The 56,941-nt window shown below is 70.5% G+C and carries 55 protein-coding genes and 1 tRNA gene (1 of these 56 cut by a window edge); 35 read left to right on the forward strand and 21 right to left on the reverse strand.

Annotated features, from left to right (window positions below):
• The first annotated feature begins 254 nt into the window (after positions 1-254).
• The 7 genes from VM889_08325 to VM889_08355 all read left to right on the forward strand — a co-directional run bounded on the left by VM889_08325 (position 255) and on the right by VM889_08355 (position 7,520).
• Positions 255-1,007 carry a hypothetical protein gene (locus VM889_08325; protein ID HVL48546.1) on the forward strand — a complete coding sequence of 251 codons (753 nt, stop codon included), beginning with the start codon at positions 255-257 and terminating at the stop codon, positions 1,005-1,007.
• A 124-nt stretch (positions 1,008-1,131) separates the two neighbouring features.
• Positions 1,132-2,052, forward strand: coding sequence for a winged helix-turn-helix transcriptional regulator (locus VM889_08330; GenBank protein HVL48547.1), 921 nt, complete (start codon positions 1,132-1,134; stop codon positions 2,050-2,052).
• A gap of 103 nt (positions 2,053-2,155) precedes the next feature.
• A complete protein-coding gene (locus VM889_08335) occupies positions 2,156-2,881 on the forward strand; it encodes a 50S ribosomal protein L16 (protein HVL48548.1) in 726 nt (241 codons plus the stop codon).
• A 179-nt stretch (positions 2,882-3,060) separates the two neighbouring features.
• Positions 3,061-3,513: a helix-turn-helix transcriptional regulator gene (locus VM889_08340; GenBank protein HVL48549.1), complete on the forward strand. Its 453-nt coding sequence runs from the start codon at positions 3,061-3,063 to the stop codon at positions 3,511-3,513.
• Positions 3,510-5,822 carry a phosphoenolpyruvate synthase gene (gene ppsA, locus VM889_08345; protein HVL48550.1) on the forward strand — a complete coding sequence of 771 codons (2,313 nt, stop codon included), beginning with the start codon at positions 3,510-3,512 and terminating at the stop codon, positions 5,820-5,822. The genes VM889_08340 and ppsA overlap by 4 nt, the downstream gene beginning before the upstream one ends.
• 51 nt (positions 5,823-5,873) lie before the next feature.
• Positions 5,874-6,608, forward strand: coding sequence for a hypothetical protein (locus tag VM889_08350; GenBank protein ID HVL48551.1), 735 nt, complete (start codon positions 5,874-5,876; stop codon positions 6,606-6,608).
• Positions 6,609-6,659: 51 nt separating this feature from the next.
• Complete coding sequence (locus VM889_08355; GenBank protein HVL48552.1) at positions 6,660-7,520, forward strand: PKD domain-containing protein; 861 nt, start codon at positions 6,660-6,662, stop codon at positions 7,518-7,520.
• Here the strand turns inward: VM889_08355 and VM889_08360 are convergent, their stop codons facing one another.
• The 4 genes from VM889_08360 to VM889_08375 all read right to left on the reverse strand — a co-directional run bounded on the left by VM889_08360 (position 7,521) and on the right by VM889_08375 (position 13,026).
• Complete coding sequence (locus tag VM889_08360) at positions 7,521-8,162, reverse strand: ATP-binding cassette domain-containing protein (GenBank protein ID HVL48553.1); 642 nt, start codon at positions 8,160-8,162, stop codon at positions 7,521-7,523.
• A complete protein-coding gene (locus tag VM889_08365; protein HVL48554.1) occupies positions 8,159-9,742 on the reverse strand; it encodes an ABC transporter permease subunit in 1,584 nt (527 codons plus the stop codon). The genes VM889_08360 and VM889_08365 overlap by 4 nt, the downstream gene beginning before the upstream one ends.
• Positions 9,739-10,878, reverse strand: a complete 1,140-nt coding sequence (locus VM889_08370; GenBank protein HVL48555.1) for a thiamine ABC transporter substrate-binding protein — start codon at positions 10,876-10,878, stop codon at positions 9,739-9,741. Before VM889_08370 ends, VM889_08365 begins: the two co-directional genes overlap by 4 nt.
• Positions 10,879-10,947: 69 nt before the next feature.
• On the reverse strand, positions 10,948-13,026 hold the full coding sequence (locus tag VM889_08375; GenBank protein HVL48556.1) for a thioredoxin domain-containing protein: 2,079 nt from the start codon (positions 13,024-13,026) through the stop codon (positions 10,948-10,950).
• Positions 13,027-13,144: 118 nt separating this feature from the next.
• On the opposite strand from VM889_08375, the gene VM889_08380 reads away from it, so the two are divergent.
• Positions 13,145-13,693 (forward strand): hypothetical protein, encoded by a 549-nt coding sequence (locus VM889_08380; GenBank protein ID HVL48557.1) that lies wholly within the window; start codon positions 13,145-13,147, stop codon positions 13,691-13,693.
• Here the strand turns inward: VM889_08380 and VM889_08385 are convergent.
• Positions 13,690-14,094 (reverse strand): DUF3088 domain-containing protein, encoded by a 405-nt coding sequence (locus VM889_08385; GenBank protein HVL48558.1) that lies wholly within the window; start codon positions 14,092-14,094, stop codon positions 13,690-13,692. The genes VM889_08380 and VM889_08385 overlap by 4 nt on opposite strands.
• Before the next feature lie 30 nt (positions 14,095-14,124).
• Between VM889_08385 and VM889_08390 the strand changes: the two genes are divergently transcribed.
• The 3 genes from VM889_08390 (at position 14,125) to VM889_08400 (ending at position 17,828) form a co-directional block, all read left to right on the forward strand.
• Entirely contained in the window at positions 14,125-14,874 is a 750-nt protein-coding gene (locus VM889_08390; protein HVL48559.1) for an enoyl-CoA hydratase/isomerase family protein, read from the forward strand.
• Positions 14,875-14,960: 86 nt separating this feature from the next.
• Positions 14,961-16,409, forward strand: coding sequence for an aldehyde dehydrogenase family protein (locus VM889_08395; protein HVL48560.1), 1,449 nt, complete (start codon positions 14,961-14,963; stop codon positions 16,407-16,409).
• A 93-nt stretch (positions 16,410-16,502) separates the two neighbouring features.
• Positions 16,503-17,828, forward strand: coding sequence for a hypothetical protein (locus tag VM889_08400; GenBank protein ID HVL48561.1), 1,326 nt, complete (start codon positions 16,503-16,505; stop codon positions 17,826-17,828).
• A gap of 2 nt (positions 17,829-17,830) precedes the next feature.
• On the opposite strand, the gene VM889_08405 is transcribed toward VM889_08400, so the two are convergent.
• Positions 17,831-18,088: a hypothetical protein gene (locus tag VM889_08405; protein HVL48562.1), complete on the reverse strand. Its 258-nt coding sequence runs from the start codon at positions 18,086-18,088 to the stop codon at positions 17,831-17,833.
• Between the two features lie 85 nt (positions 18,089-18,173).
• Here VM889_08405 and VM889_08410 point away from each other — a divergent pair, with 85 nt between their 5' ends.
• Both VM889_08410 and VM889_08415 read left to right on the forward strand, forming a co-directional pair.
• The gene (locus tag VM889_08410; GenBank protein HVL48563.1) at positions 18,174-18,629 is read left to right on the forward strand and encodes a VOC family protein; all 456 of its coding nucleotides are present in this window, start codon (positions 18,174-18,176) and stop codon (positions 18,627-18,629) included.
• 110 nt (positions 18,630-18,739) lie between these two features.
• The gene (locus VM889_08415; GenBank protein ID HVL48564.1) at positions 18,740-19,033 is read left to right on the forward strand and encodes a hypothetical protein; all 294 of its coding nucleotides are present in this window, start codon (positions 18,740-18,742) and stop codon (positions 19,031-19,033) included.
• Between the two features lie 6 nt (positions 19,034-19,039).
• Here VM889_08415 and nth read toward each other — a convergent pair whose 3' ends face one another.
• Positions 19,040-19,705, reverse strand: a complete 666-nt coding sequence (nth, locus tag VM889_08420) for an endonuclease III (protein HVL48565.1) — start codon at positions 19,703-19,705, stop codon at positions 19,040-19,042.
• Between the two features lie 75 nt (positions 19,706-19,780).
• Here nth and VM889_08425 point away from each other — a divergent pair, with 75 nt between their 5' ends.
• Entirely contained in the window at positions 19,781-20,488 is a 708-nt protein-coding gene (locus tag VM889_08425; GenBank protein HVL48566.1) for an HAD family hydrolase, read from the forward strand.
• On the opposite strand, the gene VM889_08430 is transcribed toward VM889_08425, so the two are convergent.
• Together VM889_08430 and VM889_08435 are read right to left on the reverse strand one after the other, a co-directional pair.
• Positions 20,485-21,321, reverse strand: coding sequence for an amidohydrolase family protein (locus VM889_08430; protein ID HVL48567.1), 837 nt, complete (start codon positions 21,319-21,321; stop codon positions 20,485-20,487). The genes VM889_08425 and VM889_08430 overlap by 4 nt on opposite strands.
• Before the next feature lie 7 nt (positions 21,322-21,328).
• Positions 21,329-22,060: an MIP family channel protein gene (locus VM889_08435; GenBank protein ID HVL48568.1), complete on the reverse strand. Its 732-nt coding sequence runs from the start codon at positions 22,058-22,060 to the stop codon at positions 21,329-21,331.
• A 1,585-nt stretch (positions 22,061-23,645) separates the two neighbouring features.
• Here VM889_08435 and VM889_08440 point away from each other — a divergent pair.
• Positions 23,646-24,944 carry a hypothetical protein gene (locus VM889_08440; GenBank protein ID HVL48569.1) on the forward strand — a complete coding sequence of 433 codons (1,299 nt, stop codon included), beginning with the start codon at positions 23,646-23,648 and terminating at the stop codon, positions 24,942-24,944.
• Positions 24,945-24,946: 2 nt separating this feature from the next.
• Here VM889_08440 and VM889_08445 read toward each other — a convergent pair whose 3' ends face one another.
• Positions 24,947-25,720, reverse strand: a complete 774-nt coding sequence (locus VM889_08445; protein HVL48570.1) for an enoyl-CoA hydratase-related protein — start codon at positions 25,718-25,720, stop codon at positions 24,947-24,949.
• 4 nt (positions 25,721-25,724) lie between these two features.
• Positions 25,725-26,573, reverse strand: coding sequence for a 3-hydroxyacyl-CoA dehydrogenase family protein (locus tag VM889_08450; protein ID HVL48571.1), 849 nt, complete (start codon positions 26,571-26,573; stop codon positions 25,725-25,727).
• 337 nt (positions 26,574-26,910) lie between these two features.
• Between VM889_08450 and VM889_08455 the strand changes: the two genes are divergently transcribed.
• Positions 26,911-27,939 carry an AI-2E family transporter gene (locus tag VM889_08455; GenBank protein ID HVL48572.1) on the forward strand — a complete coding sequence of 343 codons (1,029 nt, stop codon included), beginning with the start codon at positions 26,911-26,913 and terminating at the stop codon, positions 27,937-27,939.
• Here VM889_08455 and VM889_08460 read toward each other — a convergent pair.
• The 6 genes from VM889_08460 to VM889_08485 form a co-directional block, all read right to left on the reverse strand.
• Entirely contained in the window at positions 27,912-28,697 is a 786-nt protein-coding gene (locus tag VM889_08460) for a VIT1/CCC1 transporter family protein (GenBank protein ID HVL48573.1), read from the reverse strand. The genes VM889_08455 and VM889_08460 overlap by 28 nt on opposite strands.
• Positions 28,698-28,734: 37 nt before the next feature.
• Positions 28,735-29,115 carry a zinc ribbon domain-containing protein gene (locus tag VM889_08465; GenBank protein ID HVL48574.1) on the reverse strand — a complete coding sequence of 127 codons (381 nt, stop codon included), beginning with the start codon at positions 29,113-29,115 and terminating at the stop codon, positions 28,735-28,737.
• A 26-nt stretch (positions 29,116-29,141) separates the two neighbouring features.
• On the reverse strand, positions 29,142-29,921 hold the full coding sequence (locus tag VM889_08470; GenBank protein ID HVL48575.1) for an enoyl-CoA hydratase-related protein: 780 nt from the start codon (positions 29,919-29,921) through the stop codon (positions 29,142-29,144).
• Positions 29,918-30,826 carry a PhzF family phenazine biosynthesis protein gene (locus VM889_08475; GenBank protein HVL48576.1) on the reverse strand — a complete coding sequence of 303 codons (909 nt, stop codon included), beginning with the start codon at positions 30,824-30,826 and terminating at the stop codon, positions 29,918-29,920. Before VM889_08475 ends, VM889_08470 begins: the two co-directional genes overlap by 4 nt.
• A gap of 111 nt (positions 30,827-30,937) precedes the next feature.
• Positions 30,938-31,492, reverse strand: a complete 555-nt coding sequence (locus VM889_08480) for a hypothetical protein (protein HVL48577.1) — start codon at positions 31,490-31,492, stop codon at positions 30,938-30,940.
• Positions 31,493-31,496: 4 nt separating this feature from the next.
• Positions 31,497-32,609, reverse strand: coding sequence for a Phenylacetic acid catabolic protein (locus VM889_08485; protein HVL48578.1), 1,113 nt, complete (start codon positions 32,607-32,609; stop codon positions 31,497-31,499).
• 145 nt (positions 32,610-32,754) lie between these two features.
• On the opposite strand from VM889_08485, the gene VM889_08490 reads away from it, so the two are divergent.
• From VM889_08490 to VM889_08500, 3 genes are all read left to right on the forward strand, one after another.
• Positions 32,755-33,315, forward strand: a complete 561-nt coding sequence (locus VM889_08490) for a hypothetical protein (GenBank protein HVL48579.1) — start codon at positions 32,755-32,757, stop codon at positions 33,313-33,315.
• A gap of 176 nt (positions 33,316-33,491) precedes the next feature.
• On the forward strand, positions 33,492-34,067 hold the full coding sequence (locus VM889_08495; GenBank protein HVL48580.1) for a hypothetical protein: 576 nt from the start codon (positions 33,492-33,494) through the stop codon (positions 34,065-34,067).
• 48 nt (positions 34,068-34,115) lie between these two features.
• On the forward strand, positions 34,116-34,604 hold the full coding sequence (locus VM889_08500; protein HVL48581.1) for a VOC family protein: 489 nt from the start codon (positions 34,116-34,118) through the stop codon (positions 34,602-34,604).
• Between the two features lie 42 nt (positions 34,605-34,646).
• Here the strand turns inward: VM889_08500 and VM889_08505 are convergent, their stop codons facing one another.
• Positions 34,647-34,994, reverse strand: coding sequence for an SCP2 sterol-binding domain-containing protein (locus VM889_08505; protein ID HVL48582.1), 348 nt, complete (start codon positions 34,992-34,994; stop codon positions 34,647-34,649).
• On the reverse strand, positions 34,991-35,689 hold the full coding sequence (gene rnhB / locus VM889_08510; protein ID HVL48583.1) for a ribonuclease HII: 699 nt from the start codon (positions 35,687-35,689) through the stop codon (positions 34,991-34,993). Before rnhB ends, VM889_08505 begins: the two co-directional genes overlap by 4 nt.
• A 112-nt stretch (positions 35,690-35,801) precedes the next feature.
• Here rnhB and VM889_08515 point away from each other — a divergent pair, with 112 nt between their 5' ends.
• From VM889_08515 to VM889_08585, 15 genes are all read left to right on the forward strand, one after another.
• On the forward strand, positions 35,802-36,263 hold the full coding sequence (locus VM889_08515; GenBank protein HVL48584.1) for an NfeD family protein: 462 nt from the start codon (positions 35,802-35,804) through the stop codon (positions 36,261-36,263).
• Positions 36,264-36,332: 69 nt separating this feature from the next.
• Positions 36,333-38,063 (forward strand): hypothetical protein, encoded by a 1,731-nt coding sequence (locus VM889_08520; GenBank protein HVL48585.1) that lies wholly within the window; start codon positions 36,333-36,335, stop codon positions 38,061-38,063.
• 83 nt (positions 38,064-38,146) lie between these two features.
• On the forward strand, positions 38,147-39,973 hold the full coding sequence (locus tag VM889_08525) for a hypothetical protein (protein ID HVL48586.1): 1,827 nt from the start codon (positions 38,147-38,149) through the stop codon (positions 39,971-39,973).
• Positions 39,974-40,035: 62 nt separating this feature from the next.
• Positions 40,036-41,850: a hypothetical protein gene (locus VM889_08530; protein HVL48587.1), complete on the forward strand. Its 1,815-nt coding sequence runs from the start codon at positions 40,036-40,038 to the stop codon at positions 41,848-41,850.
• A gap of 107 nt (positions 41,851-41,957) precedes the next feature.
• Complete coding sequence (locus VM889_08535; protein ID HVL48588.1) at positions 41,958-43,775, forward strand: hypothetical protein; 1,818 nt, start codon at positions 41,958-41,960, stop codon at positions 43,773-43,775.
• A gap of 64 nt (positions 43,776-43,839) precedes the next feature.
• A complete protein-coding gene (locus VM889_08540; protein ID HVL48589.1) occupies positions 43,840-45,549 on the forward strand; it encodes a hypothetical protein in 1,710 nt (569 codons plus the stop codon).
• Between the two features lie 34 nt (positions 45,550-45,583).
• Entirely contained in the window at positions 45,584-47,302 is a 1,719-nt protein-coding gene (locus tag VM889_08545) for a hypothetical protein (protein HVL48590.1), read from the forward strand.
• 190 nt (positions 47,303-47,492) lie between these two features.
• Positions 47,493-49,265 (forward strand): hypothetical protein, encoded by a 1,773-nt coding sequence (locus tag VM889_08550; GenBank protein HVL48591.1) that lies wholly within the window; start codon positions 47,493-47,495, stop codon positions 49,263-49,265.
• 56 nt (positions 49,266-49,321) lie between these two features.
• Positions 49,322-50,422 (forward strand): SPFH domain-containing protein, encoded by a 1,101-nt coding sequence (locus VM889_08555; GenBank protein HVL48592.1) that lies wholly within the window; start codon positions 49,322-49,324, stop codon positions 50,420-50,422.
• Between the two features lie 92 nt (positions 50,423-50,514).
• Entirely contained in the window at positions 50,515-51,531 is a 1,017-nt protein-coding gene (gene artA, locus VM889_08560; GenBank protein ID HVL48593.1) for an archaeosortase A, read from the forward strand.
• A gap of 1 nt (position 51,532) precedes the next feature.
• The gene (locus VM889_08565; protein HVL48594.1) at positions 51,533-52,162 is read left to right on the forward strand and encodes a phosphatidylserine decarboxylase; all 630 of its coding nucleotides are present in this window, start codon (positions 51,533-51,535) and stop codon (positions 52,160-52,162) included.
• Complete coding sequence (locus VM889_08570) at positions 52,159-53,052, forward strand: CDP-alcohol phosphatidyltransferase family protein (GenBank protein ID HVL48595.1); 894 nt, start codon at positions 52,159-52,161, stop codon at positions 53,050-53,052. The genes VM889_08565 and VM889_08570 overlap by 4 nt, the downstream gene beginning before the upstream one ends.
• A gap of 74 nt (positions 53,053-53,126) precedes the next feature.
• Positions 53,127-53,675 (forward strand): NTPase, encoded by a 549-nt coding sequence (locus tag VM889_08575; protein ID HVL48596.1) that lies wholly within the window; start codon positions 53,127-53,129, stop codon positions 53,673-53,675.
• Positions 53,676-53,720: 45 nt separating this feature from the next.
• A complete protein-coding gene (locus VM889_08580) occupies positions 53,721-54,005 on the forward strand; it encodes a hypothetical protein (GenBank protein HVL48597.1) in 285 nt (94 codons plus the stop codon).
• 274 nt (positions 54,006-54,279) lie between these two features.
• Positions 54,280-56,040: a hypothetical protein gene (locus VM889_08585; GenBank protein ID HVL48598.1), complete on the forward strand. Its 1,761-nt coding sequence runs from the start codon at positions 54,280-54,282 to the stop codon at positions 56,038-56,040.
• A 106-nt stretch (positions 56,041-56,146) separates the two neighbouring features.
• Here VM889_08585 and VM889_08590 read toward each other — a convergent pair.
• Positions 56,147-56,219: transfer RNA gene (locus VM889_08590), tRNA-Met, on the reverse strand.
• A gap of 54 nt (positions 56,220-56,273) precedes the next feature.
• Positions 56,274-56,780 (reverse strand): hypothetical protein, encoded by a 507-nt coding sequence (locus VM889_08595; GenBank protein HVL48599.1) that lies wholly within the window; start codon positions 56,778-56,780, stop codon positions 56,274-56,276.
• Between the two features lie 117 nt (positions 56,781-56,897).
• Here VM889_08595 and VM889_08600 point away from each other — a divergent pair, with 117 nt between their 5' ends.
• A protein-coding gene (locus VM889_08600) for an oligosaccharyl transferase, archaeosortase A system-associated (protein ID HVL48600.1) crosses the window boundary here: on the forward strand, positions 56,898-56,941 show its beginning. Its footprint extends 2,665 nt past the window's final position; the window shows 44 of its 2,709 coding nt (coding positions 1-44); the start codon lies at positions 56,898-56,900; its stop codon lies off the right edge, out of view.

Here is a 56,941-nt window from a genome sequence, read left to right on the forward strand (position 1 = left end):
ATGCTGGACTGGGCGCTCGCGGCGCCCGCGAGGGCGAGCATGCCGACGAGCAGCACCGCGAGCGCGGTGAAAGGCCGGAGGAACCGGCGGGCGTTCGACTTCAGGCCGTGGATCGTGTTGTTCGCAACCATGTGCGTCACCGGACCAACCTCGGCGGCGGGGGTGATAACCAGCTTGGATGCCGGTGTGAAAGGCGCGATCGTTCGAGCCGTGGACGATGACGCTTATCCGTCCGCGCGCATCGCGCGCCCGCGATGAAGGTCCACGCGTGGCTCCTTGCGGGGCTCGTCGTCGCGGCGGCCCTCGCGGCAGGGTGCATCGCCTCCATCGGCGGCGGCCCGGCCCTTCCCGACGCGCGCCCGGACGATTGGTTTGCGGGCGCCCGTTTCGAGATCGCGAACTTCAGCGCCGCGCCCGAAGGCGGGGGATACGAGGACGAGCGCGTGCACGTGCAGTTCGTGGTGGAGAACCGCGGCGACACGATGGCGACGCGGTTCGCGACCCTCCGCTTCGCGGGCGAAATCGTCGACGTCGTGAACGTCACGCTCGCCCCGGGCGCGCACACGCGCGCGTACCGCTACGCGTTCGTCCCCGGCGCGCCCGGTCCCCACGCCTTCGAGCTCACGGTGGGCGAGCGCCGCGCGACCCTCGAGGTCGCGCTCCAGGCGCGACCCCGGCCCGGCGCCGCGATCGACCTCGGTCCCTCGGGCCTCGTGGCGACGCTGAACGCGCTTCAGCCCGAGGGGAATCTGTGGCGCCTGAACCTCACGATCGAGGCCCGCTCGGAGGGGGCCGAGCGGCTCGTGGCGCGGGCCCTTTGCGGATCCGGCCCGGATGGGTACCGGGAGGGTCCCGGCCTCCCCCTGTCCTGGCCGGGGGCGGGCGAGAGCCTCGTCCACGACGTCCATCTCCAGGGATGCGCCGGCGGCGTGGTCGGGTTCCACCTGCACCACGAGAGCGCCGGCGGCGACGGGTTCGCGCGCTGGCTCCTCGCGCCGACCGCCTAGCGGGTCCCCGGGGGCCGCGGCCCCAGGGGCCGGGGGGCCCTCCGCGAGGGGATTTCACACCGGCATCCACAAACGGGATGCGCCGGACCCGCGAGAACCGCGGGCCACGGAGCGTCGAGCCCCCATGCGAACCGTCCCCGTCCTCATTCTCGCCTTCTCGGCCCTCGCCGTCCTGCCCGCCGCCACGGCCGCGTCCCTCGACCTCGAGACGCGCGTGGCGCTCGGCGACCTCGTGGTGCCCGTCGCCCTCGCGGGCGAGCCCGTGCCGGACGCGACGCGTCTCGTTCCGACGTCGCTTGCGACGGCCGGTTTCGGCCCGATGCATCGCGGCGAGGCGATGGCTCCGCGCGCGTCTTCGTCCGAGGATCGCGGCGAAGCGCTCACCGAAGCGGTGATGCCCGCCCTCGAGGCCGCGGCCCCCGCCTCCGCGGGCGCCGCGCTCCTCGGGCTGCTCGCGTGGAACGGGGGCTTCGCGCGTTTCGCGTTCGTCGGCCTCTATTCGCGCATCGCGCCTTCGGCGCTCCTCGACAACGCGGTGCGCGAGCGCGTCCTCGCGGCGATCAAGGCGAAGCCCGGCATCACGATCAAGGAGATCACGACGACGTGCGGCATCGGATGGGGCACGGCCGTCTACCACCTCGACCGTCTCGAAGGCGGCAAGTTCGTGACGAGCGAGAAGCACCTCACCTTCCGCCGCTTCTTTGCGGTGGGCGACGTGGCCGCGGGCGACCGGCTCGCGGTCTCCGTCCTCCGCACGGCGACCGCGGGCCGCCTCGCGCGCTACGTCCTCGAGCGCCCCGGATCCGCCCAGAAGGAGGTGTGCGAGGGCCTCGGGATGGGTCCGAGCCTCGCGCACAAGCACCTCGCGCGACTCGAGGAGGCGGGCCTCGTCCGCAAGGCCCGCGAGGGCGCAAGCGTCCGCTACTTCCCCCAGCCCGCCCTCGAGGGCCTCGTCGGGGCCCGCGGCCTCGGCGTCGAGGCCCCGGCGGCCCCGCCGGCGGGCCTCCCGGAGACGCCGGCGGGCGGGCCGGCGGGCTTCGCCTGAATTCCGCGGAAAACCGCGCGACCGGGCGGCGAAGCGTTATTAACCGGAAGCGCCCTGCAGCGTCAGCCCCGACCGCGGGGTATCCCCCTCCAGGGTGGTTTCCATGGCAAAGACCAGGCCCGGACGCCTTTACAAGCGCATCAAGAGCCAATCCTACACGCGCCGCAAGTACATGGGCGGCGTCCCGGGCTCGCGCATCTCCCAGTTTGACCTGGGCGACAAGACGACGAACTTCCCCATCGTGGCGTCCCTCGTCGTGGACGAGCGCGTCGCGATCACCCACAACGCGCTCGAGAGCGCCCGTGTCGCCGCGAACCGGGTCCTCATGAAGTATTGCGGCGCGACGGGCTACCACCTCAAGCTCCGCGTCTACCCGCACGAGGTCCTCCGCGAGAACAAGCAGGCCTCGGGCGCCGGCGCCGACCGTGTGTCGCAGGGCATGCGCCGCTCGTTCGGCAAGGCCGTCGGCGTCGCGGCGCGCCTCCAGCGCGGCCAGGAGCTCATGACGGCGCGCGTGCGCCCCGAGCACTGGCCCGCCGTGAAGGAAGCCTTCCGCAAGGCCAACATGAAGCTCCCCACGCCGACCCACCTCCAGCTCGAGAAGGGCGAGGACCAGGTCCGCCTGTTCCTCGAGGGCAAGATCAAGGCCGCGAAGGCCATCGCCCCGCCCCCGAAGGAGAAGAAGGAGGAGGCCCCCGCCGCCGAGGGCGCGGCCCCCGCCGAGGGCGCGAAGCCCGACGCGAAGGGCGCCAAGCCCGACGCCAAGGCGGGCGCGAAGCCCGAGGCGAAGCCCGCCGCGGGCGGCGACAAGAAGCCGGCCAAGAAGTAGGCCCCTCGCGGCCGCTTAGGCCGCATCCTTTCTCGGCCCGGGCTCCGGCCCGGGCCTCCGTTGTTTCGACCTGCAGCCGTAGGCCTCTCCCCATGACGGTTCCGTGTGACGTGGTGGATCACAAAGGGTTCGGGCCCTTGCCGGTAAGCTTTTACCAGCGTGTGACTTCGAACGTCACGTTGCTGCCGACGCGTCTCGCCGAGTTCCAGACCGACCTCGCCGGCCGGCTTGTCCTGGCCGACCAGCCCGGCCTCGAGGTCCGGAACCTGCGCGACCGGTACGGCTTCAAGCAGGAGTGGCTCGCCGAGCGCCTCGGGCTGAGGCGCGAGAGCCTGTCGCGCATCGAGAGCGGGCATGTCGCGCCCTCGGTCGGGTTCATCCAGCGCTTCACGCGCGTGATGACGCTCGCCCGCGGCGTGCGCGAGCATCTCGCCTCGCTCGAGATGCGCAACGCTCCGCGGGCGGCCCCCGGCGCCGCGGAAGCGGAGATGGACGCGCTCGGCCTCGCGCTGAGGCTCGACCCCGAGACGGCGGGCGAGATCATCGCGCGGGCGACCGAGTCCTACGAAGAGAAGCGCAAGGCGGCGGTGGAGTCCCTCAGGGCCCCGGCCGGCGCGCGCAAGGAGCGATGACGATGACGAAGCAGAACGTGGTGTGGGCGACGACGATCGGACGAGACGACCTCGAGCTCGTGGGCGGCAAGGGCGCGAACCTGGGCGAGATGATCCAGATCGGCCTGCCGGTGCCGCCCGCCTTCGTGGTGACCGCGCCGGCCTTCCGGCGCTTCCTCGAGGAGACGGGGCTCGGTCAGAAAATCTTCCCCATCCTCGCCGCGCTCAACGTGGACGACAACAAGTCGTTGCAGGCCGCCTCGGACCAGGTCCGCAAGCTCGTCCTCGAGACGAAGATGCCCGAGAAGCTCGCGCGGGAGATCGCGGACGCGTACCGCTCGCTCGCCAAGGCCGAGAAGGAGGAGCGTCCCCTCGTCGCCGTCCGCTCCTCGGCGACCGCGGAGGACCTTCCCGAAGCCTCGTTCGCCGGCCAGCAGGACACCTACCTCAACATCCGCGGCGAGGAGAGCCTTGTCGAGCACGTCCGCCGCTGCTGGGCCTCGCTCTACACGCCGCGCGCCACGTTCTACCGCACGAAGCACGACTTCGTCCACGAGAAGGTCGCGATCGCGGTCGTCGTGCAGAAGATGGCCGACGCCGCGAAGGCCGGCGTCATGTTCACGCGCCACCCGACCACCGGCGAGCACCAGATCATCGTCGAGGCCGCGTGGGGCCTCGGCGAAGGCGTCGTGTCGGGCTCCGTGAGCCCCGACCACTACGTCCTCGCGCCCGACGGCAAGGCCTCGACGGTGCACGTCGCGGTCAAGGAGTCGCAGCACGTCCGCGGCAAGGACGACCGCACGGTCGTCGAGGCGGTCCCGAAGGACAAGCGCGAGGCGCGCGTGCTTTCCGACGCCGAGCTCAAGCAGCTCGCGGGCCTCGCGCGCACCGTCGAGCAGCACTACGGCTCGCCGCAGGACGTCGAGTGGGCCTTCGGCAAGGACGGCAACCTCTACGTGCTCCAGGCGAGGCCGATCACGACGATCAAGGGCAAGGACGCGAAGGGCGCGAAGCCCGCGGCGGGCGGCGACGCGAAAAGCGCGACCGCGGTCCTTCTTGCGGGCCTCGGCGCCTCGCCCGGCATCGCCTCCGGCAAGGTGGCGCGCGTCGATTCCACCGACGATCTCGATCAGTGCGGCCAGGGGGACATCCTCGTGACGGCCATGACGACGCCCGACATGGTGCCCGCGATGCGTCGCGCCGCGGCCATCGTCACGGACGAGGGCGGCATGACATGCCACGCGGCCATCGTCTCCCGCGAGCTCGGCGTCCCCGCCGTCGTCGGCACCAAGACGGCGACGAAGACGCTCAAGGCCGGCCACGTGATCACCGTCGACGGCGACAAGGGCCAGGTGTTCGAGGGCGCGACGAAGGCCGCCGCGAAGGCCGCCTCGCAGCCCGCCGCGGGTCCCGCCGTCGCGGCCGCCGCGAAGCCCCTCACGGCGACCCAGGTGAAGGTCAACATCAGCATGCCCGAGGCCATCGAGCGCGCGATGAAGACGGATCCCGACGGCGTGGGTCTCCTGAGGGTCGAGCACATCGTGCTCGGTCTCGGCAAGCACCCGCTCTCGCTCATCCGCGGCGGACGCGAGGACGAGTACGTCAAGTACCTCGTCGAGAGCATCAAGGTGGTCGCGGAGCCGATGTTCCCGCGCACCGTCTGGGTCCGCACGCTCGACGCGCCGACGGACGAGTTCCGCGCGATGGAGGGCGGCGGCGACGAGCCGCACGAGCACAACCCCATGCTCGGCTGGCGCGGCATCCGGCGCTCGATCGACCAGCCCGACCTCGTGAAGGCCGAATTCAAGGCGATCAAGAAGCTCATCGACGAGGGGTTCACGAACATCGGCGTCATGCTCCCGCTCGTGGGCCGTCCCGAGGAGATCCGGGACGCAAAGAGGCTCATGCGCGAGGTGGGCCTCGAGCCGCACCGCGACTGCGAATTCGGGATCATGATCGAGATCCCGGCCGCGGCCCTCATCATCGACGATCTCCTCGACGAAGGTCTCGACTTCGTGAGCTTCGGCACGAACGACCTCACCCAGTACACGCTCGCCGTGGACCGCAACAACGAGAACGTCGCGAAGCTCTACAGCGAGTTCCATCCCGCGATCGGCAAGCTCATCCAGATGACCATCGAGGCGGCCCGGAAGCGCGGCGTGCAGACCTCGATCTGCGGGCAGGCGGGATCGAACCCGAAATTCGTCGAGAAGCTCATCGGGTGGGGCATCACGTCCGTTTCCGCGAACATCGACGCTCTCCCGCGGGTGCGGGAGATGATCGCCCGGACGGAGCGCAAGATCCTCCTCGACCGCTCCCGATCGGGGTGAGGCGCGACCGATCCCGGAAAGGATCAAAACAGACGGGGTCGCTCGGGGTCCATGCACCGGGCCCTCGTCCTCGCGCTCGTCCTCGCCCTGCCGACCGTCCTCGCAGCCGGCTACAAGCCGGTGGACGAGGTGATGGATCCCGCGCGCGACATCGGGATCTACCGCAACGTCATCCTCACGCCGGTCGACTCGATCGACATCGTCCATGCGCGGCTCGAACGGTCGGAGCAGGGCATCACGGGGGCGACGGTGCGCGTGGTCGACCTCGACCGGCGAGGCGTCGAGGACGTCCTCTTCGTCCACCGAACGCACGCCGCGCGTCCGACCGGGATTCTCGCGCTCCTCGAGGAGGACGGTCGCCCCGTCCTCCTCGTCATGCTCGCCGCCTCCGTCGAGCCCGCCCTCGACGGATTCTCGCGCGGTTACCTCGCGGTCCGGATCGAGGACTCGGGCCGGTTCACGTTCCTCAACGCGACAGGCTTCCACGATGGCGTGACGGATGCGGTCGGGATCCGCCTCAAGGAGGCCGTCCGGGGCGAGATCGTCTTCTTCGGCGTCCTCTCCGCCCTTCTGGGTTGCGACAGCGTGGACGCCTGCGAGTCCCCGACCGCGGTCGTGAGCCTGGACATCGCCCCCGACGGCGGCGAAAACTGGATCGCCACGGTGATCCCGTCGAAGTCCTTCGCGGACATCTTCCCGGAAGACGACGGCTCGATGATGGGGACCTTCCGGGCTGTCTATGCGGCTTTGCAGGACGCGCAGGACGTCGCTCGCGAGGGGCCTTAGCGCGACGTCGCCCCCGCAAAGGCCTTGACCCGCCCTTGCCATGGCCGCCCGATGCGTCGGGTCCCCCTCGCGCTCGCCCTCGCGCTCGCGCTCCTCGCGCCCGCGACGGCGGGCTGCATCGCGCGCCTCGCGGAGGTCGCCGACACGAAGCCTCTCGCCGAGATCCCCGACGAGGAGCGCAGCCGCTACCCGCCTCCCGGGACGACCCCCACCGGGTCCCCGGGGAACCGGCCGCCCGTCGCCGCGATCGCGGTCGAGGGGCCCGCGGGCCCGCGCGGGCTCCCGCGCGACCTGTTCGCGCTCGATGCCACGGGGTCGGGCGACCGCGACGGGACGATCGCCCGGTACGACTGGCGGGTCCTCGAGGGGGACACGGTGGTCCTGAGCTCGGATCGCCCGCGCGTCGAGGGCGTCACGTTCCCCCAGCCCGGCGTTCGGGTGGTGCGTCTCACGGTCACGGACGACGACGGCGCGACCGCGACGGCGCAATCGACGCTCCACGTCGACGCGCGGCACGACTACAAGGGCGAACCCGTGTGGCAACTCGTCACCGGCCCCTCCGCGAAATGGGCGAACCACACCGTGCCCTCGGGCCCCGACGGCCGCGCGCTCGCGCTCCGGCTCGCGCTCGGCGAGCGGCTCTCGGCCGCGGTCGAGGTGCTCGGCCCCGACGGCGCCGTCCTCGCGTCGGGCGAGACGGCCTCGGGCGCGAACGAGCTCGTGCTCCTCGTCGCCGCGCTCGCGGGGGGCGACCCCGTCGTCCGGTTGAAGATCACGCACGCGCCGGAGACGGTCGCGGGCACGCCGGTCCCCGTGCCGGCGGCGGAGCACCGCGGACGCTACGACCTCGCGGTGCGCGTCTACCAGGGCGCCTCGCCCGCGATCGAGGACCTCCGGCCGCCCGCGAAGTGATCACGCGAGGCGTCCCGCCTCGAGCCGCCACGTCGCGTCCGCGAGGCGCTTCGCCTCGTCGGCGTCGTGCGTGACCCAGATCGCGGCGACGCCTTCGCGCGCGAGAAGCTTCTTCACGCGCTCGCCGAGCGAGACGCGCAGGTCGCGGTCGAGCGCGCTCAGCGGCTCGTCGAGCAGCACCGCGCGCGGCGCGGCCGCGAGGGCGCGGGCGAGGGCGACGCGCTGGCGCTCGCCGCCCGAGAGCGCGTCGACGCCGCGGCGACCCTTGTCCTCGAGCCCGACGAGCGCAAGGAGGCGCCGCGCCTCCTCCGGCTCGTCCCGGCGCGCAAGGCCGCGGTAGCGCATGCCGAAGCGGACGTTGCGTTCCACGTCGAGGTGCGGGAAGAGCGCGGGCTCCTGGAACAGGAAGCCGATCCGGCGCGCGTGCGCCGGAACGGCGTCGAGCGGCGCGCCGTCCCACAGGACGCTGCCTGTATATCCGGTCTCGAGACCCGCGATGCAGCGCAGGAGGGTCGTCTTGCCCGCGCCGCTCGCCCCGAGCACGAAAGCGCTGCGTCCGCGCGGCACCTCGAACGCGACGCCGTCGAGGAGCCGAGGGGCGCCCGGGTGCGCGAACGCGAGGTCGCGGACCGCGAGCGTCACGCGTCGCCCTCCGCGCGGAAGCGTTCGGCGACGAGGAACGCGGCGATCGTGAGGAGCATCAGGACCGCGGTGAGCGCCATCGATTGCGCGCGCAAAATCGGATCGAAGCTTCCGAGGCCGCCGTGGCGCGCGATCCACACGCTGAGCGACATGGTGTCCGGCCTCATGAGGATGAGGCTCGCGCCGAAATCGCCGAGCGAGAACGCCGCGGCGAGACCGCCCGCGACGGCGAGCGGCGCCCTGAGGAGCGGCAGGTGGATGCGGCGCGCGACCTCCGAGGGCTTCGCGCCGAGGACGGCCGCCGCGTCGTCGAGCCGGCGGTCGTGCGCGTCGAGGGCAGGGACGAGCGCGCGCGCCGCGAACGGGAACGCGACGAGCGTGTGCGCGAGGAGCACGACAGCGTACGTGCCGCGGAGATCGGGCGTCCCGCCGACGCCGAAGGCGAGCGCGTAGCCGAGGCCGAGGAGCACGCTCGAGGTTCCGAGGGGCAGCGTCGCCGCGGCCTCGACGAGGGCGCGTGTCGCGCCGCGCGAGCGCGCCAGGCCGTAGGCGAGGAGCGCCGCGAGGGCGAGGGCCAGGAAGGCCGTCGCGAGCGCGTAGCCGATGGAGAGCCCCAGCGCGAGGCCGAGGTCGAAGCCGCCGAGGTGGGACGGGTGGGCGCGGTCCGCGAGCGCGCGCCAGGCCTCGAGGGTCCACGCGCCGCGGACGCGGAAGGCGCCGACGAGCACGGCCGCGGGGGGCGCAAGCGCCACCCCGAGCGCCGCAATCGAGAGGGTCATCGCGGCGAATCCCGCGCGGGGCGCCGGCCGCGGCGCCTCGCGGGGCGTGCGCGCGGCGCGGCGCGCAAGCGCGACGTAGACGAGCAGGAGAACGAGGTTGAGGCCGAGCTGGAGCGCGCCGAGCGCCGCCGCGCGGCCGGTGGTCGGGAACGAGCCCGCGAGGTTTTCGTAGATGAGCGTGTCGAGGGTCGAGACGCGACCGTCCCCGAGGAAGAGGACGACGCCGAAGCTCGTGAACGAGAAGAGAAAGACGAGGAGGGCCACGGCGCCCGCCGCGGGCGCAAGGAGCGGGAGCGTCGTGCGGAGGCCGGCCGCGAGGGGAGGCGCGCCGAGGACGCGCGCGGCGTCCTCGAGGCGGCGCGGGCGGCGCTCGAGCGCGGCGTGGAGGAGGCGCGCGGCGAATCCATAGTTGTAGTACGCGTGCGCGAGCACCACCGCCCCGAGCGGTCCGAACACGCGCAGGTGGTCGCCGAGGAGCGCCTGGAGCCCGAAGACGACGACGAACACGGGAAGAACGAAGGGGGCGGCATGGACCGCGAGCTGAAGGCGCGAGAACGGGACGCGGCGCGCGTGGTGGAGCCACGCGAGCGGGACCGCGACGGCGAGCGTCAGCGCGACGGATGCGAGGGCTTGCCCGAAGGCGAGGGCGAGCCGGCTCGAGACGAACGGGGAGGTCGCGATCCACGCCCACGCGGACGCATCGCCCGCCGCCCGCGCGAGGACGGCGGCGAGCGGAAGCGCGAAGAACGCTGCGAGGACCGCGAGCGGGGCCGCAAGGAGCGGCCACGCGCGGCGTCTCATGCCGACGCCCTGTGGCGCTCGTAGAGGTCCGTCCACGCGCGGACCCAGCCTTCCACCTTCGCGTCGAGCGTCGCGACGTCGAAGGGCGCGGGCTGGAACGTGCCCGGCGCGGGGTCACGGCCCGCGAAGACGCTCTCCACGGAAACGCTGCGCGCGACCGGGTAGATGGCCTCCTGCTCCGCGAGCGTCGCCTGGAACGCGTCGGTGAGGGTGAATTCGATCCACGCCTCGGCCGCGGCGAGGTTCTTCGTGCCGTTCGCGACGCCCATGGTCTGGATCTGGTGGAAGGTGGCGTTCGGCGCGAGGACGTTCGCGTTCAGCGTATCGTAGCCGTAGTACATCTCGTAGGCCGGGCTCGTCGTGTAGCTCGTCACGATCGGGCGGTCGACGCGCGCGCCCGTCTCCCACTGTCCGTAGCCTCCCGTGAAGTGGTTCACGTACGCGTCGGTCCAGCTCGAGGTCACGAGGACGCCCCCGTCGAAGAGATCTTTCCAATAGTCGAGGTAATCGTCGTCGTCGTCCTCGCCGTAGACGCCGACGGTCGCGATGAGAAAGCCGAGGCCCGGCGTCGAGGTGCGCGGGTCCTCGGTCACGAACCGGTCGGCGTGCGCGCGCACGTCGTCGAGCGTCTCGATCGTGAGGTTCGCGCGCGGGTCCACGTTCACCGCGATGTAGCCGTGCGAAACGGGGGTCGCGGGCCACTTCGGGCCGAGCGCGAAGGCGGGGTCGATGCGCGAGGCGAGCGTGGGCTCGTAGGCGCGGAAGACGCCGTCCCGCGTCGCGCGGCCGAGGAGGACGTTGTCGATGCCGTAGATGACGTCGAAGCTCGGCGCGCCGCGCTCGAGCGTCGCGCGCTGGAGCACGCGGCCCGTGTCCTCCTCCGTGATGAGGACGGCCGTGCCGTTCGTGAGGTTCGTGAACTGGGCGGCGAGCTTGTTGAAGCTCGACCGGAAGGCGTCGTAGGAGAGGATCGTGACCCTCGCGCCCTCGAGGTCGGGCCAGTGCGTGCCGTTGAAGCCCATCGCGCGGTAGGCGCCCGCGGGCGTCTCGTCGCGGGGGCCGGCGGGTTCAGGCAGGACGCAGCCCGCAAGGGCGCTTGCGGTCAGGAGGGCGATGACGAAGAGCGGGTTTCGCATGGAGATCACCGGCTATCTGGTCAACCTGGTCTTAGAACCGGGTTGAACGCGGATGGCGCGAACCCCATTTCAAGTTTTCCCGGCTTCGGCGAGGCGGGTCTCGAGCGCCGCGGGCGAATCCGCGGGCGCGAGGCAGCGCTCGCCGAGGCACACGAGGGCCGTGGGGCCCGCCGCGCGCGCCGCGAGCGCGCGCGCCTCCTCCGGGACGCCGGGTTCGGCCGCATCCCCGATGACGCGGACGACCCGTCCGGGCGCGTAGGCGCGCAGGGCGGCCGCGCGCATCGCGTCCGCCGCCTCGCCGCGCGCGACGACGAGCACCTGCGGGGGCGGGGAGAGAAGCGCGTCGGCCGCGAGGAACCACGCGGCGGCGAAGAGGCCGTAGCGCGGCGCCTCGGCCGCGAAGGCCTCGAGGATGCGTCGCGCGTGGTCGCGATGCCGCGCGTCGCCCGTCGCGGCCGCGAGTCGGACGAGGGCGCGGGCGGCCGTCGCGTTCGCGCTCGGCGTCGGGTTGTCCTGGATGGGCCGCTCCACCTGCGTCTCGAGAACGCGCGAGCCCGGGCCCGCGAGGTCGGGCGCGTGGTCGCGCAACCCGCCGCCCGGGGCGGCGAAGGCGCGCTCGAGAAGGTCCGCGACGGCAACGGCGGCGTCGAGGTAGCGGCGGTTCCCGGTGTGGTCGTGCGCGTCGAGGAGGGCGGGAAGCATCTGGGCCTGGTCGTCGAGGAGGCCGCCCGAAAGCGGGGTTCCGTCGTCCGCGAGGCCGTGGGCGAATCCGCGCTCGCGCGACCAGGCCTCGTCGAGGAACCGGTCGAGCGTGAGGCGCGCGAAGTCGCGGTAGCGCGCTTCGCCCGTCGCCCCCGCGAGCGCGAGGAACGCGGAGACGGCCATGCCGTTCCAATTCGTGTAGAGCGTCCGGTCGACGTACGGCGCGGGCCGTTCGAGTCGGGCCGCAAGCATCTTGCGGCGGACCTCGGCGAGGACCCGCTCCACCTCGGCGACGGGTCGGCCAAGCGCGTGGGCGAGGTCGGATGCCTTCGCGGCGACGTGGAGGACGTTGCGCCGCGGGTCGTGGTGCATCGGGCCGCGCTCGGCGAGCCCGAAGTGGAGGGCCGCGAGCCTCATCTCCTCGGGATCGAGGACGGCCGCGGCTTCGTCGAGCGTCCAGGTGAAGAAGTCGCCGTCGTCCTCGTGGCCGACGTCCGCGTCCTGCGAGCCGTAGAACCCGCCATGATCGCGATCGGAGAGGACGGTTTCCATGAAACGCGCCACGTCGCGCGCCTTCGCGTCGTAGCCGCGGCCCGGCCACACCTGCGCCGCGTGCGCGAGGTTCGCGAGGAGCCCGGCGTTGTCGTGCAGCATCTTCTCGAAATGCGGGACGTGCCAGCGCGCGTCCACCGAATACCGGTGGAAGCCCCCCGCCAGGTGGTCGTAGACGCCGCCGTCGAGCATCCGGTCGAGCGTCGTGCGAGCGACGTCCTCGAGCGCGGCCGATCCCGTGCGGCGGTATCGGGCGATCGCGAGGTCGATCGCGCTCGTGTGCGGAAACTTCGGCGCGTGGCCCCAGCCTCCGTTCACGGCGTCGAACTCGCTTTCGACGTGGCGAACGGCGTCGTCGATGAGGCCTGGCGCGATCTCGCCCGGCGCGCCCGCCCCGCCGCGCCGCGCGAGGGCCGCGAGGATTCGGTCGGCTTGCGCGGCGGCCTCGTCACGGTTCTCCGCGTAGAAGCGCGCGACGGATTCGAGGACGCGCGGGAAGCCGGGTCGGCCGTGCATGTCGACGGGCGGGAAGTAGGTGCCCCCGTAGAACGGCTTGCCGTCCGCCGTGAGGAAGACGGTGAGCGGCCAACCCCCCTGGCCCGTGAGGGCCGCGACCGCCTTCTGGTACCGCGCGTCGACGTCCGGGCGCTCGTCGCGGTCGACCTTCACGGGGACGAAACGCTCGTTGATGAGGCGCGCCGTCGCCGCGTTCTCGTAGCTTTCGCGGTCGATGACGTGGCACCAGTGGCACCAGACGGCCCCGATGTCGAGGAGCACGGGTTTGCCCGTGCGCTGCGCCTCCGCGAACGCCTCGTCGCCCCACGGCCACCAGTGGACGGGCTGGTTCGCGGCGGTGCGCAGGTACGGCGCCTTCTCGGAGGCGAGGCGGTTCATCGGTCGGGCATCGCGCGCTTCACGCTTGAAGCGACCGCCTCACCCCCGGGGCAGCGGCGTTGGGGACCTGCCCGACGAGAACGGCGCCTTCTTCCCGTGCCGACCGGATCCCGGAGGGATGAAGTCCGCGCTCGCCCCGGTCCTCGCCGCGGCGTTCCTGCTCCCCGGCTGCCTCGTCCAGCTCGGCGGCGAATATCCCCTCGACGAGGGTCCCTGCGTTCCGCTCCGCATCGCGCCGACGAGCGTCCGCCTTCCGGTCGAGGGGTTCGTCGAGATCGAGCTCACGTACCGCAACTGCCGCGCCGAGCCCGTGCAGCTCGGCGCCGGCGCGGCGTGCGACGAGGCGGGCGGCCTCGCCCCGACGCTCGAGCGCGGCTGGAGGTCCGGGAAGTTCTGGCTCGGCTACTTCGGCCGCGCCGACGCCGTCGCGCCGGAGCTCGTCGCCTGCCCCGCGGACTTCGTGTACCGGGATCCGCTCCCTCCGAACGCGACGCACGTCGGGACCGTCCGGTGGAACGGAACCCTCACGGAGAACGCGTGCAAGGGAGGCCGGTGCCCCCGCTCGTTCGACGCGCCGGCCGGCCTCTACGGAATCGAGGTGACCGTGCACGACACGCGCGGCCGCGGCGCGTACTCGGAAAGCGTGGCCTTCGAGGTCCGCCGTTAGTGGGGACGGTCCGCGCCGTACCGCGCGGCGAGATACTCGCAGATCTGGAACGGGTGCTGGATAAACGTCCGGCCGTCGGCCTCGCCCCACTCGATCGACGGGGGCGCGCCCTTCATGCGCTCGCGGTCGCCGAGGACGAGGAGCGGGACGCCCTGGTTCTCCTCGCCGACGAGCGCGATCACGTCGGAGCGCGGACGCGCGTACCCGACGTAGCGGACGTCGAGCTTCTCGCGAAGCGGCGGATAGAACGAGAGCATGCCCTCGACCATCGCACATTCGCCGCAGAAGAACCGGCTCGACCCGTCGAGGAAGCCGGGCTTGAGGAGAAAGAGGGTGTCCTTCACGGCGGTCTCCATGCCCTCGGGGGTCAAGGGGCTGCCGGTCGCGCCGCGTCGGAACATCTTCAACGCGACGACGCGCTCCGGATCCCGATGAGCGGTCTCAGGGTCTCGACGCAGGACGGCGTCCGCGTGCTCGTGATCGATCGTCCCGCGCGCCGGAACGCCTTCGACCGCGCGACGATCCGCGCACTGGGCGAGTCGCTCGAAGCCTTCGCCTCCGGCCGGGACGACGCGCCCGCGCTCGTCCTCACGGGCGCGGGCGAAGCCTTCTGCGGGGGCGGCGACGTGAAAGAGATGGCCGAAGCGGCGGACCTCCGCGCGCACTTCCTCGCGCTCACCGCGGACCACCACGCGGCGGTGCTCGCGATGCGGCGGGCGCCGAAGCCGGTCGTGACCGCCGCGCCCGGCGTCGTCGCGGGCGGCGGCCTCGGCCTCGCGCTTGCGGGCGACCTCCGTCTCGCCGCGCCCGAGGCGCGCTGGGTCGCCGCGTACGGGGCCCTCGGCGTCGCCCCCGACGGCGGATCGACGTGGCTCCTCCCGCGTCTTGCGGGCGGCGCCGTCGCGGAGCGACTGCTCCTCCACGGCGAGACGCTCGATGCGGAAAAGGCGCTCGCGGCGGGCCTCGCGCACCGGATCGTGCCCCGCGCGGCGCTCCTTGCCGAGGCGATCGGGGAGGCGAAGCGTCTCGCATCGGCGCCGGGGGGCGGCTTCGCCGCCTCGAAGCGGCTGCTCGGCGACGTGGACGCGCTCGCGGCCCATCTCGACCGCGAGCGCGCCGAGAACGCGGCGACCGGGGCGTCGGAAGCGACGCGGGCGGCCGTGGCGAAGCTGAAACGTTGACGGCGTCCGCGGGGGGCATCGCGGACCCGCGTCCATGCCGCGAACGAGACCAAGCCTTTTAGGTCGGGAAGCGGGATGGCCCGCCCATGCCCGACGAGAAGCCGATGCACATCGACGGGGCCTGGGTCCCCGCGAGCGGCAACCGCACCTACGAGGTCGTCTCGCCCGTCGACGGGAGCGTCCTCGCCGCCGTCGCGAAGGCGACGCGCGACGACGCCGCGAACGCGGTCGCCGCCGCCGAGCGCGCGTTCCGCGACCCGGCCTGGCGCCGCATGGATCCCTCGGAGCGCGGCCGCCTCCTCCAGCGCGCGGCCCTCATCGCGCGCGAGCGCGCGGACGAGATCGCCCGCCTCGAGTCGACGAACCAGGGCAAGCCTCTGCGCGAGGCGAAGGCCGACGTGCTGTTCGCGATCGCGACGCTCGAATACTACGCGGGCCTCGCGGACAAGATCGAGGGCGGCGTGATCCCCGTGTCGGGTCCGCGCTTCGCCTACACGCTGCGCGAGCCGCTCGGCCCCACGGTCCACATCATCCCGTGGAACTACCCCTTCCAGCTCGGCGTGCGCTCGGTCGCGCCCGCGCTCGCCGCCGGGAACACCGTCGTCGCGAAGCCCGCGTCGCAGACGCCCCTCACGTTCCTCGTCCTCGCGGAGATCTTCGAGAAGGCCGGCTTCCCGAAGGGCGTGTTCAACGTCGTGACGGGCTCCGGCTCCGAAGCGGGCGCCGCGCTCGCGGCGGACGGCCGCGTCCGCGGCGTCGTGCTCACGGGGTCCGTCGAGACGGGCCAGAAGCTCCTCGCTGAGACCGCCCGCAACCTCGTGCCGACGACGCTCGAGCTCGGCGGCAAGTCGCCGAACATCGTCTTCCCCGACGCGGACCTCGACAAGGCCGTCAAGGGCGCCGCGTTCGGCATCTTCCTGAACGCCGGCCAGATGTGCTGGGCGGGATCCCGGCTGCTCCTCCACGAGAGCATCCACGACGCGTTCGTCGAGAAGCTCGCCGCGTTCGCGAAGACGTGGAAGCTCGGCAACCCGCTCGAGAAGGACACGCGCATGGGCCCGCTCGTCTCGAAGGAGCACCGCGAGCGCGTCGAAAGCTACGTCGCGGTCGCCGAGAAGGAGGGCGCGAAGCTCGTCCTCGGCGGGAAGCGGCCCGAGGACCCCGCGCTCGCCGCGGGCGCGTTCTACGGTCCCACCATCTTCACGGACGTGGCCCCGGCCTCGACGCTTGCGCGCGAGGAGGTCTTCGGTCCCGTCCTCGCCGTCATGAAGTTCAAGGACGAAACCGATGCGCTGCGCCTTGCAAACGGCGTCGACTTCGGCCTCTACGCGGGCGTCTGGACGAAGGACCTCGCGCGCGCCCACCGCGTCGCGGCGGACCTCGAGAGCGGCCAGGTGGCCGTGAACGAGTACCCCGTCACGTTCCCGCAGGTGCCGTTCGGCGGCCTGAAGCGGAGCGGCCTCGGCAGCGAGCAGGGGCTCTCCGCGCTCGAGTTCTACACGCGCCGCAAGAGCGTGATGATGAACCTGGGCTGAGCCGGACCCCGACGTGTGGGGGCCCCGCCGCGTTCACCAACCGACGTGACAGACCCGGATTGATGACCGCACGGCCACCGTCCATACCTGGTGGTGGCTACGGCATCGCGCGGGCGTGTCCTCGGAGCGGTCCTCGTGATGGGCGTCGTGGTGCTGCCCGGCGTCGTCGTCGCGGGGCAGATCTCGGGCTCGAAGACCGAGCAGATCGTCGAGGGCCACAACGTGTTCGCGGTCGTCCAATCGATGACGAACAAGAACATCACGGGCGTCACCGTCCTCGTCCGCGAGAAAGTCGTCTCGGGCGGAAAGCTCTGGTTCAACGACCAGTATCTCGTCAGTCCCCAGCAGGCGATGGCGTCGCAGAACGGGAACTTCACGGACTGCGCGTTCGAGCCCGACGGCTCCTACGCCTGCAACCGCTATCCGTGCGGCGGCGTGGTCGTGGTCGTGCCCGCCGGTCGTCCCAAGCCCTATGCGACGGACGGCGAGCGGGGCATCCTCGACCCGGCGATCGACGCGCTCGGTCGTCCCGGCGGCTTCTCGAATCCTGAGATCGCGGCCTCGGCCTGGGTCGAGCAGTACTTCGTCACGGACCCGAACGACCACACCTTCGTTGTCGACCTCTACCGCGTCCTCACGAACCAGAATGCGGACACGACGGTCTACAACTACGACGTTTACGACAAGATCTCCGACTTTCCGGGCGGTCCCACGGCGCCCGCCCAGACCGCGTACACCGTCCCGGGTCCGATCTGGATGGTCAATCTGCTCGGGAGCCCCGACTTCATCGCGGACGACGGGGTGAGCAACTGCGGCGCGTACGTCGACAATCCCCCCGCGGGAGCCTTCGAACCGACGTTCGTCGACGGCCAATACGTGTGCTACGATGGAAACGTCGAGGGTCCCGACGGCTGCCTCTACGACGGACACGCTCGCAACACCACGTATCCCACGCCCGCCGTGGCCGATGGCCGCGTGTACCACAATCACCGCCGGTACAACGCGGAGATCGTCATGTTCATCGATCACGTCCTGGGGATGCGGCACATGCCCGCAATCCACAAGGACCGCGCCGTGCACAATCGCACGTCCACGAATGCGACCAACGGGTGCGACAGCAACACGATCCAGCGCAACGCGGACGGCTCGTCGGCGGGCGTGGAGAGCGAGTGGCGATGCCCCGGCGGCAACGACGACGCCGAGGGCTACAGCCACCCGTTCAACCCGTACGGGCCCCAGGCTCCGGGCGACCCGGGTTGGGACGACGAGCACAGGCACGACACGGCGCTCGTCGACATCTACTACTACCCGACATACCGCCCCCACAATCCGACGCCCGCGGAGCGCGCGGCGAAGGGATGGGCCATCTATGACACGGAGGGCTCCGCCGCGCCCTTCGACACGCGCGATTCGCCGTGACGCTACCCGGCGTCGCGCCGCTCGCGCTTCTCCACCGCGTTCTTGACGCGGCTTTCGACGCCGGGCCGGGAGCCGCCCACCTGCTCCTCCGCCGGGAACGACGTCGGCGCCCCGCGTCGGGCCATGATCTCGCGCCGGTCGTCGGCGAGGTCCTTCTTCGCGGGAAGGTCGAGGTCGTCGGCGCTCATCTTGTTCATGCGCCGGTGCTCTTCGTCGAAGCGGGCCTTGCCCGCGGGCCTGTGGGGCGGCTTGCCGACCATGTCTCTCGAAGGGCGGACCGGCGGGATAGGGCGTGTGGCCGGTTCGTCGCTCACCTTCATGCGACCTCGCGGCCTTCGGGGCGCGATGGCCTCCTCGGCGAGCGTCTTCCTCAACGTCACGGACATCGACCGCTCCCTCGCGTTCTACAAGAAGCTCGGCTTCAAGGTCGAGAAGGCTTGGAAGGACCGCGAGACGAAGTCCACATGGTACGCCGACCTCGTGATGGACGGCATCGACCTCGGGCTTGGGAACATCGCGGCGAACGACGACCCGGCGTTCCGGGCGTGGGCCTCGCCCCCGTTCGGCAACGGCATCGTCGTCTATTTCACCGTCCCGGACGTCGACCGCGCGTACAAGGCGGCGAAGCGCGCCGGCGCCGTCATCGAGAGCGACCTCGAGGACCGCAGCTACGGGCGCGTGTTCACGCTCAACGACCCCGACGGCTACACGGTGACGTTCCTTGAGGAGCCGCGACGGGGCAAGGCCCCGGCAAAGCGCGGAAAGACCGCGCGGAAGGGCGCGAAGCGCCGCGCGCGATAGCGCGGCCCGAACCCGCGGGGTCCCGCGTTGGCCGTGGTCACAATCCTTAATATCGACACCCCGTGTGAACCCGTGTCGCGCTCCCCCGGGCGCGGCATTGGAGGCAGTCCATGGTCGAACAGCAGGGTCGAACAGCCCGGGCTCCGTCGTGGCCCGGCCGGTGGACGCCGGGCGTCCCCGCCGCCCACTACGAGGAAGCGCCGGAGGATCCCACGCCGAGACGACGACGCCGAGCGAAACGCATCCCGGACCTCCCTCCCGCCTCGGAGACGCTCGAGATGGTGATGGCGACATGCGGCGGATGCGGCGCGACGCTTCCCACGTTCGCGCGGCCGGGCCAGTCGCCGAGCTTCTACTGCGGGGGATGCGGCCGCCTTGCGGATGGGGGCCTCCCGCCGCCGTGAGCGGCTTCACGGCTTCGCCGCGCGCGACCTCGCGACGCCGCGCTTCGGGCACACGTCCGTAAGGACGCACGCGCCGCAGCGCGGCGACCGCGCCGGGCACACCGCGCGGCCGTGCTGGATGAGCAGGTACGTGAGGTCCGGCCAGTCCTCGCGCGCGAAGCGTCTCATCAGATCCTGCTCCACCTTGACGGGATCCTCCCCGCGCGCAAGGCCGAGCCGTCGCGCGAGGCGTCCGACGTGCGTGTCCACGCACACGCCCTCGGCCTTGTCGAACGCGTTCGTGAGGATGACGTTCGCGGTCTTCCGCCCGACGCCGGGGAGCGCGACGAGGGCCTCCATGGAGTCCGGGACCTCGCCCCCGTGGCGCTCGACGAGGGCTTTCGCCATGCCGAGGAGATTCCGCGCCTTGCTGCGGAAGAATCCGGTCCGGTGGATGACCTCCTCGAGCGCGCGCGGGTCGGCCTCCGCGAGCGCCTCCGCCGTGGGCCACCGCGCGAAGAGCGCGGGCGTCACGCGGTTCACCATCGCGTCCGTGCACTGCGCGCTCAGGATCACGGCGGCGAGCAGCTGGAATGGGGTCTCCGCCTCGAGGAACGAATAGCGCGGGGGGTAGCTCGCGCGCAGGCGGGCGAGCACGAGGTCGGGGGGCGCGGACGGCGCGCGGCGGGGCACGCCCGTCGATGGCGCGTCCCCGGCTTGACCCTTGCCCGGCGCAAGGCCTTTGTGCGCCCCCGCCCTCGCCCGTGCATGCCCCTCGAGGCGCTCCTCATCGACGCGTTCGGTACCATCCTCCACGCGGACCCCCCGTGGGAGGGCGAGCGCGAGCGGTGCCTCGCGGCCTGCCTCGCGGCCGCGGGCGACGTCGCGCCGCTTCCCCGCTTCGTCGAGGCCTACGAGGCGGCCCGCGCGCGTCAGCACGCGGCCGTCTCGGAGTCTCACCGCGAGTTCGACTTCGAGGCGCGCTTCGAGGACGCGTTCTTTGCGCTCGGCGTCGCGGACGCGCGCATCCTCGGCCGCAAGGCAGCCCTCGCGTACATGGACTTCCAGGCGAACCTCGTGCGCGCCTTCGACGGCGCCCCCGCGGTGCTCGACGAGCTCTCGAAGGAGTTCCGCCTCGCGCTCGTGAGCAACTACCCCGACGGACCCGCGCTGCGCGGCGCGATGGAGCGCGAGAAGCTCCTCGCGCCGTTCGAGGTCGTGATCGTGAGCGGCGAGCACGGGTGGATGAAGCCGCACGAGACCATCTTCACGGAGGCGCTCGCGAAGCTGGGGCTCCCGGCGAGCCGCGCGTGCATGATCGGCAACGACGTCGAGTGCGACATCCTGCCCGCGCGCAAGCTCGGCCTGCGCACCGTGTGGACGCCGTACCCGCGGGACGCGGACGGCACGGCGCCCGCGGACGCGACGGCGCGCTCGTGGCGCGAGGTCGCGCGCGTCGTGCGGGCGTGGCGCTAACCGAACACCTTCGCGGCGTTCTGCCAAAGGATGCCCTCGATCGCCTGCGCCGGAAGCGCGAGGCGCTCGAACGCCTGCCAGTGCGCGCGAAGCGACTTCACGCCCGGGCTCGGCCAGTCGCTTCCGTAGAGGCACTTGTCCGCGACCTCGCCGAGACGCGGGAGCACCTCGAGCAGCTTCGCGGGCGGGATGCCGCTCAGGTCGAGGCGCACGTTCGCGTGCCGGCGCGCGAGAAAGAAGGCGGTGTCGTACCAGAGGGGACGCCCCGCGTGCGCGAGGATGAGCGTGAGGCGCGGATGGTCCACCGCGACGTCGTCCGCGTGGATGGGGTCCGCGAATCGGTTCTTCGCGCCCGGGAACACGCTCGTGCCCGTGTGGATCGTGACGGGCATCCCGAGCCGCTCCGCCTCCGCGTAGACCGGCGCGAGGCGCTCGTCGTGCGGATAGAGGAGCTGGTGCGCGGGGTGGACCTTGAGCGCGCGGATGCCGAGCGCGTGGAGGCGGCGCACCTCCGCGGCCGCGTCCTCGACGGTGCCCGGGAGGACGGAGCCCATCGCGACGAGGCGCGGCTCGCCGCGCGCGTAGGCGGCGATCCAGTCGTTGACCTCGGGCGGGAAGCCCATGACGCGCGGGCTCACGTAGTTCACGAGCACCGCGCGCGCGATGCCTTCGCGGTCGAGGTGCGCGAGGAAGGCCGCGCGGTCGCGCTGGAACGCCTGGATGGCGTCCGCGTCGTCGCGACCGCGGACCATCGCGTCGCGCACCTCCGGCCTCAGGTGCTCCCAGGGCTGGAGGTGCACGTGCGCGTCGAAGACGCGACGACCCGCCGCCATGCCGGACCTACGCCTTGCCGGTCGCGCGCGCCTTCTCGACGGCGTCGGGCTCGTTGGGGTCGAAGTAGTACCCGTAGAGCACGCCCGCGAGGAGGCCGCCCACGAGCGGGCCGATCCAGTACACGAACCAGTTCGCGTAGTGCGAGGAGGCGACCGCGGTGCCGAACCAGCGCGCGGGGTTCATCGCGGCGCCCGTGAGCGGGCCGCCCATGAGGATGTCGAGCGTCACCGTGAGGCCGATCGCGAGACCGCCGATGCGGGCGCTGTTGCGCTTGTCGATCGTGCCGAAGACGACGAAGACGAGGAAGAAGGTGAGGATCGCCTCGATGATGATGCCCGTCGTCGACGACACGGCCTGGAGCGTCTCCGACCCCGCGTTGAGGTCGGGCGTCGCCGAGGCGACCTGGGCCTTCGTGAAGATCGTCACGAGGATGATGCCGGCGAGCGCCGCGCCGATGAGCTGCGACAGGCCGTACACGAGGGCGGTCTTCGGGTCGATGCGCCGCCCGACGAGGAGGCCGAAGGTGACGGCCGGGTTGAACTGGCCGCCCGAGACGTGCCCGAGCGCGGTGACGAGCGCCGCGATCGTAAGACCATGCGCGAGCGCGATCGCGACGATGTCCGTCGGACCTGGTCCGAAGTAGCCCGCCGTCCACGCGGCGATGGCGCCGCCGCCCACGAAGACCAGCGCGAAGGTTCCGATCGCCTCGGCGACCGCGCCTCGACCGATGTCTGCCATGTCGGGTTCTCCCGGCGCGGCGAACGTCCGCGGTGGATAAGGGGATTCCGCTCCGCGTTCGCTCGCTTCCTCTGCTTCCGCTGGATCGTGTTCCAAAAATCTTTATGGGTTGTATCGCATTGATGGGTCGATGATTTCGCGCTCAATCATATTTTGGACATCACTACTTTGCTGTTAGCAATCCTCCCCCCCTTTCGGCCCCGAGGGTGGCGGCTCAAGACGTTGAATATTGGATATGCAGTCCTGAGGGTGATCCGCAGTCTTCCTTAAATTGCGGGGACTGCGTGGGATATGAACTCGACCCTTTCCAGGTCTGGGCGATGGGTCGGCACCAGGGGATTGATATGTGGGCCTGCGGCTACGCGTCGGTCGGGGGTTTTTCGCTTGGGGTGCCTGAGGAAACCAAAACAAAGTGCGTACCCTCTGACTTAACCCCCATCGTTTGCGCCACCGCTACCGCGATCGCCAACACGACTTGCGCAGGGGGTGTCGTGCCGAGGTGCACAGGCGTCGGTTTCTCCATGTCTCGAGGGCAAACTGTTACCCGTGTGCCTGGGTGGGTCGAGATGAGATCAACCGGCTGCTCAGGCCCTGTGGCATGCTTGCCACAGGACAGTTGGCAAGAGTGGGGTAGCTGCACTTGGGACCCGGCAACGTCCCTCTCGTGCGGTGTGCATTATACGTCGTCGGCCTACACGTACACCGCCTTCGGAGGAGCCAAGGCTAGCGTTTATCAAGAAGTGCAAACCGTGACCGTCGCCTGTGTCGATTTAGATACGGTCCCCGAGCTGCTGGTGATTGTCTGTGCCACGGAGACTGCGAGCGGTCACAAGAAAGAGGTGTCGGAATAGGTCGCGCCTCTACGGCTCTTTGGTCTAAAATCATAAGGAGTAATAGAAATGCTCAAATTCGCGTTCTACACGGCAGTCGTCCTCGTCGCTTTTGGCCTCACCCCCGCGCCATTCGCGGCTGCTGAGGATCCCGAAATCTGGTACTGCGCCCCTGGGGCTTCTTTCCCCAACAGCGCTGACTGCGGAGACTGCGTCGGCTACGACTTGCAGGACGGAACTCGATTTTGGCTTTTGGGCAATCATGAGGGTGTCGACCCTCAAGCCTGTGCGTCCGCCTCCATCGGGGGAGTCGGGGCCTCCACAGGGGATGTTACCGTCTGCCTTCCATACAATCTTGGCCCTGTGCTATGCGCAACCGCGATTGCGGTTGCCATCGTGACCTGCGGCAAGGATGCTGGGACGTCGCACTGTTCGGCGACGGGGACTGCCATTGCTCGTGGATTTTCCGCGGTCATTCCCTCGGGCACGACTCGAGTTGTCGGGACCGGGTGTACTGGGATAGGCTCTTGCCAGGATGCATGGGCCGAGCAAGACCAGTGCGTTTGGGTGGAGGGTAGCTGCCAGGTTCAAGTCGGGGGGCCTCTCAAGACCTACTCATCAATATTTTCAAGCGTAACCGGCTATTCAGAGGTTTCATCCATGGCGATTAGCTGTCCGCTCGGGACACCCGTTTCTGTGACTGATGCTTGCATTGTCGCGAAGGCTCGGGACACCAAGATTAGGGGATCCCCTCCGTGATACGGCTCCTCACCGTTCTCCTCTTTTTCTCCCTTTTCGTCGGTTGCCTCTCAGGATCCTGCTTCGAGAGTGGCGATTCCACGTTGCTGTCCTATCAGATCTACAAGGACGGAGTTCATCTCGGCTCCATCGCCTGGACGTTCAATTCAACCGTGTTCCCCAGTTTGGATGGGTGGGGTGCCACGCGAAAGGCTCATCGCATTGAGATGCATGCGGTCGAGTCGGGAAACGTCACCCACTTTACCATCATTTCCTCGGTCGCCTCCGGTGAAGACCTATCTGCATTTACGCCTTGTGCTCCCGAGCAATGTACTCAAGAAACCTGGGCGGAGTTTTCAGAACCTGGTACGTTTGCGACCGCGTTCGGGCTGAAGTGGCCAGGTTTCAATCGTATCGAGCGCGGCGGGATACTCCCCGCGACTTTCGAACACGAGGGCCGCGAATATCGGGTCGAGCTCCTTGAGGGGGAAAAGGTCCGCCTCGCGCCTCTCCGCAAAGCCGATCGCCTCGTCTACATCTGCAACGCGGCGGATGACGAAGTCATTTACGACCTGCATCTACGAGTTATTGCGGAATGCCGACATGAAAATGGCTACCGCTTCATTCTGGATACGAAGGCTCGGAGTTCTGTGGTCATGCCAAAGGCTGAACGTGATGAGGGGGTGCCTCGGCATAGCAGTGCCCTTCGTGCAGTTTCCTTCGCCCAACATCTACCCCCCGGCAGCGAGGACCTGAATGCCAGCGGCTTTTCGCTAAAGCAAGCCTACCAATTTGCTATCGAAAACAGCGAGGTTCTCCGATCATTTTTGACGAAACACCCCGATTCCATCTTGTCGCATGCCCACGAGGCTGGGGGAGGCGAAGGGACGGCTCCCGGCTACCGCGACGTCAGCCTTCGGTGGCGGCTCGAATTCAAGAGTCCCTCCGGGCAGAGGTTCGAGGTGGTGGTGGCTCAATCGAAGATGGCGCTCCTCGGGGTGAATGCTGTCGAACGTTATCACCTTGTGAAAGAAGCGGAAATGGAAGCAGGGCGCACGTTCCGTTCACCAGAGCGCATGGCGGCCGTTCGAGTTGGGGCTGCTTGGGATCACCTGCAGCGTGCCTTCTCCATGTCCCTTGAACACGAGTTCGCCATGTACGTGCATATCGCGCCCAGCGGATCGCTCAGCCCAATGTACGTGTTCTTTAAGGAAGGCTCTTGTGAAGGCACGTGCGCGCGGCAGGGAATCATCTACGATGCAGGCGCCGGGCGCCTCGTTGCAGGCCCGGTGCCAACGAGAATATTTGGGCATTGATTTCAACGCCCTTTCCACGCGGGCGTCCGCTTCGCGCGGAAGGCCTCGATCCCTTCGCGCGCGTCCTCGCTCGCGAAGGCGAGCGTGAACAGGTCGATCTCGCGCGCGAGGCCCGCCTCGAGGGGCAGCTCCTCCGCCGCGCGCACGGCCTCCTTCGCGAGGCGCAGCGCGACGGGGCTCTTCGCGGCCATCCCGTTCGCGAGCTCCATCGCGCGCGCGAGGAGCGCCTCCGGCTCGACGACCTCGTCCGCGAGGCCCCACCGCTCGGCCGTCGCGGCATCGATCGCGTCGCCCGTGAGGACGAGGCGCGCCGCGCGGCCGCGGCCGACCAGGCGCGCGAGGCGCTGCGTGCCGCCCGCGCCCGGGATGATGCCGAGGTTGATCTCCGGCTGCCCGAACTTCGCGGCCGATGAAGCGACGCGCACGTCGCATGCCATCGCGAGCTCGCACCCCGCGCCGAGCGCGAGGCCGTTCACGGCGGCGATCACGGGCTTCGGGTGGCGCGCGACGGCCTCGTACACGTGCGGCGGCGAGATGAAGGCGCGCTGCTCGGCGACGCTGCGCACGGCCAGCTCGTCGAGGTCCGCGCCCGCCGCGAACGCCTTGCCCGCGCCCGTCACGACGACGACCCGCGTCTCGGCGTCGAGGCGGTCCTTCGCGAGCGCGTCGATGATCGCCTGCCGGAGCGCGGCGCTGAGCGCGTTACGCTTGTCCGGGCGGTTCAGGGTGAGGAGGAGGACGGGCCCCTGGCGCTCGGCGAGGACAAGGTATTCCATGGCGTCACTTCCACGCGTAGAACCCGCGGCCCGATTTCTGGCCCAGATGGCCGTCCTCGACCATGCGGCGCAGGAGCGCGGGCGGCTCGAAACGCGGGCCCAGCTCCTTCGCGAGGTACTCCGCGATCCCGAGGCGCACGTCGAGGCCCACGAGGTCCGTGAGGCGGAGCGGCCCCATCGGGTGGTTGTAGCCGAGCACCATCGCGCGGTCGATGTCCTCCGCGCTTGCGACGTCCTCCTCGAGCATGCGGATCGCCTCGAGGCCGATCGCGACGCCGAGGCGCGACGTCGCGAAGCCCGGCGCGTCGCGCACGACGATCGGCTCCTTTCCCATCGAGCGCGCGAGGTCGAGGGCCGTCTCGACCGAGTCGTCGGACGACTCGGGACCCCGCACGACCTCAACGAGCTTCATGATCGGGACCGGGTTGAAGAAGTGCATCCCCACGACGCGGCCGCGGTCCTTTTCCGGAAGAGCCTCCGCGATCGCGGCGATCGAGAGCGACGATGTGTTCGTCGCGAGGGTCGATCCCTCGGGCGCGAGGTCCACCACCTCCGCGAAGACGCGCCGCTTGAGGTCGAGCTTCTCCGGCACCGCCTCGATCACGAGGTCCGCTTCCCGCAGGGCCGAGGCGAGGTCCGTCGTCCCGCGGATGCGCGCGAGCGCCGCGTCGCGGTCGGTCGCCATGATCTTCCCCTTCTCGACGCCCTTCTCGAGGAAGCGCCGGATGCCGGAGAGACCGCGCTCCACCGCCGCGGGCTCCACGTCCCGCAGCGCCACCTCGGCCCCCGCCTGCGCCGCCGCCTGCGCGATCCCGTGACCCATCGTTCCCGCGCCCAGGACCGCGACCCGCAGCCGTTCCATGCAACGCGGCGAACGGCGGAAGCCGAGACAAAGCTTCCGGGGGGTTGGCGCAGGTGTCGGGCTTCGGGGCCGGGACCCGGCGTCGGGTTTCGGGACCGGGACCGGGTGTCGGGTGCCGGGATTCGGGACCGGGTGTCGGGTTTCGGGACCGGACCGGGTGTCGGGTGCCGGGATTCGGGACCGGGTGTCGGGTGTCGGGACCGGGCCCGGGCGTCGGGTCCGGGACCGGGACCGGGCATCGGGTCCGGGTCCGGGTCCGGGTCCGGGTCCGGGACCGAGCGGAACCCGGCCAGAAACCTCTTGCCCCGCGCGCGCCCGGAAAACGTCAATGGATCGGCGAGCTTGGGCCTTCCTCGCCGCGACCGCGGCCGCCTTCGCGTTCCTCGGCCTCGTCGTCGTGGAGCCGTACGCCGTGTACGTGCTCCTCGGCCTCATCGTCGGCTATTTCGCGCGCGGCCCCGCTCGCGCGCTCGGCGCGCGCACGGGGTGGCCGCGCCTCTCGGCGGGCGCCGTGGCGGTGCTCATCGTCACGCTCGTCGTCCTTCCCCTCGCGGTCGTCGTCGCCGTGCTCGCGGACGACGCCGTCGCGATCGCCCGCGCCGTGCAGGACCTGGGGCTCGACGCCTACGTCGCGGGGGAGCTCGCGCGCTTCGGCCTCGACGAGGCCCGCTCGCGCGAGGCCGCGCTCGCCTTGACCTCGCGCCTCGAGGGGGCGCTCGCGGACCTCGCGCCCTCGCTGCTTTCGGTCCTCGCCTCCATCGGCATCGGGGCGTTCATCTTCGGCCTCGTGACCTATTACACGAGCCTCCAGTGGGAATCGCTGCGGGATCTCGTCTTGCGCGTCATGCCCCTCCCCGACGGCACGAAGGCCGACCTCCGCCGCGAGGTCCGCGACGTGGTCCGGGCGGTCGTGCTCGGGAACTTCGCCGTCGGGCTCACGCAGGGCGGCGCCGCGGGGCTCGCCTGGTGGCTTGCGGGGTACCCGCAGCCGCTCCTCGCGACGTTCTTCATGGTCATCGTGGGGATGATCCCCTACGTCGGACCCGTCATCTTCCTCGGGCCCGCCGCCGTGTGGTCCATCTTCACGGGCGACGTCCTGACGGGCGTCGTCGTCCTCGCCTACACGCTCTTCATCGTGGGGTTCGTGGACAACGTGACGCTGCTCTACGTCGTCGGCAAGGCCGGCAAGCGACTCCATCCGGGCCTCGTCTTCGTCGGCATCCTCGGCGGGCTCGAAGCCTTCGGGCTCGCGGGATTCATCGTGGGGCCGCTCATCCTGGGCCTCGCGGCCGTTCTCCTCGAAGCCGTCGCGCGCGAGCGCGAACGGCGTCAGAACGCGACGCCGCCCACGACGTAGCCGACCGCGAACGTGACCGCGGCGGCCGCGACGCCGATGAGCGTCATCTCGGCGCCCTGCTTCCACCACTTGAGCCCCGATACGCCGCCCTTCACGGCGCCCGCGGCGAAGAGCGCGGCGACGCTCAGGACGGACGCGAGCCCGAGCGCGTTCGCGACGCCGATCGGGAAGGCGAACGGAGCCACGGGGAAGACGGCGCCCACGACGAACGCGACCATCACGAGCCCCATCGCGATCCATGGGCTTCGGCCGGACTCCTCGCCGACGCCGAACTCCTCGCGCATCATGAAGTCCACGAACCGGTCCTCGTCCTCGACGATCGCGCGCGTGAGCGTCTCGACGACGTCCGCGGGATAGCCTTTCTTCGACAGCATCTCGCGGACCTCCTGCTCCTCGAGGTCGCGGTACTTGCGGATGTGCTCGCGTTCGCGCGCGGCCTCCGCCGCGTAGTATTCGGCCTGCGATTTCGTGGAGAGATACTCGCCGAGGCCCATCGAGAGCGCGCCCGCGACGCCGAAGGCGAGACCCGCGACGAGGACGCTTGCGGTGTCGTCGCGCGCGAGCACGGCGGCCGCGACGCCCGCGACGGCGGCATAGACGGAGACGAGGCCGTCCGAGAAGCCGAGGATGAGGTCGCGGACGTAGTTGCGGACGGCCGACTGCTCGTCGGCCTCCGCGCGGGGGATCCGCAGGCGCGAGACGGGCGGCGGCCGGTGGGTGCGCTGCAGCTCCTCGAGCGTGCGGGGCTCGCGGGTCACGTCGGGGCCGAGGGCGCCTTCGGACAAGAAACTTGCCTCACGCGGTGCCGCGGGCGGCGCGTTCCTGGGCCGCCGCGCGTTCGAGGAGCCGGACGCCCGTCACGAGGCCCCAGATCCAGGCGCCGATCGCGAATGGGATGCCGATGAGGACGAGGGAACCGATGAGGCCGATGAGGAAGAGGAAGCCCTGCGACCAACCGACCTTCTCGCCGACGACGAGCGAGCCGAGGCCAGGCCACACGAGGATGTTGAGGAGGAGCGCGACGATCGCGATCGCCTGCGAGATCGGACGCTCGCCGGTGAGCGCCGGCTTTGCGACGCCCGCGACGGGCGCGCCGCAGCGTTGGCAATGGAGGGCGTCCTGGGCGAGGAGCTGTCCGCATGCGCTGCAGTACGTCATGGGGCTCTCGTCCGCCACGGCCGCCCGGCTTCACAAACCTTGCGTCAGCGCCCTTCGAAGCGGGGCGTCCGCTTCGCGAGGAAGGCGTCCACCGCTTCCGCCTGGTCGCGTGTCGTGAACGCGAGCGCCTGGAGCGTCGCCTCGAGCGCGAGCGCCTCGTCGAGGCCGGAGCCGGCGCCCGAGAGGAGCGCGCGCTTCGCGAGGCCGTACGCGCGCGTGGGACCCTCCGCGAGTCGTCCGGCGAGCGCGGCGACGCGAGCGTCGAGGTCGGCCGCGGGAACGACGTCGCTCGCGAGGCCGAGGGCGAAGGCGCGGCGCGCGTCGATGGGTTCCGCGGAGAGGACGAGCTCGCGCGCGGCGCGCAGGCCCACGATGCGGGGGAGGGTCCACGACGCGCCCGTGTCCGGAGCGAGCGCCATCTTCGCGAACGTGGCCCCCAGGCGCGCATGATCGGCGACGACCGCGAAGTCGCACGCGAGGACGAGCCCGAGACCCGCGCCGAGGGCGTCGCCCTGGACGCGCGCGACGGTCGGCTTGGGGAAGGTCAGAAGGGCGCGGGCAAGGGCTCCGAAGCCGCGTTCCTGCCGCGTCTTCGTCGCGAGAGGGTCGCCCTTGCGCGCGGCCATGTCCTTTGCGTCGCCGCCCGCGCAGAAGACGCTGCCTTCGGCGGCGAGGACCACGACGCGAGCGGCGTCGTCGGCGGCCGCGCGCGAGAGCGCGTCGAGGAGCGCCGCGACGAGGTCGGGCGAAAGCGCGTTGCGCGCTTCGGGACGCGCAAGCGCGAGCGTGAGGACGCCGCTCGCGGCCGTCGCCTTGAGCGTCACGGGAGCACCATCCTCCCTTCGAAGCTCACGACGGCGCGACCGCCGACGCGCACCGCGCGCGGGTCGCCCGGCGCCCCGTCGACCTCGACCTCGACGCGGCCCGGGCGGCCGATCGCGTCGCCCTGCTCTCCAACGATTCGCTCGCCGGGACGCTGCACCCGGTGCTTCACGAGGTAGGCCCCGAGCGCGCCGGACGCGGTGCCCGTCACGGGGTCCTCGAGGATGCCGAGCGCGGGCGCGAAATGGCGCGCGGAGAAGGCGTTCCCGCGCTCGCGCGTCTCGCGCGTGAAGGCGTGCACGCTCGCGATGCCCTGTTCTTTCGAAAGCGCAAGAACGCTGTCGGAGACGGCGGCGGCATCGATCGCGTCAAGGTCCGCGCGCTTGCGCAGCGGGACGAGCAGCGTCCAGATTCCCGTGTACGCCCGCTCGACGGGGAGCGCCGCGTCGAGCGCGTTCGCGGGCAGGCCGAGCGCGTCGGCCGCGCGCCGAGCGGGCGGGCCCGGCTTGAACTTCGGGGGCGCCTGGCCCATCGTGACGCGCTCGGGGACGCCGCCTGAGAGGTGGATATGGACGGGGAGGACGCCGGCCTTCGTCTCCTGGTGGAGCGTGACCACGCCGCCCGACGAGCCGGCCCGGCCTTCGCGCGCGTAGAGGTGGAATCCGCCGATCGTCGCATCGCCGCAGAGGTCCACCTCGGCGCCCGTCGGCGTGAAGAAGCGCACGCGGACGTCGCCCTTGCCTTCGGGCGGGAGGAAGAACGCGGTCTCGCTGAGGTTCATCTCGCGGGCGACAGCCTTCATCTCGGCCTCGGTGAGGCCCGCGGCGTCGAGGACGACGCCGGCCGCGTTGCCCGCGAGCGCGCGGTCCGTGAAGGCGTCCACCTTGTACGCGGCGACCGTCCTCATCCTTCGGCCGAAGCCCCGGAGGTGGCTTGAAGGCGAGCCCGGCGGGGGCCGGGCCCCGCACCCGAAGCCCTTGCCGCGCCGCGCGCGGATCGGATCCCTCGTCCGGTCGCGTCAGAGCTTCAGGGCCCGCGCGACGAGCGCGCCTTCGACGACGCGCGTAAGGAAGCAATTGCTTTCGGGAACGAACGGGTAGGGGATGCGGAGCTTCAGGCGGTCGATCGCGGCGACGACCCCCTCGTACGCGCCGAGGCCTTCCTCGTCGAGCGTCGTCCGGTGCTCGACCGCGTAGCCGAGGGCCTGGAGCGACGCCACGGCTTCGACGCGGTAGAGCGGGAACGCGGGACGGAAGAAGTGGACGAGCGCGGTCGCGAGCGGAAGGTCGATCCCCAGACCCTTGAACTCGAGGAGCGCCTGCGCCGAAGGGTATTGCGACGTGGCGATCGCCTGGTTCAGGGCGCGCGCGACGGCCTCCGTCTCGCGCGGCTGGGGCGCGCCGACGAAGGCGGCGACGCGCTTCACGGCGTCGCTCGTCGCCTGCGGCTTCAGGGCGTAGATGACGGCCTCGTACCGGGTCGACTCGCGGGCCTGGTTGGCCGCGAAGAGGCGCGGGACCTCCTCGAAGAAGCGGTCCTCCTCGGTGAGGAAGAACGCGCGCTCGCGGGCCACGCGCTCACTTCCCCTTCGGGGCGATCCAGTCGTTGGACTTGAAGATCTCCGCAAGCAGCGCGTCGTCCTCCTTCGTGGGGAGGTTCGCGGCGAGGTAGTCGTTCCAGTCGGCCTCGCTGCCCGTGAACTTCTCGCCCTCGACCGTCCAGCGCTGGTCCGCGTAGGCGCCGATCGCGCGGCGGAACTTGAGGTCCGGGATGCGGATCTGCTTCTCTCCGGTGGGGAGGACCGCGTTCAGCTGCGTCGCAAGCTCGACGCACTCGCGGTGGTAGAGGTTGCGGTTGTAGTCGTTCAGGTTCTCCTTCTCGACGGGCGTGTCGGTCTCGAGCTCGTCGTAGCGGCACTTGAGGCCCCACACGTAGGCCCAGTGGGCCGTCGAGGAGCGGTCCTTGCCGAAGAGGTCGAACGCCGTCGGGACCCACTTGTTGAAGCGGCGCTGGATGAGGTCCGTCGGGATCTTGCCCGCCTGCAGGATGCGGCGGAGGCCGGTGTGGCCCGTGCCGAGGTGGAAGGCCTCCTCCTTGAGCATCGGACCCATGCTGCGCGCAAGCGGCGAGAAGGCCGAGCGCGAAAGCATCTTGAGCTGGTACTTGCCGTCGCGGTCGACGAACTCGGTGAACACGAAGAAGTCGAGCCAGTTGTCGCACGGCTCGTTGAAGCTGCCGAGGAGGCGCTCCTGGTCCCAGCTCCGGCGCTCGAGGAGCTTCTTCGCCTCGACCTTCCCCGTGTCGCCGAAGTGGTTGACGAGGAGGTACGACATCTGCCAGCCGTGCCGCTGCTCCTCGGCCATGACGCGGACGATGGACTTGAGGTCGTAGTCCGAGGGGGCCGTCGCGACGAGGTGGCGCTGCTGCTCGACGGAGGCGAACTCTGTGTCGCCCTGGTAGACGATGAGGTTCAGGAGGGCGTCGCGGACCTGCTGGTTGGGGACCTGCATCAGGGTGTTCCACTTCGCGCGGCCCTTGTAGTCGCCGAACTCGATGACGGGGCTGTCCTCCTCCGCGAACTTGGCCTCGAAGTGGAAGTCGCCGAGAAGGGTCGTGTCGAACTGGATGTCCTTCTGCCACTGGTGGAAGAACTCGATCCAGTCCTCGAAGGTCGAGATGGACTTGGCCATGGCGTCACCGACGCGGCGGGATGGGGGGGTTTGCCTTTAATCGTTTTCGCCCGGGCCTCGCGGATCGGTCGCCTTTTCCTCGTTTCTGCGACCGATCCACAACCGGCAACAATACCCATGTCATTCGGCGATCGAGGTCCCCACGATGCGAATCTCTCTCCTGCCCGCGCCTGTCCTCGCGATCGCCCTCGTGCTCGCCGGCTGCGTGAGCCCGTCTCCGGCCTCCGCCGAGGACCCTTCGTCGACGGCGGAGGGCATCGAGGCGGCATCGCGCTCGGAACCGCGCCGGGAAGCTTTCGCCCCCCTGGTGTTCAAGGGCAACATCGGCGTCCACGCCTGCGCGGCGTCCGCGGCGGGCGCCCGGTGCGCGCCGATCCTCAATGAGAACAGCGTCGTCGGCTCCGACTCCCCGGAGGACCGCGCGGGCCGGGTCACGCTCGTTTTGTCCTGGAAAGCCGCGAGTCCCTGGACCGAAGAGCTGCACATCGGCCTCTATCGGGTCGACGGTCCGTGCGCGCCGTCCTGCGGGAACGCGCCCGGCCGCGAGATCGCGACCGCCAAGGGTTCCTCCCCGCTGACGCTTGAGGGCGAGGTGGACGGGTATTACGCGGTGCGGGTGTGGAAGACGGCTTGCGTCGAGATCGGTTGCGCAAGCCCCACGGACCAGGCGTTCCGCCTCGATGGGCAACTCCATCCGATGGCGTGACCCGGTCCCGGTCCCGGCGCCCGGCGCCCGGTCCCGGACCCGGTCCCGACTTCCGACGCCCGGCGCCCGGCCCCGGCGCCCGATCCCCTTGCGCTCCGAGGTGCGCTCGGCCGCCGCAACATCCGCGCCACAAGACTTATGGCGGGCGAAGCGGCCTCGCGGTCGAGGCTCAGACCATGCGCATTCCGACGTTCGCCCTGACGGGGCTCCTTCTCTCGCTCGCCTTCGCCGGCTGCATCGGGAATCCCGAGAAGCCGGGGGCCACCGACGACGGCGGTCTCGAGCCCGCGGACGCGCTCGCGGCGGTCCCCCAGAACTTCACGTTCGACGGGAACACGGGCGCCTTCGCGTGCGGCTTCACGCCGGTGGCGGGCCGCTGCGTGCCCATCCTGCCGAGCAACAACGGCGTGACGTCGAAGGGCGAGAACGACACCGCGGGGAACGTGACGGTGACGGCCACGTGGAAGGCCGTGGCGACGTACACGGAAGAGATGTACGTCGGGATCTTCAGGCTCAAGAGCAACTGCGGCTCGAAGTGCTCGGACAAGGACCTCGACGAGGTCCAATACCTCAAGGGCAAGTCGCCGCTCACCGTGTCTGGGAAGGTCAACGGGCTCTACGGCGTCTTCGTGTGGAAGAACGAGTGCGTCCCCGTCGCGTGCGTGCGCCCCGTGGACCAGCCGTTCAAGCTCGAATACGCGGTCGAGCCCTACTGGACGGCCGCGGACATGGAGCACGGCCACAAGCACTGAGTCACCGCAAACGCCAAACCGGACGACGCCGCTCGCCACCCGATCATCATGGCGAGCGGCATCACCCCCGTCCTGAACGTGTCGAGCGTCGAGAAATCCGCCGAGTTCTACCGAGGCCTCGGTCTCAAGATCAAGCGCGAGTCCATGGGCGGCATGAGCTGGTCCACGGTCCGCTCCGGCGACGCCGCGCTCCTGCTCTTTCCCAAGGACGCGATCCCGGAGGGCGCGCCCGCGGACACGGCCGCGTGGCTCTCGGGCGAGCTCGGCAAGGGCGTGCTCATCTCGATCGGCGTCGCGAACGCGAAGCGCGCGTGGGAGAAGGCGCAGGCGATGCGCGCGAACGTGGACCAGCCGATCGAGGCGAACCCGTGGGGCGGCCAGAGCTTCATGCTCACGGACCCGGACGGCTACGCGATCCAGGTGAGCGACCGCTGGCCCGAAGGGCCCGCGACGCGCAAGGCCCCCCGCAAGGCCCCGAAGGCGCGCGGGAAGGCGCCGAAGCGCGGCGCGAAGAAGACGCGGAAGGCGCGAAAGTAGGGCGAGGCGGAGTCGCCGGCGGCGCGCGGCGTCGACCGGCGCTCAACCGAGCAGGGATTTGACGAAGAGGATGTCGGTGAAGCTCGCCTTCACCTTGACGCGCTTCTCGAGGTACGCGCGCATCGCAGGCAGCTCCTTGTTGAGGATCGCGAGGAGGTCCTTCGTCGAGACGCTCATCGACGCGTCCGGCTTCGGGTGTCGCTCGGATTCGACGCGCACGAGGTTGCCGTCCTCGACGTGGAACGTGTACGCCGCGCCGTCCGTGACGTCGAGGAGCACGATGCGGTTCTTGCCTTTGAGCTTCTGCCTGAGCTCCGGCGAAGCGTCGTAGCGCTTGCGGAACCCGTTCACGATGCGGTCGACGGCTTCCTGGACGGTCGTGACGGTCATGGGGATCCCTCCTCGAACTCGGCGAGGCTCGCGGCGCGCGGGGCGAGAAGCCGCCGCGTCGTCTCCCACCGCCGTCGCGCGCACGCGGGGACGTCGCCGTGCTCGCGGTGCCAATCGGCGAGGAAGCGCTGCGTCGTCGGATCCGAGGCGTAGCCGGACCCGACGTCGCGCCCGAGGGCGCGCCCGACCTCGGCCATGAGCCGGTCGCGCTCCACCTTCGCGACGATGCTCGCGGCCGAGACGACCGGATGCCGCGCGTCGGCCTTGTGCTCGGATGCGATGCGGCACGGCCGGGCCATGCGCGCGCCCACGGCGAGACCGAACCGCTTCGCGTCGACGTCGCACGCGTCCACGGCGGCCTCGTCCGCGCCGAGGGCGTCGAGCACTTCGGCGAAAAGCTCGGCCTCGAGCGCGTTCAGCGAGCCGCGCGCCATCGCGCGATCGAGCTCCGCGGGCTCCGCGACGCGCACCACGACGGCGGCGGCCGCGCCGCGGATCGCAAGGTCGAGCGTCTCCCGCCTCGCCGGCGCGAGCTTCTTCGAATCCTTCACGCCGAGGGCCGCGAGCGCGCGCTCGTCGTCGGCAAGCACGCCCGCGACGACGAGGGGGCCGAGCACGGGACCGCGCCCGGCCTCGTCCACGCCCGCCTTCGGCGGGGCGGTGGCGGCGGTCCTCCGGGCGGCGCGCGCGGGCACGCGGCCCCGAAATCCGTCGCCCGAGATAAATCCCGCCGGGTCTCGCCGCGCGGCGGACGCGCGGGCGGGCTTCGCGGGAAAGCTTCAAGGCGCGCGCGGCGGGTGACGGAGCGTGGTCGAGCCCGCCACCATCGCGACGGCGTTCATCATCCTCGGCATCCTGCTCCTCCTCATCGAGGCCGCGATGCCCGGCTTCTTCATCGCCGTCCCCGCGACCGTGCTCGTCCTGCTCGGCCTCATCGCGTTCGCGGTCCCCGAGTTCGACCTCTTCTCGTGGCAGGCCCCCGCGCTCGCCTTCGTGATCGGCCTCCCCGCGACCGTCCTCACGATCCTCGCGTACCGCAAGATGGCGCCCGCGACCGCGCCCCCCACGACGATGAGCGGCGACCGGCTCGTGGGCCGCGAGTGCGTCGTGACGCGCGCGATCGAGCCCACCTCGTCGAAGGGCAAGGTTCGCCTCGGGCTCGAGGAGTGGAGCGCGACCGCGGATGCGCCCATCGAGGTCGGGGCGCGCGTGCGCATCGAGCGCGTGGACGGGGTCATCCTGCGGGTCGCGGCCGTCGAACCCCTCTGATCGGGGGATCGTCGACGGATCGGCAAAGGGTTCTTGATCTCCCGGCACGCCTTGGTGTCGAGGCTCGCCATGCGCCCCCCCGCCAGGTTCCTCCTTCTCATCGTCGCTTTCACGCTCCTCGCGTCCCCGGCCCTCGCGAAGATCCACGAGGTCCGCGTCAAGTACGAGATGGAGGAACAGGGCGGCCCGGCCCCCGGACAGAAGAACTGCGTGCGGGAGGCCGCGCTCGGGGAAGGCACGGCCGATTGTCCCGAGGTCGTCGACACGCGCTACCATCCCCAGCGCGCGATCCTCATGCTCGACAGCGTCTACACCGTGGTCCCGGGCGTGGAGGGCTACCTCGCGACCCTGCGCGACCCGGCGCCAAATTCGGGCACCCCGAGCAACGGTCAGGGCACGAGTCTCCACCGGCATACGGATGGCCTCCTCCCCGAGATCATCTATCCGGGCTTCGGACAGTTCGAGGGATGGCTCGGGCGTTGGCACGACCAGAACGCCGATGCGTTCATCCAGTACCACCGGGGCGCGACGAGCTCGCCGAGCGCGCATCCTCCGGCCAACGAGTGGATGCCGGCGCTCGGGGGAACCATGCTCGGCTTCATCGAGCCCGGCAGCCACCCCAGCTACGGGGCGCGGACCCGCCCGATGCCCACGGAGCCGGACATCGTCTATGCGTCCACGATGGTGGGGACCTACGGGGCCTGGGCGCACGCCACGGGCGCCACGAGCGACGGGATCATCCTTTTCGTGGACGGATCGCTCTTCAAATCAGCGCGGGTGGACACCGTCACGAATGCGATCCTCGCGCCCGACCCGGACGGCCGCTTCCCGTTCACCCTCGGTGCCACGTCGCTTCTGGACATCGACCGCTACGCCGCGGTCGCGCCGGGGCCGATCGCGGCCCTCTACGGCGTGACGGTGGGGGATCTCGTCACGGACCTGGGCAGCCCAAGCATGGGCTGGTGTCCCAACGGGTGCCGCGTCGGGCCCGTTCCGATGGGCGCGCTGCCCGTCGCGGAGCCGCTCGGTCCGGCGCACGCAGCGCTCTACGCGCCGTACCCGCGCGAGTGGCGGGACACCGAGCGCGGCGTCGGGGCGGCGTACGGTTCCGCCTATCTCGCCGCCTACGAGCCGTGGGCCGACCTCCGGCCCTATTGGTCGCCCCTCCATGTCGTGAACGAGAACGCCTCCTCCCTGCGTCCCGGACCCTTGCCGGGCCGCGGCGAACACGGGGGCCAGGCGATGGTCCCCGGCATCCTGACCTTCGAGCTTCGGACGGGCCTCTGGCATGACGCCGACGGGGACGGGGTCGTCGGATCCGCGCTCGCGGGAGACGTCTACGAGTCGGGCTCGCGCCCGGACCCCGACGATTACGTGAACAGCCAGGGCGAGTACCTCGGGCAGTTCGTCACGAAGACCCCCTCGCCGTCCTCGCCGCTCCACCGGCTCGCCGTCACCCTGCGTCCGCACGACACGTGGGGACCGGCCGGCATCTTCGTCGGCGCTCCGCCCTCGCTCACGACCATCTACAACGAGCCCACCCTCGCGTGCGCGGGCGGCAATTGCGTGCGCGAGCCCACGAACTACTGGAAATCGGGGCGGGAGGAGGTCACCCTCTACGCGTACCGGGACAGCCAGGAGCTCGGACGGTACGTCGTCGGGGGCGTCATCTTCCCGACGGGGACCCTCGCAGGCGGGTTCGAGGCGTGCACCGATGTCGTCTACCTCCGGCACGCGTCCGGCGGCGCCGAACGCATCGACCCCGTCTGGGACTGCGACGCCATCGAGCGGCTCGCGTGATCCCTCAACCACGCAGGACCCGACATAGCAGGGAAGAATACAAGGCGCCTCTCGCATCCGTACGGTCGAGGAGAGGCCCAGCCTTGCGTGTCAGCGTGTCTTTCATCATCGTCCTCATGGTCGGCGCCGCCGGATCGGCGGCCGCCGGCGGATACTTCTCGAACGCGAAGCTCGAGCGCGACGAGATCAACGGTCTCGCGCTCGACGCCCAAGGGCAGCGGACCTGCATCCGCGAGGCGATGGCCGCGTCGCGGGACGCGCCGTGCGCGCGCGAGCCGGTCCCCAATTACTTCTACGCCCCGCCCCGCGAGCCCTACGAGGGCACGCTCATCCTCGACAGCTTCTACACGACGTACCAGGGCGTCCGACCGGCCGGCGACCACGTACGCGGCCTCGACGAGACGGTCGAGGACGTCCCGGCCGCGATCGACGGCCAGCGCGCTCCCGCCACGTCGGGCCAGACGGGCGGGAACAACCTGCACCGCGACACCGACGGGGAGCTTCCGGACGTCATCCTGCCCGGCATCGGGCAGGTGCGCGCGTGGCACGGACATTGGGACGACAAGAACGAGAACGGCATCATCGAGAGCTGGGGCGGCGCCGGAAGCCGCGCCGCGGTCGACAACGAATGGAGCTCCAAGCCGTTCGGCAAGATCGCGGCCTACGTCGACCCGGGCTCGCACCCGGACTACCGCAACCTCGACCGTCCGGGCGATTCGAGCCCTGACTTCTGGTATTCCCGATTCGTCGGGTCCGGTTACACGTACTACCAGACCGGCCTGCAGGCCACGAACTTCATCCTCTTCACCGACGGGTCGCTCCTCAAGTCGATGATGATCCGCTCCGTCACGGACCCCATCCTCGCGCCCAACGAAGACGGCACGGTCCCCTACACGACGACGGACAAGAGCCTCGTGGACATCGACGTGTACAACGCCCTCGCGCCCGGACCCATCGCAGGGCTGTACGTCAGCACCGTCGGCGGCCCCGTGAACCAGATCGGGAGCCCCTCCGTGGGATCCTGCCCCAACGGGTGCCGCCCCGGCGTGTTCTCGACGCGCGGCCTCGGCCTCGACCCGCTCGAGCCCTTCGTCGCGGCGCTCGCGAGCGACCTCTACGCGCCCTACCCGCGCGAATGGGCCGAGGGCGAAGGCTCCACGTCGTCCGGCCGGCACGCGGACCACATCGCCGCCTACACGCCGTGGATCGACCTCATCCCATCGTGGGGCTACCGCTCCACGAGCAACCTCGACGTCTACTACTTCTTCCGCGGCGGGCCGCTTCCCGGCAAGACGGCCGACGGCCGGCAGGCGATGCTGCCGGGCTTCCTTTCGTTCGAGATCCGCACCGGCATCTGGAAGGACCTCGACGGGGACGGCTTCGTCGGCTCCGGCGGATCGGATCCGTACCACGGCGGAACCCGCCCGCTCGGGGACGACTACACGGACCCGCGCGGCGAATTCTTCGGCATCTTCGCGGATTCGGGGTCGTACCAGACCGCCTCGTCGTTCCGTCTCCACCTCGTTCCGGACACCACGTGGGGGGGCGGCGTGCTCGACTACGAAAAGGTCGCGCTGACCGGCGCGGACAAGACGAAACCCAACATCGTCTGCTACGAGCAGGGCGGCCGCACGACGTGCGTCTACGAGCCCACCTCGAGCGGATACTACCTCGGCAACGAGACGCTGACGCTCAGCGCGCGGCGCGACGTCGTGGGCTACAGCGCCGGGGACGACCGCACGCCGGGGCTCTATCGATCCGGCGCCATGTTCCTCCCGTTCGGATCCGAAGGCATCGGCTTCACGGTGTGCACGGACGAGCTCACGCTGAAGTACGACACGCCGGAAGGCGAGGCCACGGCGACGCTCAAGGACTGCGACTGGATCGGACCCCTCGCGCCCCCCGGTTGACCCGACGGGACTGCGATGGATAGAAGACGACACCCCCGCACTCACCCCACGGAGAGGGTTCCATGCGTGTCAGCGTGTCCTTGATCACGGTCCTCCTTCTCGCCGCCGGCGCGGCGTCCGGCGCGGGATATTTCGTCGACACGTCCTACGAGATCGACGAGCCCGGTCGGTCGACGCGGCTCGCCGCCATGGGCCAGCGCAACTGCATCGCGGAGGCCGTCAACGCGCGCGGCGGACCCGATTGCCCGGTCCAGCCCATCGTGACCGGCTTCAAGCCGAACCCCACGTCCGGCATCCGCGTCCTCGACAGCCACTACACGACCCAGAGCGGGCTCCCGACGCCCGGCCTTCTCGTCGGAAACCTCGGGGAGACCGTCGACGACGTGGACGACGCGGTCGCCGCGGGCCGCGGCCCGACGCAGCCCGGCACGAGCCAGGGCGGCAACAATTTGCGCCGCGACTCGGGCGGTCTCCTGCCCGACGTCATCCTCCCCGGACAGGGCCAGCTTCGCGCGTGGTATGGCCACTGGAACGACCTCAACGGGAACGGCGTCATCGAGGCGTGGCGCGGGACCGGCGCGGCGGCGCAGTCGAACGACGAATGGTTCTCGAAGACGCTCGGGAAGCTCGCGGCCTACGTCGACCCCGGAAGCCACCCGCACGTGCGGAACCTCGACCGGCCCGGCGACTCGAGCCCCGATTTCTGGTACGTCCCGTACGCGGGCAGCAACTACGAATGGTACCAGACCGGCCTCAACAACGACAACTACATCCTGTTCGTCGACGGGAGCCTCATGCGAACGCTCACCGTCCGCAGCGTCACGGAGCCCATCCTGTCCCCGAACGCCGACGGGTCGGCCCCGTACACGACGTCCCCCACGAGCCTCGTGGACATCGACGAGTATCCGGCGCTCGCTCCGACCCCCGTCGCCTCGGCCTATGCCGCGACGGTCGGCAACCTCGTGTGGCCCCTCGGAAGCCCGTCGCTCGGGACGTGCCCCAACGGATGCCGACCGGGGCCGTTCTCCCTGCGCGGGACGCCGATCCAGGGGCTCGAGCCCCTCCTTGCGCCGCACGTCCGTAATCTCTACGCCCCCTACCCCCGCGAACACGCGCCCGGCGAGGGCTCCACGAGCGCGGGCCGCCACGCGGACCACCTCGCCGCGTACCGCGGCTGGATCGACCTCATCCCCACGTGGGGCTACCGCAACGTCAGCCACCAGGAGGCCTCCTACTACGCCCGCGGCGGTCCCCTCCCCGGCAAGACCGCCGACGGTCGCCAGGCGATGATGCCCGGCTTCCTCTCGTTCGAGGTCCGCACCGGCATCTGGAAGGATCTCGACGGCGACGGCTACATCGGGACGGCCGGGCCCGACCCCTACCACAGCGGATTCCGGCCTCTTCCGGACAACTACACGGACCCCCGCGGAGAATTCTTCGGCATCTTCGCCGACAAGGGCTCGTACGCGAGCCACGTCTCCTTCCGCATCGTCCTCGTTCCCGACACGACGTGGGGCCCCGGCGTCATCGTCGTCGACGACTTCACGGGATCCCCGGGCGGCAACGACGTGGTCTGCACCGGCCGCAGCGCGACGGTCCCGAACTGCGTGAAGGATCCGACGCGATACGGCGCGTACACGGGAACGCAGCCGATCGTGCTGAACGCGCGCCGCGACGTGACCGAAGCCGGCGTCGGGAGCGATTCCGTGCCCGGCCTCTACCGCTCGAACGCGGCGTTCTTCCCGCAAGGCTCCGAGGGTTTCGCGTTCACCGCGTGCACGGAGCTCCTGACCCTCAAGTACGTCGAGAACGACGGCCCGGTCGAGGAGACGCTGCGCGACTGCGACTGGATCGGGCCGCTCGCGTCGCGGACGTGAGGCGCGCCCGGCCCGGGCGCAGACCGTCCGAGCGGGGGGCGTCGGGCGACAGCGCGCCGGCGGTTTCTTGACCTGTCCGGTGCAAGCCGGCGGGAAGAGGCCCACCCATGCGTCCGACCGTCCTCGCCCTCCTGGTCGTCCTCGCTCTGGCCGGACCCGCCTTCGCGGGCGGATACTTCTCCGACGCGAGGCTCGAAGCCGACGAGGTCAACGGTCCCGCGCTCGACGCCCTCGGGCAGAAGACCTGCATCCGAGAAGCCATGGTTGGGATGGACGCGCCCGGATGCCCGCGCGAAGTCGTCCCCTACGACGAATGGGAAACCCCCGGCGAGCCCGTGATGGGCACGCTCGTGCTCGACAGCTTCTACACGACGCACGTTGGCCTGCCCCCTCCGGCCGACGCGGCGAGGAATCTCGAAACCCTCGCGTCGGACGTCCAGGCCGCGCCGACGGAGCGCCCGGCGGTCAACTGGATCCCGATCCACGGCAACAACGCGCACCGCGATTCGGGCGGAACCGCGCCGGACGTCATCCTGCCCGGGCCGGGGCAGATTCGCGCGTGGCACGGGTGGTGGGACGACAAGGACGAGGACGGCGTCATCGCGTCGTGGGGGGAAAGCGGCGCCCACGCGCGCGTCAACGACGAATGGCATTCCGGCGGCTCCGCGCGGATCGCGGCGTACGTGAGCCCCGGGTCGCATCCGGACTGGCGCAGCCTCGAACGGCCGGGCGATTCGAGCCCGGACTTCTGGTTTTCGCGCTACGTCCTCTCGGGTTACACGTACTACCAGTCGGGTCTCCAGGCCACGAGCTTCGTGGTCTTCACCGACGGATCGCTCGTCCAGCGCATGACCGTGCGGAGCGTGACGGACCCGATCCTCGCGCCGAGCGCCGACGGGACCGCGCCCTACACGACCACCGCGCGCAGCCTCGTCGACATCGACGTCTACGCGGCCGCGGCCCCCGGGCCCGTCGAAACGCTCTACGGCTCGACCGCAGCGACCTTCGTGAACACGCTCGGGAGCCCGAGCCTCGGCACGTGCCCGAACGGGTGCCGGCCGGGCGTTTTCTCGCCCCGCGAGATCGGCCTCGAAGCGAGCGAGCCCTTCGTCGCGGGGCTCGCAAGCGAGGTCTACGCGCGCTATCCGCGCGAGTGGGCCGATGGCGAAGGCTCCTCGTCCTCGGGACGCCACGCCGAACACGTCGAACGCTACGCGCCGTGGATCGACCTCATTCCCACGTGGGGCTACCGCTCGACGAACTTCCTCGATCCGTTCTACTTCCTGCGCGGCGGTCCCCTGCCCGGCAAGACCGACGAAGGGCGCCAGGCCATGCTCCCCGGCTTCCTCTCCTTCGAGGTGCGCACGGGCCTGTGGAAGGACCTTGACGGCGACGGCTTCGTGGGCTCGGGCGGGGCGGACCCGTACTACGGCGGAACGCGTCCGCTGCCGGACGATTACGTCGATCCGCGCGGAGAATACTTCGGCCTCTTCGCGGACGCGCTCGACGGGGTCGAAAGCGAGGTCTTCAGGATCGTCCTCACTCCCGACACCGCGTGGAGCCCGGGCGTCCTCGCCCACGAGCGTGTCGCGGTCACGGGGACCGATCCGGAGACGGCGGTCGCGTGCGTCGATCGCGACGCGGGGAAGCTCTGCGTCAACGAGCCGACCTCGAGCGGATACTTCGTGGGGCGCGAGACCTTGTCCGTATGGGCCCGTCGGGACGTGACCGGCTTCAGCGCGGGGGACGACCGGACGCCCGGCCTCTACCGGTCGGGCAGCCTCTTCTTCCCGTTCGGAACCGACGGCTTCGGCTTCACGGCCTGCACGGAGGCGCTGACGCTCGCCTACGCGGGGCCCGAAGGGGCGACGACCGCGACGCTGCGCGACTGCGACTGGATCGGGCCGCTCGCGTCGCGGACGTGAGGCGCGACACCCGGCCGTCACCTTGATGCCCCCTCTCGCACCCTCGACGCAGGGAGGCCTGCCGTTGCGCGCCATCGCGACCATCGTCCTCGTGGTCCTGATCCTCGCGAGCGTCCCCGCGACCGCGCTCGACCGCGTCCTCGACGTCGCGTACGAAATCGGGGAACCCGACGCCCTCGTCCACGAAGGGAGGGGTCAACATACATGCCTCGCGGCGGCGAGCTCCCTCGCGCTCAACGATGCGCGTTGCCCCCTCGTCCCGACGGGCGGGACGGCGCCGGCGAATGGAGTCGTCGTCCTCGACAGCGTTTACCGATCGAGTGCCGGGCTCTCGAACCAGCGGGAGACAATCTCGGATCCCGAGGGACGTCTGCGGGAGCAACAGGACGAAGGCACCACCTCGGTGAGGGCGGACCCGCTCCCGATCGAGGTGCGGGTGCCGACGGGCCTCGCCGTCGGCGGCGACACGAACACGCGACGGGACTCGGGCGGCGATCTGCCCGATCTCATCCTTCCCGGCCTCGGCAAGTTCGAAGCCTGGTACGGATGGTGGAACGATCTCGACGGTGACGGCCTCCTCGAGTATCGCGACGAGCGGCAGGGCCAAGCCGTGGTCGCGCGCCCCGACAACGAATGGTCGATCAAGAAAGGCGCGACGATCCTCGCCTGGGTCGAGCCCGGCGCGCACCCCGGCTACGCCGCCCACGACCGCCCCGGAAGCGCGAGCCCGGACTTCTACTACAGCGTGAGCGGCATCACGTACAACTCGGTCGGCAACGGCCAGCACATCTTCCTCGGCGGATCCCTCCTCGGCGCGCTCACGGTCCTCACGGTGAACGACGCGACGCTCGCGCCGAGCGAGTTCGGCCCCTACACGCCGGGGCCCGAATCGCGCGTCGACCTCGACCGCTACGTGGCCGTCCTCCCCGGGCCCCTGGATGCGCTCTACCGAGGGACGGTGGGCCCCGACGTGGACGCCATGGGAAGCCCTTCCTCGGGAAGCCTCGTGGCGAACGGCGGTCGCGTTACGAACCCGCCCGACGCAACGGGCACCGCGCTCGACGGTCCGCTCGCATTTGCCGCCGGGGCCGCGTACGGTCGATACGAGCACGAAACGGATTCCGACGCGGGTTCGACCGCAAGCGGGCGGCACGCGGACTTCGTCGCCGGCTACCGCGGCTGGATCGACCTCTTGCCGCGCTACGGTTACGCGTCCACGGGCGCTGCCGCCAACACGCATGTGTTCCCCGGCGAGATGCCCGGGCGCGACGCCGACGGTCGGCTCGCGGCGCCGCCGGGTTTCGTCTCGTTCGAGGTTCGCACGGGCCTCTGGCGAGACCTCGACGCGGACGGTTGGATCGGCACGGCCTCCGCCGATCCCTACGAGGGCGGCCTGCGGCCTAACCCGGACGATTACGTGGAGACCCGGGGCGAGTTCTTCCCGCTCTTCGTGACGTCCCACCCGCCGAGATCGCAGCCGGTCTTCGCCATCACGCTCACGCCCGACGGGCCATGGGATGCCGTGATCGCGAACGGGGTCCGCATCGGCGGGTCCGAAACCATCACGCTGCTTGCGCGCGGCGTCGATCGGAATCCCGGCGTGTACCGGTCCGATTCCATCTTCATGCCGAGGGGAACGATGAACGTCGCCTTCACGGCCTGCACCGAGACGCTCGGGCTCCGTTACGAGGATCCCGCGACGGGCCCCTCGGAGGCCGTGTTGCGGGATTGCGACCTCGTGGGGAATCTCGCCGTGTCGACGATTCCCGGATAGCTATTTGGCCCATCGGACACCCTCCGCCCCAACCATGCGCGCCGTCTTCGTCCTCGCGCTCCTGCTTCTTGCGCCCGTTGCCGCCGAGTCCACCACGTTCGACGCCCGCCTCGAGATCGAGGAGCCGGGCGCGAACGCCCACGCGGCGCGCGGCCAGCGCACATGCCTCGCCGCCCCCGACGACCCCGCCTGCCCCGCCGTCCTCACGGGCCTCGCGCACCCGGCCCTCGGAGTGCTCGTCCTCGACGCCTTCGCCTGGACCTACGCGGGCGCGACGACTTTGCGGGACTACGCCGCCGAGCCGGGGCGCCCCGGCCAGGGGGGCCTCACGACGGCGGAGACGCGACGCCTGGGCATGAACCCGGCGCGCGAATCGCTCGGGATCCTGCCCGACGCGATCCTTCCCGGCGCCGGATCGTGGCGCGCGCTCCACGGGCACTGGAGCGACGACGACGGCGACCAGCTGATCGAGGCGCGCTTCAACGGCTTCGCGCCCGTCGTGGGCAACGAATGGGCGCCCATCGGCGGCGCGGCCCGCGTGCACGTCTGGATCGAGCCGGGCAGCCACCCCACGGTGACGACGCTCGACCGGCCCGACGCGACGAGCCCCGACCTCGTGCTCGACTGCGATCGCTGGACGCTCCTGTGCGATCCGCGCGGGGAGGACGATTTCATCGTGGCGACGGACGGCTCGCTCCTCGGGACCGTCGAATCGGCGGCGGTCACGCGCGCCCTCCTCGCGCCGAGCGAGGGCCGTCCCTACACGACCCGCGCGGATTCCCTCGTGGACCTCGACACCTACGCCGCGATCGCGCCCGGCCCCGTCGAGAGCCTGTACGCCGGCGTGGCGCGGCCCCTGCTGCTCTTCGTCGGGAGCCCGAGCTACGGCTCCGCGCTCTCGGACGGCGGACGCATCGGGCCGGTCCCCTTCGGCGGGACGGCGCTTGCCGGCCCCGCCGAGCCCGTCTACGAGGGCCTGTACGCGCCCTATCCGCGGGAATGGGCGCCGGGGTCCGGATCGACCGCGGCGGGCGAGCGCGAAAGCTACACCCTCCACTACGCGCCCTGGATCGACCTCCTCCCGAGCTGGGGCTACGGCGCCGTCGGCCTCACGAGTCCCCAGGGCGGCGCGGCCGGGCCCCCCACGCCGAAGCCGGGCGCGCTCCCGGGCCGCTCCGCGACGGGCGCGCAGGCGATGCTTCCCGGCCACCTCGCCTTCGAGCTGCGCACGGGCCTCTGGAAGGACCTCGACGGCGACGGCTTCGTCGGCCGGGCCGATCCGACGGACCCGTACGAAGGCGGATCGAAGCCGCTCGCGGACGATTACGCGAACGCCGCGGGCGAGTTCGCCCCGCGCGCCGTCGACGAGCTGCTCGTCTCGACGTTCGCGCGCGTGGTGGTGACGCTTCGACCCGACCCGGACTGGGGCGCGGGCGTGCTCGTGAACTGCAACTACGCGCCGCTTATCGTGAACGTCGGCGGATGGGCCGAATGCGCCCGCGACCCGTGGCTGTGCGCGTCGCCGACGACGGTCTGCGCGGTCGATCCCGCGGCGTGGCTCGTGACGGGAACGCGGGAGATCCGCCTCGCGATGCGCCTCGACGGCGAGGCCGTCGCGCGCTCCGACGCCGTGCTGCTGCCGCGCGGCACGGACGGCTTCGCGGTCGAGGCCTGCGCGGGACCCTTCACGCTCTCGTGGGCGGACGAGCGCGCGACGGTCTCGGACTGCGACCGCATCGAACCCCTCGCCTGAGGCAACCGTTCGGGCCAAAATCCACCGGCAAGATGACCTCGCCTCGGGCGCACCGAGTTTAAGGCGCGAGGGACCGTTCGACCCGCGCGCGACAGGCCGACGATACGTTGATCGCCCTCGGGGAAATGATCGATGGGTCTTCGCGATGTCCGCGCCTTCCTCCCGTCCTTCCATCGGTGCTTTGCGCGCGGTGCCGGGCGACGGGACGCTCGATCGGAAGATCCGCCCGCGCCGGGTCCTCGCGGCGGTCCTTCTCGTCGCGCTCACGGCGCCACTCGTCGCGGGCGCCCCCGTCGGGACCGAGCCGGCGTTCGAAGCCCGGGAGAACAACCGGGTATGGATCGACGGGGAAGGCCAGTGGAACTGCGTGCCCGAAGCGCTCGAGCACGTCGCGCGGGACGGTTGCCCCGTGCAGCCGACCGGCTCGGCGAGGCCCGCGCTCGGCGTCCGCATGCTCGACGACCATTACCTCACGTCCTTCGGCGTCGGACGTCCCTTCGAGAGCGCGCAAGACCCCGCTTCAGGCCCCGACGCCGGCGCGGGGTCGAACCTGGAACGCTCGTCCCGCGGGTTCGTCCGCGATGTCGTCCTGCCGGGGGCGGGCACGTTCCGTGCCTGGTTCGGTTGGTGGCACGACGTCGACGACGACGAGGTTCTCGAGTACCGCGGAACGGGAGACGCCTTCGCGGACGGCAACGAGTGGGTTCCGATCCGTCGGCACCATCTCGTCTCCTACGTCGAGCCGGGAAGCCACCCCGGATTCGCGACCTTCGAAAGGCCGCAGGATTCCGAGCCGGATTTCGAGTACGACCCCGGTCTGACGCCTTACTACAGCGCGCGAACGCCGAGCGCCTATTTCGCGGGGGTCATCCTCTTCACGGACGGTTCCCTCGCCCGGACCCTCCAGGTCGCCACCGTGACCGATCCGATCCTCGCGCCAAGCGGCGAGAACCGGCCCTGGACGCCGACCGAAGACTCGCTCGTGGACATCGACCTCTACGCGGCCGTGGCCCCGGGCCCCGTCGCGGAGGTCTTCGGCGTCGTGCTCGGCGACCTTGTCGTCTCGACGGGTTCGCCGAGCCTCGGCACCCTCGCGGAGGACGGTGGGCTGGGTCCCCGGCCGGCCCGGGACACGCCGCTCGAGGGGACCTTCGCCGATCCGCCCTACGGCGCGGCCGTGGGCGCCTTCTGGGCGCCCTATCCCCAGGAGTGGCGGCCCGGCGCCCGCTCCTCGAACGCGGGCCGCGGCGATGCGTACGCTCAGGCCTACACCGACTGGATCGACCTCATCCCGGGCTACGGATACGGCACCACGGGCTTCCAATTCAGCGCATACACCGGCCAACCCGGCCCGCTCCCTGGGCGTTCCGCGACGGGGGGTCAAGCCATGGCGCCCGGCGCCCTCGCCTTCACGCTGCGCGTCGGGGTCTGGCGGGACCTGAACCTCGACGGTTACGTCGGCGTGGCGAAACCCGGCGATCCCCACGACGGCGGGTCGGATCCGCGCGCCGACGACTACGCGAGCCCGCGCGGAGAATATTTCGGAATCCCCGCCCGCACGCCTTCCGGCGACGTGCTCGATTACACGCGTCTCGTGCTGCGACCCTTCCCCGATTGGGGCGCCGCCGGCGCATTCCTGTACTACCGCGGCCAACCCGACGTGATCGTCGAACCGAGCCGCGCGCCCCCGAATCCCGTCTGCTACTCGGCCAACGGATGCCTGAACGATCCCGGCGCGTTCCACGTGACCGGGTCGCGACCGGTCGAGCTGAACGTGCGCCGCGACGTCTACGAGGCGGGGCTCTACCGCTCCGACCTCCTGATGCTGCCGCTCGGGACGTCCGGTTTCGAGATCGAGGCCTGCACCGACACGCTGCTCGTGACCGTTCCGTCGCATGCCGGCGAGGTTGTCGCCTCCGTTTGGGACTGCGACGTCATCGAGGCGTTCGACCCCGGGCCGTGAAGCGGGACCGCCGTCGCGCTTAAGCCTCGCGGACCCTTTCGAGGCGCGGGAATCCCGTGGCCGACATCCTCACCGTCCTGGCCGTCCTCATCCTCGCCGCGATCATGATCCTCGCCCTCTCGGGCGTCCGGATCGTGCAGCCCTACGAGCAGGGTCTGCTCATCGTCCTCGGCCAGTTCCGCCGGAAGCTCAATCCCGGTTTCAACTGGGTGTACCCGCTCATCTCGCAGGTGGTGAAGCTCGACCTCCGCACGCAGGTGCTCGACGTGCCGCGGCAGGAGGTCATCACGAAGGACAACTCCCCGACGAACGTGGATGCGATCGTGTACATCCGCGTCATCTCGCCCGACAAGGCGTTCTTCGAGGTCACGAACTACAAGCTCGCGACGATCGCGCTCGCGCAGACGACCCTCCGCAGCGTGATCGGCGACATGGAGCTGGACGAGATCCTGTACAACCGCGAGCGCATCAACTCGCGCCTGCGCGACATCCTCGACCACGCGACCGACGCGTGGGGCGTGCGCATCGAGGCGGTCGAGATCCGCGAGGTCGACCCCGTCGGGCCCGTCAAGGCCGCGATGGAGGAGCAGACCTCCGCCGAGCGGCAGCGTCGCGCGGCGATCCTGCGCGCGGACGGCGAGAAGCGCAGCGCGATTTTGACCGCGGAAGGCCAGAAGCGGGCCCGCATCCTCGCGGCCGAAGGCGTGCGGCAGGCGAAGATCCTCGAAGCCGAGGGTCAGCGACTCGCGCGCATCCTCGAGACGCAGGGCGAGGCGCAGTCGCTGCGCATCCTCGCGATGGGCGCCGCGCCCCTCGACCAGAAGTCGCTCACCGTGCTCTCCCTCGACGCGGTGAAGGCGCTCGGCAACGGGCAGGCGACGAAGATCGTGCTCCCGTTCGAGATCTCCACGCTCATGCAGGGCGTCGGCAAGTTCCTCGGAGCCGGCACGCAGGTTCCCCCGATGGAACCTTCGAAGCAGAAGGAGCTCGAGCAGCTCATCGGCCCGGCCGAGCGCGTGCTCGGCACCATTCCCGACCCCACGGAGCTCTCGAAGGAGCTCGCCGCGATCGAGAAGGAGATGGCGGACGAGGCCGCGAAGACCGAGGAGATCGCGCAACGCGCCAAGCCCACGAGCCCGCCCGCGGCCGCCGAATGACACGCTCCGGGCGCGCGTGCAGGCGCGGGTCGTTCCACGCCGCGGTCGGCTAGAGAAGGCTTATCTACGACGTGTCCTCCTAAGCCGACGACATGGCCCAGGACCTCCTCGAGAGCGGGCTCCTTCTCATGGTCTTCGTGGGCCTCGGCCTCCTCGCCGCGGGCTTCTTCGTGAAGGATCCGCGCAAGCACCTGCTGCGCATCGCCGGGTGGGCCCTCTTCGCGATCTACTGGCCCTTCCAGGCGCCGCACTTCTTCAACGACGCGGACCCCGTGAACGGGTATTTCGCGCTCGCGGCGCCGCTCTTCCTCGGCTACATCGCGTGGCACGAATGGAAGTCCTACCAATGGAAGGAGGACCCGCACGCGATGCGTTGGCTCACGGGCACGAGCGTCGTCGCCGCGGCGAGCTACTTCGTCATCTACCGCATCCCCGAGGCGACGGAGGCGCTCATCCGCTTCACGGCCGGTCAAACGTCGTGGATGCTCGCGTTCCTCTTCGGCGTCGAGTCGAGCATCCAGCCCTCCATCTTCGAGGCGGGCTCGTGGGACGTCTTCCTCACGGGCGGCGGAACCGAAGAGTACGCGGTCACGATCATCCTCGCGTGCACCGCGATCCAGAGCATCATGATCTTCGTCGGCGCGATCGCGAGCCTCGAGCGCTCGCCACGCCGCAACCGCCTCCTCGCGTACGCGATCACGGTCCCCGTGATCTACTTCCTGAACCTCTTCCGCAACTCGGGCATCGTCTTCGCCTACAAGGTGTGGGACTTCCCCGCCTGGTTCAAGGGCGGATGGGACGCGATCGGTCAACCGATCTCGTGCCTCATGGGCACGTGCTTCCCCATCGGCGAGCTCGGCACGCAGGCGCGCTTCGAGTTCATGCACTCCGTGCTCGGGAAGGGCGGAAGCCTCGTCGCGCTCATCGTCATCGCCCTCGGCGTGTTCATGCTCCTGCCGGAGCTGCACAACAACATCCTCGACCTCTTCGATCTGAGGAAGCGCAACCGCAAGGGCTTCTACGATCCGCCGCCGCCGCCGGGCCCCGCCGACCCGCCCGCAAGCGCGCCGCCGGCCCCGCCCGCCGCCGCGAAACCCGAGGAGGCCTGACGTGGCGGCCGTCCGCTTCGCGCAAGGGTCCGCGTCGTGGCTCGCCGCGACGGGCCTCGGCGTCGTCGCGCTCCTCGCCCTCGCGCTCGCGACGGGCGACGGCGTCGTCGCCGCGCTCGCGCTCGCGGCGCTCGTGTTCCTGGGCTTCCTCCTGAACTTTTTCCGCGACCCCGACCGCGCGATCGCGGACGGCGTGTGCTCGCCCGCCGACGGCGTCGTCTCGTTCGTCGAGCCCGCCGAGGGCGGCGCCACCCGCGTGGCCATCTTCATGAATCCCTTCGACGTGCACGTGAACCGCGCCCCCGTCGCGGGCCGCATCGCGGCCGTCGACCACCGCGCGGGCGGCTTCGTGCCAGCCTTCAAGAAGGAGAGCGAGAGAAACGAGCGCGTGGAGTGGGTGATCGAGACGGCCGAGGGTCCCGTGAGGCTCCATCAGATCGCGGGCACGGTCGCGCGCCGCATCGTGCCCTACCTCGCGCCGGGCGCCGAGGTCGCGAAGGGCGACCGCATCGGCATGATCCGCCTCGGGAGCCGCGTCGACGTCTGGCTCCCCGCCGCGTACGAAGTGAAGGTCAAGGGAGGTGAACGCGTCTGGGCCGGAGCTACGACGCTCGCCATCTCACGAAAGTGAGGCTCCGGCTGCGGAGCGATCACCTCCTCCGGGCCCGCGCGCGCCTCAACCGCTGGCGAAGCGTCGTCTCGCCCGCGGACGTCCTGACGCTCCTCAACGGAGCGTGCGGCTTCCTCGCGATCGCCGTGCTTGCGGGCACGGACGCGTGCACGAACCCGGGCAACCCCACGTGCACGCCTTTCGACTCGCCGTTCTTCCCCGGCCTCCAGAACGCCTTCCCCGGCCTCCCGAGCGACCGCTTCCTCATCGCGGGCGCGCTCATCGTGCTCGGCCTCGTGTTCGACGCGACCGACGGCATGGTCGCCCGCCGCTTCGGCGGGTCCCGGCTCGGCGCGGACCTCGACACGCTCTCCGACACGATCACGTTCGTCGTGACGCCCGCCCTCATGATCCTCAAGTTCTACTCCAACCCCGCCTACATCGCGGACCCGGAGCCCTACGCGGCCGCCCTTGCCGCGAGCCTCGTGCTCGTGATGGGCATGCTGCGCCTTGCGCGCTTCAACGCGAACCCGACGGAGACGGACACGAAGACCTTCCAGGGCCTTCCCACGCCCTGGTGCGCGCTCACGGTCGTGCTCACCATCCTCATCGCGATGCCGACGCGCTTCGCGCTCCCCATCTTCGCGATCCTCGCGCTCCTCATGATGAGCAACGTGGCGTACCCGAAGTCGAAGGGGGTCGTGAAGCACATCGCGGTCGCCCTCGTCCTTTCGGCCTTCGGGCTCGCGACCCTCCTCTTCTTCTTCCCCGCCGGGTCCGGCCCGGTCGTCCGGGCCGCGTTCATCCTCGCGGCCATCACCATCGCGCTGGCCCCCTTCTTCCTCAAGCGGACGAAGGTGGCCCCCGAGGCCGCCCCCGCCCCCGCCCTTCCGGGGACTCCGAAGCCCTGACCCGGGAACGCCGCATCGATTTGTGGCAGATATTTAAAGAAAGACCTCGTTACGGTCGCCGCGGACCTCCCACTATGCCCCAGGAACTCAAGATCGGCATCACGGGGCTTCCGAGCGTCGGCAAGACCCGCACGCTCCTCAAGATCGTCGAGAAGCTCGAGGCCAAGGACACGATCGTGGGCGGCATGGTCACGGAGAGCATCGACGAGGACGGGAAGCGCCTCGGGTTCCGGCTCGTGAACTGGCTCACGAAGGAAGAAGGCATCCTCGCGCACGTCGACTTCGAGAGCGCGAAGGTCAAGGTCGGCAAGTTCGGCGTCGACCTCAACGCGCTCGAATCCCTCGGCGTCCCCGCGATCGAGCAGGCCATCCGCGAGGCCGAGGTCATCGTCATCGACGAGGTCGGCAAGATGGAGATGGAGTCCGACCGCTTCTGCGCCGCGGTGAAGGCCGCCCTCGACACGCCGAAGCCCATGATCATGACGCTTCACAAGAAGTCGCGCAACCCGCTCCTGCAGGACATCCGCCGGCGCGACGACATTCGCATCCTCGAGGTCACGAAGATCAACCGGAACCTCCTCCCCTACAAGATCGAGAAGCTCCTCGAAGGGGAAGTCATCTAGGACCCGGCCGGAAGGCCCAACGCCCGGGCCGCGCCTTTTCTTCGCGTGGAACGCCACGTGCTCGCCATCCATGCCCTCGCCGAGGGCGCGAACGAAGACGCCGTCAAGGAGACGCTCGGCCGCGTCGCGGAAGCGGCCGCCGACCGGGGCTGGCGCGCGATCGAAACCTTCTACTCGCTCGAACGCGGCCGCGCCTACACGTATGCGGAGACGGACACGGCCGACCGCGTACGCGACACGCTCGACGACCTCGGGCTCGCGGGCGTCGAGGTGCTCGAGGCGGAGCGCGTGTTCACCGAGCTTCTGCACCGGCCCCGGCGGTCGCGGTGAGTTTCGCATGGCCCGCCGCAATTTTGCGATCCCCGTGGTTTGTGCCCCATGAGCGGATTAGCATTCAACGCCTTCGGCCGCGCGGCCCCGGATTGTCCACCCTGCGCCAGGCGGAGCTTGCCGCGCGACGTTCCTCTTGCGCACGAGCGGATGCCCCCGATGCGTGACATCCCCAGCCGTCTCGCAGCCGCGCTTCGATCGGCCCATCGCCGCGACGCGCCGGGGAAAACGATAAGGGGCGACCCGCCGCCTGCACGGCGGGGAGGTCGACCTCTTGCTTGCACGCCGCCTGGGACAGCTCATCGTCCTTGCCCTCCTCATCCTCGCCCCCGCGGGGACCGCCTCGGTACTCAATCGGGTGACCTACGAAGCCGAGGAGGACGACCGCCTGCTCCTCGATGCCGCTGGGCAACGCAACTGCGTCCTCGCGGCAATTCATCAAGAGGGCACCGACGCATGCCCCTTCGAACGAACGCCCCAGCCACGGCCGGCCATGGGCATCCTGCTCCTCGACGACGTCTACCGCCAGACGGGCGTGCCCGAGGACGGTCCCGGCACCGCCCGGCGTGACGCGGAATTCCTCGCGTCGCGGCCCACCTCCGGAAGCGTGCCCACCTCCTTCGTCAACGACGTGTCCTCCGGAGCGAGCTATCACCGCGCCAGCGGCGGAGACCTCCCGGATATCATTGCGCCCGGACACGGCCGTTTCCATGCGTATTTCGGCTGGTGGCTCGACGTCAACGGCAACGGCGTCATCGAGCGGAGCGACCTTGCTCCGGCGAACGGCCAAACTTCGGATCCCGAGCACGAGTGGGCCCTGAAACCAGACGCCGCCATCTTCTCTTACATCGATCCCGGCCCGCATCCGTTCGTCACCGAATTCAAGCGGCCCGACAAGGGGAGCCCGGACGTCGCCTATTCGTCGGGAGCCCATTGGTATACCGCGGGATCCGTCGTGCCCGTCGTCTTCGTGGATGGCTCGCTCATCCGACCCATGACCGTCACGACCGTCACGGACCCCCTCCTCTCGCCCAGCAGCGACGGCATCAACACGTACCCCTATACGCCGGGCGAGTCCTCCATGATCGACATCGACCGCTACGCGGCGATCGCCCCGGGACCCCTCTCCGACGTCTACGCGACCGCCGCAGGCCCTTTCTTGGACACCGTGGGGAGCCCGAGCCTCGGGCTCTGTCCCAACGCCTGTCAGATCACGCCTACCGGCGCCCGGGGCACGCCCCTCGCGGGGCCGGTCGCAACCGCCGTGAGCCTCGCGTACGGACGCGCCGAGCACGAGACGGCTCCCGGAAGCGGCGCGTCGGGCGAGGGTCGCGGTCTCGAAGCCCGCGATGCATTCATCGGCTGGGCCGACCTCGTCCCGCGCCAGCGCCAAGTCCCCCTCGCCGGCACCGGCCGGACGGTCGCAAGCGACGGCGAACCGGTGGGCGTCGGAACCGACGGCTCCCAGAGCATGGGACCCGGCATGTTCACCCTCGAGATGTGGACCGGCGTCTGGAAGGACCTGGGCGGTGACGGCCACGTCGGATGGCCGCAGGAACCCGGCGACCCCTACGAAGGGGGCGCCCGGCCCCGGCCCGACAATTACCTCGAGAGCGGCGGCGAATTCATTGGCGCCTACCCCACCCATATCGAAGGGACCTCGACGAGCGAGTTCAAGGTTCTCGCGATTCCCGACACGGATTGGGGACCCCTCGGTGTCACCATCGTCAACGTCGGCCTCCAGTCGCGCGACCCCGGCAACGTCATCGCCTGCCCCCCGCCCCTTGCCAGCACGTGCATGACCCCCATCGTGGGATCCTCGCCCGTCACGCTCCTGATGCGGCGCGATCCGTCCCTCGGGGCGGGGCACTATTCGACGCAGGACGCGCTCCTCATGCCGCTCGGCTCGCCGGGCTTCTCCGTGTGCTCACCGAGGATGAAGGTCTCGTTCGCGCAATCGAACGTGCTGATCGAGGAGGACGTGTGGGACTGCGACCATCTTTCGCAATGGGCCGGATTCTCGACGGCGTCGTGAGCGGCCCAAGGCGATCCCGTCGCCGCCCGGGCGGCGGCCTTCAGCGACCACGCCGACGTGGCAAGCGCGCGGCTCGGAAGAGCGCCGAACGCGAACGGGAATAGAATGCCGGGGACGGGGTTCGAACCCGCGACCTAAGGATTATGAGTCCTTCGCTCTACCAGCTGAGCCACCCCGGCGGGGGGTACGCCGTGAAAGCGGCTCGCCGTATTTAACCGTAAGGGGGCCGAAAATCAGGCTTTCACGAGCACGTGGAAGACCTGCGGCTCGGTCCAGCCCGAGTCCATGAGCGTGCCGTCGAGCGCCATGAGGCGCCACGTGACCTTCGACCCCGGCGCGAACGGCTGGGTCGAGGCGGGCGACCACGACTCGCCCTCGATGTTGTGGATGACGTTGCGCGTCTCCAGGGTTCCGAGGCGCGACACGATCTCGAGGCTGTACACGACCGGGCCCGTCGCCGCGCCCGCGTCCCACCGGAACGTCGGCGTGAGCGAGGACGTCGTCGCGTTCGCCGCAGGGTCGCGCGGGACCGGCTTCTCGGGCGGGACCGGCGCGGGCTCCTCGGAGACGTTCTCCACGAGCGTCCCGTGATCGAGCGGCTCGACCTCGTTGCCGTTCTCGTCCACGAGGATCCACGCGTCCGGCGGGGCGACGTAGATCTTGTAGGCGGCGCCCGCCGACCCTCCGAGGGTCACCGCGATCACCGTCAAGACCGTCCACTTCAAGACGCCGCGCATCACGAGGGGAACCCCACCCTCGGCGGCTGATATAGGTTGTTGTACGCCGAAGCCCCCCCGGGCGACGAGGCCAGCGGAATCCAGAACCTTAAAAACCGAGGCCCGCCATCGGCCGCCCGTATGGACCGGCGGCGTCTCCTCAAGACCAGTCTCCTCGTCGCGGA

Source organism: Candidatus Thermoplasmatota archaeon, assembly GCA_035540375.1.
GTDB lineage: Archaea > Thermoplasmatota > SW-10-69-26 > JACQPN01 > JAJPHT01 > DATLGO01.

What these genes read in the sequence shown, in the direction of transcription:
- ppsA (HVL48550.1), top strand. Translation starts at nt 3,510, where the DNA reads ATGACGATGACGAAGCAGAACGTGGTGTGGGCGACGACGATCGGACGA.
- VM889_08430 (HVL48567.1), bottom strand. Translation starts at nt 21,321, where the DNA reads ATGGCGGCGGGTCGTCGCGTCTTCGACGCGCACGTGCACCTCCAGCCC.
- VM889_08545 (HVL48590.1), top strand. Translation starts at nt 45,584, where the DNA reads ATGCGCGCCGTCTTCGTCCTCGCGCTCCTGCTTCTTGCGCCCGTTGCC.
- VM889_08415 (HVL48564.1), top strand. Translation starts at nt 18,740, where the DNA reads ATGGTCGAACAGCAGGGTCGAACAGCCCGGGCTCCGTCGTGGCCCGGC.
- VM889_08530 (HVL48587.1), top strand. Translation starts at nt 40,036, where the DNA reads ATGCGTGTCAGCGTGTCCTTGATCACGGTCCTCCTTCTCGCCGCCGGC.
- VM889_08325 (HVL48546.1), top strand. Translation starts at nt 255, where the DNA reads ATGAAGGTCCACGCGTGGCTCCTTGCGGGGCTCGTCGTCGCGGCGGCC.
- VM889_08380 (HVL48557.1), top strand. Translation starts at nt 13,145, where the DNA reads ATGAAGTCCGCGCTCGCCCCGGTCCTCGCCGCGGCGTTCCTGCTCCCC.
- VM889_08385 (HVL48558.1), bottom strand. Translation starts at nt 14,094, where the DNA reads ATGTTCCGACGCGGCGCGACCGGCAGCCCCTTGACCCCCGAGGGCATG.
- VM889_08395 (HVL48560.1), top strand. Translation starts at nt 14,961, where the DNA reads ATGCCCGACGAGAAGCCGATGCACATCGACGGGGCCTGGGTCCCCGCG.
- VM889_08535 (HVL48588.1), top strand. Translation starts at nt 41,958, where the DNA reads ATGCGTCCGACCGTCCTCGCCCTCCTGGTCGTCCTCGCTCTGGCCGGA.
- VM889_08330 (HVL48547.1), top strand. Translation starts at nt 1,132, where the DNA reads ATGCGAACCGTCCCCGTCCTCATTCTCGCCTTCTCGGCCCTCGCCGTC.
- VM889_08505 (HVL48582.1), bottom strand. Translation starts at nt 34,994, where the DNA reads ATGACCGTCACGACCGTCCAGGAAGCCGTCGACCGCATCGTGAACGGG.
- VM889_08500 (HVL48581.1), top strand. Translation starts at nt 34,116, where the DNA reads ATGGCGAGCGGCATCACCCCCGTCCTGAACGTGTCGAGCGTCGAGAAA.
- VM889_08455 (HVL48572.1), top strand. Translation starts at nt 26,911, where the DNA reads ATGGATCGGCGAGCTTGGGCCTTCCTCGCCGCGACCGCGGCCGCCTTC.
- VM889_08355 (HVL48552.1), top strand. Translation starts at nt 6,660, where the DNA reads ATGCGTCGGGTCCCCCTCGCGCTCGCCCTCGCGCTCGCGCTCCTCGCG.
- VM889_08335 (HVL48548.1), top strand. Translation starts at nt 2,156, where the DNA reads ATGGCAAAGACCAGGCCCGGACGCCTTTACAAGCGCATCAAGAGCCAA.
- VM889_08405 (HVL48562.1), bottom strand. Translation starts at nt 18,088, where the DNA reads ATGGTCGGCAAGCCGCCCCACAGGCCCGCGGGCAAGGCCCGCTTCGAC.
- VM889_08425 (HVL48566.1), top strand. Translation starts at nt 19,781, where the DNA reads ATGCCCCTCGAGGCGCTCCTCATCGACGCGTTCGGTACCATCCTCCAC.
- VM889_08375 (HVL48556.1), bottom strand. Translation starts at nt 13,026, where the DNA reads ATGAACCGCCTCGCCTCCGAGAAGGCGCCGTACCTGCGCACCGCCGCG.
- artA (HVL48593.1), top strand. Translation starts at nt 50,515, where the DNA reads ATGGCCCAGGACCTCCTCGAGAGCGGGCTCCTTCTCATGGTCTTCGTG.
- VM889_08365 (HVL48554.1), bottom strand. Translation starts at nt 9,742, where the DNA reads ATGAGACGCCGCGCGTGGCCGCTCCTTGCGGCCCCGCTCGCGGTCCTC.
- VM889_08445 (HVL48570.1), bottom strand. Translation starts at nt 25,720, where the DNA reads ATGGAATACCTTGTCCTCGCCGAGCGCCAGGGGCCCGTCCTCCTCCTC.
- VM889_08485 (HVL48578.1), bottom strand. Translation starts at nt 32,609, where the DNA reads ATGGCCAAGTCCATCTCGACCTTCGAGGACTGGATCGAGTTCTTCCAC.
- VM889_08350 (HVL48551.1), top strand. Translation starts at nt 5,874, where the DNA reads ATGCACCGGGCCCTCGTCCTCGCGCTCGTCCTCGCCCTGCCGACCGTC.
- VM889_08370 (HVL48555.1), bottom strand. Translation starts at nt 10,878, where the DNA reads ATGCGAAACCCGCTCTTCGTCATCGCCCTCCTGACCGCAAGCGCCCTT.
- VM889_08410 (HVL48563.1), top strand. Translation starts at nt 18,174, where the DNA reads ATGGCCTCCTCGGCGAGCGTCTTCCTCAACGTCACGGACATCGACCGC.
- VM889_08575 (HVL48596.1), top strand. Translation starts at nt 53,127, where the DNA reads ATGCCCCAGGAACTCAAGATCGGCATCACGGGGCTTCCGAGCGTCGGC.
- VM889_08390 (HVL48559.1), top strand. Translation starts at nt 14,125, where the DNA reads ATGAGCGGTCTCAGGGTCTCGACGCAGGACGGCGTCCGCGTGCTCGTG.
- VM889_08475 (HVL48576.1), bottom strand. Translation starts at nt 30,826, where the DNA reads ATGAGGACGGTCGCCGCGTACAAGGTGGACGCCTTCACGGACCGCGCG.
- VM889_08520 (HVL48585.1), top strand. Translation starts at nt 36,333, where the DNA reads ATGCGCCCCCCCGCCAGGTTCCTCCTTCTCATCGTCGCTTTCACGCTC.
- VM889_08495 (HVL48580.1), top strand. Translation starts at nt 33,492, where the DNA reads ATGCGCATTCCGACGTTCGCCCTGACGGGGCTCCTTCTCTCGCTCGCC.
- VM889_08490 (HVL48579.1), top strand. Translation starts at nt 32,755, where the DNA reads ATGCGAATCTCTCTCCTGCCCGCGCCTGTCCTCGCGATCGCCCTCGTG.
- VM889_08435 (HVL48568.1), bottom strand. Translation starts at nt 22,060, where the DNA reads ATGGCAGACATCGGTCGAGGCGCGGTCGCCGAGGCGATCGGAACCTTC.